This is a genomic window from Oleiphilus sp. HI0066 (assembly GCF_001635725.1).
The window spans coordinates 1-47473 of sequence record NZ_LWFH01001000.1; the positions used below are offsets into that span (position 1 = coordinate 1).

The 47473-nt window shown below is 45.1% G+C and carries 48 protein-coding genes, 1 pseudogene and 1 riboswitch; of the genes and pseudogenes, 20 read left to right on the forward strand and 29 right to left on the reverse strand.

Translation table 11 applies throughout. The annotated features are described in order from the left end of the window. The 8 genes and pseudogenes from A3738_RS11285 to A3738_RS11320 all read right to left on the reverse strand — a co-directional run. Nucleotides 1-499: dihydrofolate reductase family protein (locus A3738_RS11285; RefSeq protein ID WP_068763601.1), on the reverse strand; the 499-nt coding region annotated here is incomplete at its 3' end. Nucleotides 500-562: 63 nt separating this feature from the next. Then, on the reverse strand, nt 563-778 hold the full coding sequence (locus tag A3738_RS11290; RefSeq protein WP_068501804.1) for a TIGR02450 family Trp-rich protein: 216 nt from the start codon (nt 776-778) through the stop codon (nt 563-565). An 88-nt stretch (nt 779-866) separates the two neighbouring features. Continuing rightward, nucleotides 867-1199, reverse strand: coding sequence for a hypothetical protein (locus A3738_RS11295; protein ID WP_068501840.1), 333 nt, complete (start codon nt 1197-1199; stop codon nt 867-869). 212 nt (nt 1200-1411) lie between these two features. Next, nucleotides 1412-2662: pseudogene (locus A3738_RS11300) on the reverse strand (dicarboxylate/amino acid:cation symporter). 465 nt (nt 2663-3127) lie between these two features. Beyond that, the gene (locus A3738_RS11305) at nt 3128-3505 is read right to left on the reverse strand and encodes an EthD domain-containing protein (protein ID WP_068501807.1); all 378 of its coding nucleotides are present in this window, start codon (nt 3503-3505) and stop codon (nt 3128-3130) included. Between the two features lie 29 nt (nt 3506-3534). Beyond that, nucleotides 3535-3966, reverse strand: a complete 432-nt coding sequence (locus tag A3738_RS11310) for an OsmC family protein (RefSeq protein ID WP_068478981.1) — start codon at nt 3964-3966, stop codon at nt 3535-3537. Between the two features lie 51 nt (nt 3967-4017). Beyond that, entirely contained in the window at nt 4018-4659 is a 642-nt protein-coding gene (locus A3738_RS11315; RefSeq protein ID WP_068501809.1) for a thioredoxin domain-containing protein, read from the reverse strand. Between the two features lie 45 nt (nt 4660-4704). After that, entirely contained in the window at nt 4705-5826 is a 1122-nt protein-coding gene (locus A3738_RS11320) for a fatty acid desaturase (protein ID WP_068478987.1), read from the reverse strand. A gap of 144 nt (nt 5827-5970) precedes the next feature. Here A3738_RS11320 and A3738_RS11325 point away from each other — a divergent pair, with 144 nt between their 5' ends. The 7 genes from A3738_RS11325 to A3738_RS11355 all read left to right on the forward strand — a co-directional run bounded on the left by A3738_RS11325 (nt 5971) and on the right by A3738_RS11355 (nt 11093). Then, on the forward strand, nt 5971-6654 hold the full coding sequence (locus tag A3738_RS11325) for a DUF1007 family protein (RefSeq protein ID WP_068501811.1): 684 nt from the start codon (nt 5971-5973) through the stop codon (nt 6652-6654). Then, a complete protein-coding gene (locus tag A3738_RS11330; protein WP_068501814.1) occupies nt 6645-7331 on the forward strand; it encodes a DUF1007 family protein in 687 nt (228 codons plus the stop codon). Before A3738_RS11325 ends, A3738_RS11330 begins: the two co-directional genes overlap by 10 nt. Next, nucleotides 7322-8365, forward strand: coding sequence for a nickel/cobalt transporter (locus A3738_RS11335; RefSeq protein ID WP_068501818.1), 1044 nt, complete (start codon nt 7322-7324; stop codon nt 8363-8365). Before A3738_RS11330 ends, A3738_RS11335 begins: the two co-directional genes overlap by 10 nt. A gap of 112 nt (nt 8366-8477) precedes the next feature. Further along, on the forward strand, nt 8478-8927 hold the full coding sequence (locus tag A3738_RS11340) for an isoprenylcysteine carboxylmethyltransferase family protein (RefSeq protein ID WP_068501820.1): 450 nt from the start codon (nt 8478-8480) through the stop codon (nt 8925-8927). A 35-nt stretch (nt 8928-8962) separates the two neighbouring features. Beyond that, the gene (locus A3738_RS11345; protein WP_068501824.1) at nt 8963-9496 is read left to right on the forward strand and encodes a GNAT family N-acetyltransferase; all 534 of its coding nucleotides are present in this window, start codon (nt 8963-8965) and stop codon (nt 9494-9496) included. Between the two features lie 10 nt (nt 9497-9506). Further along, a complete protein-coding gene (locus A3738_RS11350; RefSeq protein ID WP_068479003.1) occupies nt 9507-9896 on the forward strand; it encodes a hypothetical protein in 390 nt (129 codons plus the stop codon). 63 nt (nt 9897-9959) lie between these two features. Further along, the gene (locus A3738_RS11355; protein WP_068501828.1) at nt 9960-11093 is read left to right on the forward strand and encodes a metal-dependent hydrolase; all 1134 of its coding nucleotides are present in this window, start codon (nt 9960-9962) and stop codon (nt 11091-11093) included. Here A3738_RS11355 and A3738_RS11360 read toward each other — a convergent pair. The 9 genes from A3738_RS11360 to A3738_RS11400 form a co-directional block, all read right to left on the reverse strand. Next, entirely contained in the window at nt 11077-11673 is a 597-nt protein-coding gene (locus A3738_RS11360; protein WP_082878419.1) for a heme-binding protein, read from the reverse strand. The two genes, A3738_RS11355 and A3738_RS11360, sit on opposite strands and share 17 nt — an antisense overlap. Nucleotides 11674-11810: 137 nt before the next feature. Then, the gene (locus A3738_RS11365; protein ID WP_068479009.1) at nt 11811-12443 is read right to left on the reverse strand and encodes an HAD family hydrolase; all 633 of its coding nucleotides are present in this window, start codon (nt 12441-12443) and stop codon (nt 11811-11813) included. 156 nt (nt 12444-12599) lie between these two features. Then, nucleotides 12600-14435: an allophanate hydrolase gene (gene atzF / locus A3738_RS11370; RefSeq protein ID WP_068501832.1), complete on the reverse strand. Its 1836-nt coding sequence runs from the start codon at nt 14433-14435 to the stop codon at nt 12600-12602. Nucleotides 14436-14494: 59 nt separating this feature from the next. Then, a complete protein-coding gene (uca, locus tag A3738_RS11375) occupies nt 14495-18133 on the reverse strand; it encodes an urea carboxylase (RefSeq protein WP_068763602.1) in 3639 nt (1212 codons plus the stop codon). A gap of 67 nt (nt 18134-18200) precedes the next feature. Continuing rightward, nucleotides 18201-18848, reverse strand: coding sequence for an urea amidolyase associated protein UAAP2 (locus A3738_RS11380; protein WP_068499863.1), 648 nt, complete (start codon nt 18846-18848; stop codon nt 18201-18203). Beyond that, nucleotides 18845-19585 (reverse strand): urea amidolyase associated protein UAAP1, encoded by a 741-nt coding sequence (locus A3738_RS11385; RefSeq protein ID WP_068499866.1) that lies wholly within the window; start codon nt 19583-19585, stop codon nt 18845-18847. The genes A3738_RS11380 and A3738_RS11385 overlap by 4 nt, the downstream gene beginning before the upstream one ends. Nucleotides 19586-19674: 89 nt before the next feature. Next, nucleotides 19675-20493 carry an ABC transporter ATP-binding protein gene (locus A3738_RS11390; RefSeq protein ID WP_231876628.1) on the reverse strand — a complete coding sequence of 273 codons (819 nt, stop codon included), beginning with the start codon at nt 20491-20493 and terminating at the stop codon, nt 19675-19677. A gap of 10 nt (nt 20494-20503) precedes the next feature. Continuing rightward, nucleotides 20504-21316 (reverse strand): ABC transporter permease, encoded by an 813-nt coding sequence (locus tag A3738_RS11395; protein WP_068499868.1) that lies wholly within the window; start codon nt 21314-21316, stop codon nt 20504-20506. 39 nt (nt 21317-21355) lie between these two features. Beyond that, nucleotides 21356-22396 (reverse strand): putative urea ABC transporter substrate-binding protein, encoded by a 1041-nt coding sequence (locus A3738_RS11400; RefSeq protein WP_068499870.1) that lies wholly within the window; start codon nt 22394-22396, stop codon nt 21356-21358. A gap of 57 nt (nt 22397-22453) precedes the next feature. Next, nucleotides 22454-22585: riboswitch (guanidine-I (ykkC/yxkD leader) on the reverse strand. A gap of 352 nt (nt 22586-22937) precedes the next feature. Between A3738_RS11400 and A3738_RS11405 the strand changes: the two genes are divergently transcribed. The 3 genes from A3738_RS11405 (at nt 22938) to A3738_RS11415 (ending at nt 25538) form a co-directional block, all read left to right on the forward strand. Next, nucleotides 22938-24146 (forward strand): APC family permease, encoded by a 1209-nt coding sequence (locus tag A3738_RS11405; RefSeq protein WP_068499873.1) that lies wholly within the window; start codon nt 22938-22940, stop codon nt 24144-24146. A gap of 67 nt (nt 24147-24213) precedes the next feature. Continuing rightward, nucleotides 24214-25062, forward strand: coding sequence for an alpha/beta fold hydrolase (locus A3738_RS11410; protein WP_068499876.1), 849 nt, complete (start codon nt 24214-24216; stop codon nt 25060-25062). Nucleotides 25063-25100: 38 nt separating this feature from the next. Next, nucleotides 25101-25538 (forward strand): hotdog fold domain-containing protein, encoded by a 438-nt coding sequence (locus A3738_RS11415; RefSeq protein WP_068499881.1) that lies wholly within the window; start codon nt 25101-25103, stop codon nt 25536-25538. Here A3738_RS11415 and A3738_RS11420 read toward each other — a convergent pair. After that, nucleotides 25535-26608 carry a hypothetical protein gene (locus A3738_RS11420; protein ID WP_068499885.1) on the reverse strand — a complete coding sequence of 358 codons (1074 nt, stop codon included), beginning with the start codon at nt 26606-26608 and terminating at the stop codon, nt 25535-25537. The two genes, A3738_RS11415 and A3738_RS11420, sit on opposite strands and share 4 nt — an antisense overlap. Before the next feature lie 62 nt (nt 26609-26670). Beyond that, nucleotides 26671-29283, reverse strand: a complete 2613-nt coding sequence (locus A3738_RS11425; RefSeq protein ID WP_156502225.1) for a hypothetical protein — start codon at nt 29281-29283, stop codon at nt 26671-26673. Nucleotides 29284-29641: 358 nt separating this feature from the next. On the opposite strand from A3738_RS11425, the gene A3738_RS11430 reads away from it, so the two are divergent. Beyond that, entirely contained in the window at nt 29642-30778 is a 1137-nt protein-coding gene (locus tag A3738_RS11430) for a cell adhesion protein (RefSeq protein ID WP_068501997.1), read from the forward strand. 31 nt (nt 30779-30809) lie between these two features. On the opposite strand, the gene A3738_RS31970 is transcribed toward A3738_RS11430, so the two are convergent. The 4 genes from A3738_RS31970 to A3738_RS11440 are packed head-to-tail and all read right to left on the reverse strand — an operon-like array spanning nt 30810 to nt 32152. Further along, the gene (locus tag A3738_RS31970; protein ID WP_231876629.1) at nt 30810-31295 is read right to left on the reverse strand and encodes a pirin family protein; all 486 of its coding nucleotides are present in this window, start codon (nt 31293-31295) and stop codon (nt 30810-30812) included. 18 nt (nt 31296-31313) lie between these two features. After that, a complete protein-coding gene (locus A3738_RS31975) occupies nt 31314-31502 on the reverse strand; it encodes a pirin family protein (RefSeq protein WP_231876631.1) in 189 nt (62 codons plus the stop codon). Continuing rightward, entirely contained in the window at nt 31493-31669 is a 177-nt protein-coding gene (locus A3738_RS31980) for a hypothetical protein (RefSeq protein ID WP_231876630.1), read from the reverse strand. Before A3738_RS31980 ends, A3738_RS31975 begins: the two co-directional genes overlap by 10 nt. Nucleotides 31670-31696: 27 nt before the next feature. After that, nucleotides 31697-32152 carry a TlpA disulfide reductase family protein gene (locus A3738_RS11440; protein ID WP_197472360.1) on the reverse strand — a complete coding sequence of 152 codons (456 nt, stop codon included), beginning with the start codon at nt 32150-32152 and terminating at the stop codon, nt 31697-31699. A gap of 86 nt (nt 32153-32238) precedes the next feature. Here A3738_RS11440 and arsC point away from each other — a divergent pair, with 86 nt between their 5' ends. From arsC to A3738_RS11475, 7 genes are all read left to right on the forward strand, one after another. Continuing rightward, nucleotides 32239-32589, forward strand: coding sequence for an arsenate reductase (glutaredoxin) (gene arsC / locus A3738_RS11445; protein ID WP_068502001.1), 351 nt, complete (start codon nt 32239-32241; stop codon nt 32587-32589). Next, nucleotides 32589-33185 carry an NAD(P)H:quinone oxidoreductase gene (gene wrbA / locus A3738_RS11450; protein ID WP_068499847.1) on the forward strand — a complete coding sequence of 199 codons (597 nt, stop codon included), beginning with the start codon at nt 32589-32591 and terminating at the stop codon, nt 33183-33185. The genes arsC and wrbA overlap by 1 nt, the downstream gene beginning before the upstream one ends. 18 nt (nt 33186-33203) lie before the next feature. After that, complete coding sequence (locus tag A3738_RS11455; protein WP_068479048.1) at nt 33204-33578, forward strand: DUF2069 domain-containing protein; 375 nt, start codon at nt 33204-33206, stop codon at nt 33576-33578. 26 nt (nt 33579-33604) lie between these two features. Beyond that, the gene (locus tag A3738_RS11460; protein WP_068502004.1) at nt 33605-35383 is read left to right on the forward strand and encodes a GspE/PulE family protein; all 1779 of its coding nucleotides are present in this window, start codon (nt 33605-33607) and stop codon (nt 35381-35383) included. Between the two features lie 101 nt (nt 35384-35484). After that, nucleotides 35485-36273 (forward strand): outer membrane lipoprotein-sorting protein, encoded by a 789-nt coding sequence (locus A3738_RS11465; protein WP_068502007.1) that lies wholly within the window; start codon nt 35485-35487, stop codon nt 36271-36273. A 327-nt stretch (nt 36274-36600) separates the two neighbouring features. Further along, nucleotides 36601-37788 carry an alanine--glyoxylate aminotransferase family protein gene (locus A3738_RS11470; protein WP_068502010.1) on the forward strand — a complete coding sequence of 396 codons (1188 nt, stop codon included), beginning with the start codon at nt 36601-36603 and terminating at the stop codon, nt 37786-37788. Nucleotides 37789-37889: 101 nt separating this feature from the next. Beyond that, complete coding sequence (locus A3738_RS11475) at nt 37890-38225, forward strand: flavodoxin family protein (RefSeq protein ID WP_068476249.1); 336 nt, start codon at nt 37890-37892, stop codon at nt 38223-38225. Nucleotides 38226-38269: 44 nt separating this feature from the next. Here the strand turns inward: A3738_RS11475 and A3738_RS11480 are convergent, their stop codons facing one another. The 6 genes from A3738_RS11480 to A3738_RS11505 form a co-directional block, all read right to left on the reverse strand. Continuing rightward, nucleotides 38270-39163, reverse strand: a complete 894-nt coding sequence (locus A3738_RS11480; RefSeq protein ID WP_068502015.1) for a Brp/Blh family beta-carotene 15,15'-dioxygenase — start codon at nt 39161-39163, stop codon at nt 38270-38272. 14 nt (nt 39164-39177) lie between these two features. Then, entirely contained in the window at nt 39178-40329 is a 1152-nt protein-coding gene (locus tag A3738_RS11485; protein WP_068502020.1) for an FAD-dependent oxidoreductase, read from the reverse strand. Beyond that, a complete protein-coding gene (locus A3738_RS11490) occupies nt 40319-41227 on the reverse strand; it encodes a phytoene/squalene synthase family protein (RefSeq protein ID WP_068476251.1) in 909 nt (302 codons plus the stop codon). Before A3738_RS11490 ends, A3738_RS11485 begins: the two co-directional genes overlap by 11 nt. Further along, a complete protein-coding gene (gene crtI / locus A3738_RS11495) occupies nt 41202-42722 on the reverse strand; it encodes a phytoene desaturase family protein (RefSeq protein WP_068476252.1) in 1521 nt (506 codons plus the stop codon). The genes A3738_RS11490 and crtI overlap by 26 nt, the downstream gene beginning before the upstream one ends. Continuing rightward, complete coding sequence (locus tag A3738_RS11500) at nt 42719-43477, reverse strand: polyprenyl synthetase family protein (protein ID WP_068474486.1); 759 nt, start codon at nt 43475-43477, stop codon at nt 42719-42721. Before A3738_RS11500 ends, crtI begins: the two co-directional genes overlap by 4 nt. Nucleotides 43478-43642: 165 nt before the next feature. Then, a complete protein-coding gene (locus tag A3738_RS11505) occupies nt 43643-44326 on the reverse strand; it encodes a bacteriorhodopsin-like (protein ID WP_068502023.1) in 684 nt (227 codons plus the stop codon). Nucleotides 44327-45416: 1090 nt separating this feature from the next. Here A3738_RS11505 and A3738_RS11510 point away from each other — a divergent pair. Next, nucleotides 45417-45872: a flavodoxin family protein gene (locus A3738_RS11510; RefSeq protein ID WP_068476255.1), complete on the forward strand. Its 456-nt coding sequence runs from the start codon at nt 45417-45419 to the stop codon at nt 45870-45872. 103 nt (nt 45873-45975) lie between these two features. Then, a complete protein-coding gene (locus tag A3738_RS11515; RefSeq protein WP_068763605.1) occupies nt 45976-47265 on the forward strand; it encodes a response regulator in 1290 nt (429 codons plus the stop codon). Nucleotides 47266-47473 lie beyond the last annotated feature (208 nt).

The following is a 47473-nucleotide window of genomic DNA, read 5'->3' on the forward strand; positions in this document are numbered from 1 at the left end:
TCACAAGATACTTTATTTGGGTAAAGCCAAAGTCATAGGCCTTGCTCGAAACATGCTCAAGCTCAATATCTTGCTCTGTATGGCCGAACAAACTAATTCCTTCACCAATTAATACAGGAACGACTGTGATCGTCATATCTGTGATTAATCCTTTAGACAAAAAGCTTTGAATGACCGAAGCACCATCAATATATAAACGCTGATTTCCTTCGGCAGATAAGCGCTGAACCAGATCTTCTGGAGCTTCTTTACTGATAGTAATCTTGTCGGATAACTCATTAGGAACGCTAAGATCTCGTTGGCTTAGAACAATCACTGGGACCTCATAAGGCCAAGTACCAAAAGACAACACTTTCGCATAGGTATTGCTACCCATCACCAAAACATCAACCGTAGAAATAAAATCAACGAAGCCGCAATCTTCGCCCTCGAGGACGATAGCATTGGCCTTGTCTAGCCAATCGAGATTGCCATCTTTTCGTGCGATATAGCCATCCAAACTCGTTGCTATAAAACCGATGAATCCGTGATGTTTTGCTCGCTCATAAAAGGCTCCCTACGATTATTTCCAACCCTGCTTCCAAAGTGTTTTATCTCGAAGCTGCCTCCAATCGATCGCTGCAGTCCGCCTAGAAATGATAGCTTCTAGCAAACAATGGATAACTTCTCCCTCTTCATCAAACTCAACTTCCGCAACCATAAAATGCTTCTCTTTATTTAACGGTCTGACGGCTGTCCACTTACTATTCAAAAGTTTCTTGGGATCGATTTTATTCAAAATAAATAACTCTCTGGATTAAATCAAAAACAAAATACCGAGCTACTTTCAAGGCGAGCAACATCGCTGATAAATGTGATGTTGAGTTCTATACAGATTTCTTCCACAACATATGTACTATCGATAAAATTATTAACGCAACAACTTGAGCTCCTACAAAAATCACTCCGATACCGGCTAATACTGCGTCGCTATTATTCGACTGATCTGCACTAACCATACCCGCGGTGAGCCATAGAGAGGGAGAGAGAAAGATAACGTTCAACAGATTAAGCAAGATAGCGACAATACCGAAAGTTAAACCTGGGCCTGCAGCAAAAGCAGCTAACAATGCGCATACTAACGTTAGGTATGGACCGGCAATTGGAACGAGAATAGCGATTATCGCGAAAATCATCGCCGTTATACCTAGTGCTTTCATCATCTCTTCCTCTGCTATTTTTTATACAAGAGTATAAATTTTATACCAACAGTTCCGTCTAGCTAAAAAATGCGCCAGATTAAAAATCATCATCTAATCAGGTAGATAACACTATCTGAATATTTAATAAGAATAAATGTATCACAGGCAAAAGCGCCCCATACGACAAGACTGTACAGCCATGTTCGCATGAGAGCGCAGAGGAGGTTTTATTACTTAGATGCTTCGACAACTACTGCTGAAGGTTCTACTTCCGCAATCGCATCAATAATCAATGCACATGCCGCATCGCCAGTTATGTTTAAGGCAGTGCGAATCATGTCGAAGATGCGATCAAGTGCGAACAACAAAGGTAGACCTTCGATAGGAATACCCGCCGCTAGCAATACCGCAACCACTAAGAATGAAGGCCCTGGTACACCGGCTTGACCAACAGCACCCTAGGTAGATGTGAGTACGATCGCCACATATGCAGTCAGTGAAAGATCCACATTAAATAACTGCGCAAAGAAGATCGCGACAAGGCCGTAGTAAATAGCATTACCAGACATATTCACGGTTGCGCCCAATGGCAACACAAATGATGCCGTTGAATTTTTCACGCCAAGTTCGTTTTCAACTGTCTCCATTGTGACAGGCAAAGTCGCCATAGAGGATGATGTCGATAGCGCGATCGCTTGGGGCTTTTTCATTGCTACCAAGAATTTTCGAGCAGACGTTTTTGATAATACATGCACCAACAATGGGTAAACAATAAAACCAAAGATAAGAATCGCGGCCACGTAAACAACAAACAGTTTAAACACAACCATCAAAGCACTGAAGCCGAATGTTCCAACCGCTTCGGCCATCAAGCCAAATACACCGAGCGGTGCGATGAGCATGATTTTGTTAATCATCCAGACCAAGCTACCAACAATTGTATTCACACCATTCAATATGGGCTCGCGTCTTTCGGCCTCTTGCTTTGACAAAGCAATGCCGAAGAACAAACAAAACACCAAGATTTGAAGAATATTCGCATCACTCAATGATTGGAAAATATTCGTCGGAATCATTCCAATCACCGTTGCCCAGAACGTTGGCAACTGACCTTGATCGGCATACTCGGAAGAAAGCATTCCTTCTATCGATGAGACATCAATCCCTAAGCCTGGGCCAAATATCGCACCCATGCCTAATGCTAATGTCACAGCTAAGGCTGAAGTCACACCAAAAAATGCAAGCGTACTTAAGCCCACTTTGCCCGCGTTTGCACTTTTACCCAAACCTGCTGCGCCGGCTACCAATGCGACCGCCACTAAAGGAATAACGAGCATTTTGATCAGATTAATAAAAATAGCGCCAAGCGGCGAAAACATGGAGGCATCTGGTCCCATTGCGATACCGACCATCGTGCCGACAAGCATCGCTATGACCACTTGAACACCGATATTCCCAATGAAATATTTGCTTAGTAACACGTCTTTACCTCATGAAATAAGGAATTAGCTCAGAATGACTGGTCATTGCGTGCCAGACAGTTCAGCGCCAATCGAAATTTATGAATACATAAAGCAGTTCGAAAAACTCATCAGAGCCATTACTGAATAATTTCTCGTGTTCCTTTAAAAAGTGCTGATAGCACCTTTTGACGTACGCCCTCGAAGCAAACATCCATTGCGGATGCATAAAGAGCCCTTTGGCGTAGTGGTCTTCCCGAGCTTCAAACTACTTCAAACTCGATAGCAAAATAAGATAAGTGCAGTAAGCAACTGAAGGACTGAGCGTCTCTCCTTGCCTACTCAATGCCACAAATAAATGGAAATGAATCAGTGGCGAATGTAGCGCCTCAGTAGTGGAATCAATAGTAAAACATTGTCGATGACTGTGAATCATCGTGAAAGGCGAGATGGTTTATAAACGCGCCTATATTACCTCTCTGTTGATCAGGGAATGATGGGGTCATGGTGTTCGATGAAACACCGTTGCGAATGATGAAAATCAATGAATGCAGCTTCAATCTTTTCCAACTCGGCAAAGACCTCTTTAAATGCATCAGACTCCATAATCGCATTCAGATCTTTCGAGCTAGGAAGCACGTATTCCATCACCGCATCGAAGGCCGTTTCTTCAACGCCTCTTGCCGCGTTTAATTCTTTATTAAAGTCGACATCCAAAACCAAGCTCATGTGGAAATCACTTGCACCCAACAATTTGCCAACCTCTGTCACTAAGGAGACAAAGTTTGCATCGTGCCAACACTTTCGAAATTCTTGCGAAGATATATCAGGCTTTCTTTTAACGACGAAAATAAACTTAATCACGCGAATCTCCTTTCACTTGAATTAAATACTTATACGTTCACCACAACGTTAAGCACTTTATTAGCAGTTAAAGAGTTACTCACTAAACACCCTTTTTCAGACTTCTCGGCAATACGCTCAACTTTCTCAGAATCAGTACCAGAAGGCACATCGACCGTAACCTTCAAATCAAACTGGGTAAACTGAGTCACGCGATCTACCTGACCTAAGGTACCCACGACCTCGCATGAGATATTAGTCCATTCTAGCTTCGAAGCACGCGCGATTGCTTTGAAGGTCAAGACGAAACAATCCGCCATCGAAGCAACTAGCAAGCTTTCAGGAGACCAATAACCCTCTGGCCCACCAAATTCAGGCGGCGGCATCGATTCGATTGCGCTGAGACCGTCAGCTTCGAGATTTACCGTTGAATCAGACTCTGAATTGGCAGAGACCGTATAGTGATGAGGCATCGTTTGCATCATAAACTCCCAATAAGATTTGTATTGGAAGTTTAGATGAAAACTGGCGTATTACTCAGCGGATTTAAGCTGATCTAATACTAACTGATACAGATGATCTGGACTGTGCTTTTCAAGCGCGAGACCATTTACATAAAAGGTTGGCGTTTTATCTACTTTGAACGCGCGAAGATCTTTACCCTCTTGCACGATCAATGCATTCATTTCCGGCGAATCGATGATCGCTTTTGTTTTCTCGATATTTAGCCCCGCGGCAGCAGCAATTTCCCACGCGCGATCTAGATTAGGTGCATGGTGTGATGCCCATTCTTGTTGTTGTATCAATAGCGCCTCTAGAACTGGAACGTATACATTTTGTTGACTCGCAGCTTCCAGCATTCGTACTACCGTATCCGAACCCTGATGGAACGGTGCATAACGAAGCACTAAACGCACGTCTTGCGGATGGCGCTTCATAATTTCTTTTACATATGGATAGAATGCTCGGCAGGCTTCACACGCGGGATCTAAAAATTCAACGATCGTCACTGGCGCATCAGCAGGCCCCATACTAGGAGAATAATCACGCTCCAACTCTGCACCTTCTGGTAAGGTATTCGCAGAAGTAGATTCATCATTACTGCACGCACTCAATGCAAACAAGGCAACGAAGCATAGGCATAGAGACCGAATGCGTTTACGCAAAATAAGCATGATCAATTTTTCCCTTGTACATCTTTGACTAAAATAACTGAGCGTTTACGCATATTGTGCGAGAAGTAACTTCCACTCATCACGTTGCTGTTGCATCGCGTCTTTAAGTTCTTGATATCGCTTCATCGCTTCAGACTTCTCGTAGGCTTCGCGCACTTCACACTTCTTAGCTTCAAGCCATTCAAGTCGTGCGATTTTGGTTTGATGCATCACTTCAACTAGTTCATCAAACTTTGCTTGCAACTTCGCTTTAATCTCTTCGGCATCGGCATGAAAACGCAGTTTCTCATTAAGATTTTTCATCGCCATTTCTGCTTTTGCTTTGGCGACCTTATGTTCGTCACAGCGTTTTAAGTTGCTCGCTAAACCCAATTTACTCAGGGTAAATATGAACCATTTAGTTGGGTCGTAATGCCACCAGCGGATGCCATTGCGATAATCTGTTTGAAAACAATGATGGTAGTTGTGGTAGCCCTCTCCATAGGTCAAGTAAGCCACAATGCCGTTATCACGTGCGGTATTCTTATCAGTATAAGGTTGGCTACCCCAATAGTGTGCGAGCGAATTAATAAAGAAAGTCACTTGTTGAGAGAGCACAAGACGTAAAAAGCCAACGATCAACATGGTGCCAATAATATCGCCATGCCAAACACCAATTACAAAAGGAATACCGAAGTTTGTCAGCACGACTAACTTCAAATAATTGCGGTGCTGCCACATCACAACAGGGTCGCGCTTTAAATCAGGAACGTTAGAGTAATCGTTATAGGTTTCGCGATTATAATCACGCAACATCCAACCCATGTGCGAGAACCAGAAACCTTTTTTTGCGGAATACGGGTCTTTATCGTTTTGATCGACATAGCGGTGATGAATACGGTGGTCAGATGCCCAGTGCAAAGCGCTATTTTGAATCGAGAAAGCCCCGCCTATGGCATAAACAACACGAATCCAAGGTTTTGTTTTATAGGTAGGATGAGACCACAAACGGTGATAACCCGCAGTAATCGACATTCCACAAAAACCCATACACAAGAGAGCTGCCACGACCTGGAATATATCGTAGCCCTCAACAAAGCCATACCAAGGCACAACAACTGCTGCAAACAGCCCAGTTATAACGAAAAACAGGACATTCACCCAAAGAAGTTTTGGCTTACCGCTCATTCAAATACCGCTTGTTTTATTTATGACGATGCGCATATTAACAGAGCAAGATGACAATAACATTCAGCTTACAAATGTTTAGTGTTTAGAACTGTTAAATATGCACATTGCATGGCCACTTAAGAGATTGCATCCGCCTAGGGCATGAGTAAAGATGTGCCCCTAACGATTATCTTGCTAAGCCGTGACATGTTGAAAGTAGTATTTCGTTTTTTGTTGAGCACTGTAATTTGGGTTTCGGTCGCACATGCACACCCTCACTCTTGGATAGATGTGCAGACAACACTCACGCTTGATGCAGACGGAAATCTCATTGAGATCACGCAACTTTGGGAGTTTGATGAAGTCTATTCACGCATAGCACTAGAAACCGTTACGAAAGAATACGAGAATGAAATGCTCGGACTCGAAATGTTGGCCCAAGATATGGTTACTAATCTTAAGCCATACAAGTATTTTTCGAGTTTACAGCTCGACAAAATCGACATACCGCTGAGCAAGCCAGTTTACGCGAAGTTTGAGCCATATTCAGAGCAAGGAAAACTCAAACTCAAGCAAATCTTTGCGTTTGATACTCCCGTAAAATTAGCAGGAAAAGCAATCACATGGTCGGTATTCGATCCGACGTACTATGTCGCGATGAATCACCATTCAGCCGATGCAGTCAATGTGATTGCGAATGAGAAAACGCGTTGCGCGAAGCAATTTAAACTGCCCTCGCCAACACAAGAAGACATAGACTATGCCGCTAGCCTTGATCAAACGCAGCGAGATAGTGATGGTCTGGGACAACTATTTTCTGAACGAGTCACGATACAATGCAATTAGTCCAAAAATATAATAAGACCCGATTAAAAGCATTCTCGATACGCGCCTTTGTATTTGCCTTACTTAGTTCGCTGAGTAGCACTGTCGCGCTCGCGCACCCGCACAACTGGATCAGTATAAAAACACAATTCTTAGTGGATGCCGACAACCGTTTAATCGAAATTCAACAGTCATGGGAGTTCGATGCCATCTACTCCATGATCACCTCTGCAAGTTTAAAAAACGCTTATGACGACGAGACTGTCGGCCTAAAGCTGATGGCCGAAGACATGCGCAAAAACCTTGCTCGCCACAACTATTTCTCAAACCTAATTGTTGATGGAAACAACATCGATATACCAAGAGCGAATCAAGCGTCGCTGCGTATTGAGCCTCAACCACCGGTAAGTTTTATGACGCTCGACTTTACGATTCGTTTCGAGAATCCCATTAATTTAGATGGTAAAAAAGTCGTCTGGTCTGTGTACGATCCAACCTATTACATTGCGATGAACCACAAATCCGTTGACGATATCTCGATTGTCGGTGGACTGAACTTAGAGTGCGGTAAAGATCTCGTGATTCCAAATCCTACCGAAGAAACCATCGCCTACGCCAATAGCTTGGATCAGTCACGTCGCGACACAGATGGGCTTGGCGATCAATTTGCTGAAAGAGCTGTTATTCAATGCATTTAACTCCCTCAAAGCTTCTAGCTGCAATCTTTCTTTGCCTCATTGCTGGCGGCATTTATTGGGCCACGCTGAATTGGACAGACTGGATGATTTACATCACTAGCCAACAGAAAGAGCTGCACAGTATGTTATCAGAGCATATGTCCAATGTAGCGCAACATCCTGAAACTTACGGCTTAGCCTTAATCAGCCTTAGCTTTGCTTATGGCGTCTTTCACGCCATTGGCCCAGGACATGGCAAAGCTGTGATCATGACTTACGTTGGTACCCAAGGGGCGAGCGTTAAGAAAGGCGCGGCTTTGTCATTTGCCGCAGCACTACTGCAATCAATCGTTGCGATTATTCTTGTCAGTGTAATTGGCCAGATGCTCCAGTTTACCTTTGGTGAAGTGCAAACGATGGGAGAACAACTTACACAAGTAGGCTATGCCTTGGTGATGTCTTTGGGTCTGTATATTTTACTGAAGTCAGGTAATAAATTACGCAAAGTAGTGAGCATCTCAAATTCAAGTGCACACTCGCACCATGAGCATCATGACCATGCCCATCCACATGATCATCACTCCCACGCTCACCAACACGACCATCATGAGCACGAACATCATTCTCACCATGAACATTATGCACATAATGTATGTTGTGGCTGCAACCATGCCATTGAAGTCAAAGACGACAGCACCTGGCTACAGAACCTAACGCTCGTGTTCTCGATGGGGCTCCGTCCTTGCTCTGGCGCACTAATCGTTTTGACCTATGCCTATTTAGTCAATGCCTATGGATTTGGGATCGTCGCCACCTTGGCGATGGGACTAGGCACTGGCATTTCTATCGCGCTCATTGCAGCAGGAACCGTATTCGCGAGAGGGTTCTTTGAACGCCTACTAAACGCTAGCGAATCGAGCTCGACGGCGGTGTTTAGTCATTTTGGCTTATATCTTCAAATAGCTGGCGGGGCACTACTTATTGCATTCGGCTGGGGATTATTATCTGTCACATTGACTCCGGTTGCGGAGCATCCATTACTGCTTGGTCGCTAAAAGACTAAATCAAAAAGTACCCTGACATATAAAAAAATGATCTCATCTAAGTAAATCGCCTATTAAGCTTTAATACGTATTGCTTCTAAGATGATTAAAAGATGAAAGAAACATGTCTTATTGGTGGCTTACAAAGCTTACTTGTTCGATTCTGCTCATAGCGAGCATCATTATAAGTGCGTTCACAAGCTGGCTACCCGATATCAACACAAGCGATTCTCTGGCTGGGCGAATTCTTGTACTCGTTGGCGGTGCTATTTTTTTGAGTCATTACTGGCTCATCAAACGCGATAACAAAAGATTAGAAGAGATGGAATATCTCGTCACTCAAACGGCCTTATTTAAACGTATTCGTCACCCAATGTATTTCGGCGAGATGTTCATGATGTTGGGTTACGTACTGATTGCTGCGCATAGCCTTACCTTACTGATTTTTGTGCTTGGCATTCTCGCACTAGTGATGCAAGCTAAAGTCGAAGACAAACAGGTTGCAGACAAATTTCCTCAGCCTTACGCACAATGGACAAAAACAACAAAACTAATCCTGCCTTATGTTTACTAACTTCATCGGGCGAGCAAGGCTTCTAATAAGGCAGTATGAACATTCGTTTTGATCTTGAATTAATCGGTAAAAAAATCACCTTAAGACCCCTCACCGCCGACGATTTCGAAGCACTCGCTACCAGCGCATCGAATCCAGAAGTTTGGGCTCAACATCCTGATTCAAAACGCTATCAGCGTGAGCGCTTTAAAACGCGTTTTTTCGATGGTGCAGCAGCAAGCGATAGCGCCTATACAATTATCAATACGAGCTCAGGCAATGTCGTTGGTTCAACGCGCTTCTATGATTTCAAACCAGAACATAGAGAGATCGCGATTGGCTACACGTTCCTCGCGTGCGAAGAATGGGGAACAGGCGCCAATACCGAAATGAAGGATCTGATGATCAACTTTATTGCGCCTTACGTAGATAAAATTTGGTTCCATATTGGTAGTGAGAATCATCGTTCACGTAGAGCGGTTGAAAAGCTCGGCGCGACATTCCAATACCAAGAAGATGAAGTGCTCGAAGGCTTAGCCTACACAAAATGTTATTACCTACTCGAATTAGAAAAATACAAACAGGCCTGAGGAGTTTTCCATGAAAAAACCAAGCGGATTTATGATTGAGCTATTTCAACAACCAACTTGGGTCGTTATTTGGGTGAATGCGCTGATGGCGATCAACCTGGGCAGCATTGCATTTTTAGAATATGAACTGGCTCAAGCCATTCTTGGTATTTTTGCGTTCCAAGGCATCGTTATGGTTGGTATGTATTGCTACTTCGGCTATCAGAAAATTTTAGGCTTAGCGCATCTTCTATGGGTTCCTCTTCTCGCTTACATTCTTGTTTATCTTGGCGATTACACAGGTGCGTTTCATAGCTACCTTGTAGGCTTAGCCGGCTTTCTAAGCATCTCATTAGTTTTTGATATCCACGATGTGATTCAGTATTTCAAAAACCATTCTGAACCTTTGCGGAACAATTAAATCTATCTTCGATACCCGCATCAACGCGACTAACGCAACTAACGAGAGCAACGAGAACACTTAATGGATTCACTTAGCCAAGCTGCACTAGGGGCGACCGTTGGTCATGCCATTCTTGGAACGAAAGTTGGGAGCAAGATCGGTCGACTAGCTCCCGTTTGGGGAGCCGCGCTCGGCACCCTACCCGATCTAGATGTACTTATTCCTTATGGCGGAGTCGTCGAGGACTTTACCTACCATAGAGGTTTCAGTCATAGCCTATTTGTCCAAGCGCTCGTAACGCCTTTACTAGTTTGGTTAGCCATTAAAATTCACCCCCAAACCCACGAACATAAACTTCGATGGGGGGCAGCCATTTTGGCTATTTTTTGGACCCACTCACTTTTAGATGCGTTTACCGTTTATGGCACGCAACTGCTTTGGCCTATTACCGAATACCCTTTTGGTATTTCTAGTCTGTTTATTATTGATCTAGCCTACACATTGCCTTTATTGATTGGTTTAGGGATAGCTGCATATGTAGGGTGGAATAGCCGTAAGGCACGCATAGCCAGTGTCTGTGCGCTCGTTATTAGCTCGAGTTATTTAGCTTGGTCGTTAGTCGCAAAATCGACCATGAAAAGTATTTTGCAAGAGACTCTCGTTCAGCAAAACATGAACGTATACGCTGTGCTGACTACGCCAATGCCCTTGAACACCTTGCTGTGGCGCGTAGTGGCGATCAATGACCAAGACTATTATGTCGCACACGTCGCCGTATGGGATTCTCCTGAGTCTGTTGATTTTCGTGCCTACCCAAAAGGTGAAGAACTACTGAGCGACATTGCAGATCAATGGAACGTGCAGCGTCTACAGTGGTTTACCAAAGGCTTTTACCGGGCGGAACTCGTCAATAATGAAGTGGTGATGACTGACCTTCGTATGGGTTTGGAAGATAGTTATGTCTTTAATTTCGCTGTCGGAAAGCAAGTAAAAAGAAGTGCGGATAGCGATTCCACTGATAGAAGTGAGAATAAAGAGAGTAGCGAGAACGGAAACGTGAGCATCGAGCCGATGGTCGCGCGCCGTACTGAAACGCTGCGCGATATGTCTCGTCTACCGCTACTTTGGGATCGCTTCTTTGATAATGAAGTCTCTTTGCACCCAGAACCTATAATAAGCGCAAGATCAGCGCCTGAAGTTAGCGAATCGGAATAAGAACTTCGTTACGCCGAAACCAAGGAATGGAGGTCGGTGGGTCATAGCCAGCAATCAGCACAGGCCCATCCATTTCGTAACCCTGCTCTGTAATCCAATCTTCTAGGATGGTGCGGTTATCTGAAATATTTTCCTCGCTCAAGGTACCACTGAAACGGATAACCGCCATCTTCATGTTACGGAGCTCTTGAACCTCGACCGCAGCATCTCTCGGGCTCGGCGCAGTCGACAGCTCAAAACTTTCGGGCAGCACAAAAGACATTTGTTCTGTCTTTGCCGGATCCATAAACACTGGCGCAGTCATTGAAATTTCTTTCTCTTCGCTATTTTCGCCAGAGATATAAGCAAATAACTTACGAAAGGCCCCATCCTCTCTAGAGCCTGGGTTCATCGGCGCAGTCACTAACAACAGACGTTGATATTCACGTACTTCGATATTTTCAGACTCCGCTTCTTCCGCGTTCTTAGTTTCAATAACTGAATACGGTGCGTGTTCAATCGTATGCCGTACCAAGCTACACCCGCTTGCTAAGAAAAACGTGCTTACTATCAATGCAACAAAAATGTTTTTCCAAACCATTGTTCAATCTATGTCCTCTACCTAAAATATCAAGCTAAGCTCTAAAGCCAGTTTATCGACGTAACGACCGATGCCTAATTGTGTACGGATTGAAAGTTTGAAGTGATCAGTTGCAGATGACTGACTTATTAAATTTGCTACGCGCCCGCAGAAACTTTTCGCCAATACGCGGCTAATGTAGGAATAAAATCGTTATAATGAGAGAAATCAAAGTGCGCGAGATGCGCCCATTCCGGTTGAGAAGAATACCCTGAGGCATACCAAGCGGCATGCATACCTGCATTGTGCGCGGCTTCGAGATCGTAACGAAAATCGCCAACGTAGATACAATGCTTGGGGTCAACTTGCCATTCGTCGGCGAGCATCAATAAAGCGTCAGGTGAAGGCTTAGGAGGGGCGTGCTCACGTGCAAGTACTCTTCCCACTCGCAACTGACTACGATCAAGTTTCAGTTGACTTGCAGGAATCGAATTGCGTGTGACAACGCCTGTTTTGATGGATGAATTACTGAGTTTGAGCAGCGTCTCAGGCACTCCAGCAATTACTTCAGAGCTATGCGCGTCGCGCATCTCATGGTCATGAATCGTTGCCTTGACTGAAGATTGCTCATGCTCGGGCAAGTCTTCGACATATCGCAGAATATCCTGCCCCGGCACACATCCCGTCTCTTTGCATAAGAGAACAAAATCGAGACTAGACGTTACCAAGGTGCCATCTAAATCAAAGATGACTGCCTTAGGTAATTCTTTGACGTTGACACTGTCTGACATAAAACACACTCACACCAAGCATTGAACATTGAACTTTTACTAGTATGAGTGAGCTTACGATGAGATAACAGTTTTGGCCTTGTCGTGAAGCTTGCATAATGGTTGCCTGACATACCAAAACATCCAGAGCCTAATCAAAAAATGATCAGGCTAGGCTTATTTTGTCGCCATGTAAGCACGCCAGCCGCCAAGCTGCGTAATTTCTTCGGCGCCTTCTAAACCGTAAGGTTCGCAAATGAATCCGCTAACAAACGAACCATCTGCCAGTTTGACCTTACCAATGCCTAAGGGCGCAGGTATTCCTGCAACAAAACTCCCAAACTGTTCAGAGGGCACAGTCCAAATCTCGACATCAATGGCAGCCCCTTTTTCTTCATCTAACACTAGGCCAGGTCTAAATGGAGGCCCACCAGCAAGTGCATACATTCGATATCCAGGTGCGGTTTGTGTTTTTAACTTCAGTACTGCCTTGCGCTCCTTCAACTGCCAGTTCAATGGCAAGCCCTCCAAATGCGCACCACATACAAGTACATCTACCGTCTGTGTTGTCGATACCTGTGCGGCTTCTGTGCGCTCGCGAGATAAATCTGAAGCGCCGAGTGGAAGATCAAACAATGTCTCAAAGCGTTTAGCGATGGACAGCAATGCACGATCAGCAAAGGCAGGGCCCACTAAAGTCACGCCAAAAGGTAAACCTTGATCCGTGAAGGCTGTTGGAATGGCTAAGCCACTCATGTCTAGCAAGTTCATATAGTTGGTGTAATGTCCCAACTGACTGTTACGCAAAACAGGCTCTTCAAGTAGCTCATCAACTGTAAAGAAGCGCCCTGCCGTCGGCGTTAGCAAACAATCATATTGTGCAACAATCGCATCGCATTTTGCTTTCAATTCTTGCAAGCGATATTGCGCGGTAAACAAGGCCGCAGCACTTGCATTCTTGCCTGGTTCGATGATCTCTCGCACAACTGGGAACATTGCTTCAGGTTGCTCATCAATTAAAGGTTGTGTTGCCAAGTAACGCTCAGTTACCCAAGGTCCCTCGTATAACAATTTCGCAGCTTCAACAAAGGGCGAGAAGTCGAGCTCTTCAATCTGAGCACCGTCATCTTTAATGCGTTCTACAGTCGCTAAATACGCGTGCTCGTATGCTGCGTCACCGAAGAATTCGAGCTGATCTGATTGGATGACTCCGATTTTCAAATCCCCTGCACGCACACCATATTGCCGTGTTTGATTAGGATAAGGATTGGCACGACTATAGCCGTCATTGTCATCAAGCCCTTCTGCGACCGACAAAACTAAGTTCGATTCATCTGCGTTCAGCGCAAAAATCGTCATGCAATCTAAGCTACGACACGCTGGCAACATGCCGCTGGCAGACAACAACCCTCGTGTTGGTTTAACGCCATATAAGTTATTCAGGCAGGCCGGCACGCGTCCTGAACCGGCGGTGTCAGTGCCTAAACTGAAGCTTGCTAGGCCTAAGGCGACTGACACAGATGAACCCGCGCTTGAGCCACCACTGATGTACTTCGCATCGAAGGCATTACGACATTCACCGTAGGGCGAGCGTGTGCCATTTAGCCCTGTGGCAAATTGATCCAGATTCGTTTTACCAACAGGTATGGCGCCTGCTTTGATAAGTTGATCGACCACAAACGCAGACTCATCGGGTGTGTAGGCGAAGGTTTCACAGGCGGCTGTGGTCGGAATACCTGCCAGATCAATATTGTCTTTGATCGCGAACGGAACGCCCCACAAAGGCAGAGAATTGACGTCACCCGCTTCCAGTTTGCTTAGGTAGCGATCAAGCTCGGCGTCGCTTAATAAGTGAATCCAAATATTCCGATCGCTATAAGCCTCTGTGCGCTCACGAATATCTGCCAATACTTGTCTAGGCGTTGTGGTTCCAGCGGCATAGGCCTGCTTGAGTGTTTCGATGCTTAATGGTGTGATGGTTTGATCCGCAATCGCTAGGTTTAAACTATTCATTACTACTGTTCTCTTTGATTATTCTGTTCACGTTTTTTAGACAGGCACACCTTTGCGCCTTAGTGCTCTTCGATCACTACTAAGGCTTGTCCTGGCGACACGCGCTGACCTTTATCTAGTAGCACTTGTTTGACGACGCCCGAGCTTGTCGCATGAACAGGAATTTCCATTTTCATGGACTCTAAAATCATCAAGACCTGACCTTTAACAACTTCTGAATCCGACGTAATCTCGCTCTGCCAAACACTCCCTGATACAGGGCTGTCTACAACAATCTGCCCTTCCTCCCAGCTCGTTTCACTCAAATCGAGATTATCTTCAGCCACTTCGAAGTTAAACTGTCCTGTACGATGCCACTCTGCCAACTCCGCTTCAAAAGCGGCTTCGCGTTTGCCCTTAAAGGTATCAATGGATTCTTGATTCTCGGATAAAAACGCTTGATATTCAGATAGGCTGAATGAGCCTTCTTCAACTTTGATCGGGTAAGTGCCAACAGGAAATTGCTCACGAATTGTCATCAATTCGTCGTGAGAAACCTCATAGAATCGAATTTGATCAAAGAAGCGCAAAAGCCAAGGTTTCTCGAAAAACTCGGTCTTCCTGTAGCGATTCCACATTTGAAGCGTGCGGCCAACAAACTGATAACCGCCCGGCCCTTCCATGCCATAAACACATAGATATGAGCCACCGATGCCAACAGAGTTTTCGGCTGTCCACGTGCGCGCTGGATTGTACTTTGTGGTCACAAGACGATGACGGGGATCGACAGGCGTGGCAACCGGCGCACCTAAGTACACATCGCCTAAACCCATCACCAAGTAAGAGGCATCGAAGACAATTTTCTTCACATCATCAATGCTTTCTAGCCCATTGATACGGCGAATAAACTCTAAATTACTTGGGCTCCACGGTGCGTTTTCACGAACGGTTTGATCGTACTTTTCAATCGCCAATCGACAAGCTTCGTCATCCCAAGACAGCGGCAAATAAACCGTACGCGATGGTACACGTAAAGACTGAAGTCGTGTTTTCAAGGCATCCTCTGCTGACTGCAAGTGCAGCATCAACACGCCTAAAGACAGGGTCTGACTGTCATAGTGCACTTGAAGAGAACGGATTCCCGGAGTGAGTTCAAGCACACCTTCTATGTCTGCATCTTGCAAGAATTGCATCAAAGCATGCGCTCGAAAACGTAGAGCAATATCTAAGCTCTGCTCACCATATTCGACCAACAAGAACTGATCACCGGCGACACGATATGTCACCGCAACGCCATACTCTTCAGCAGATAAGGTCTTTAAGATCGGTGTAGTTTGTGGCTCGTGCTCGATCACTTCTTTTTCAAAATGCAAAGAACGCAAACAACGCTGCTGACGTGCGTACAACTCGACGGCATCCGTGACAGAAACAGCCTTAAAGCGCACTTTAGCACCCGCTTTGAGCTGGCCTAATTTCCAGAGGTCTGCTTGAATGACCGTCGCAGGACAAACAAATCCACCAAGAGATGGTCCATCTGGACCAAGGATAACAGGCATATCGCCGGTAAAATCTACCGTACCAAAGGCGTAAGCGTTATCGTGAATATTAGAAGGATGTAACCCTGCCTCACCGCCGTTTTCTCGCGCCCAATTGGGCTTTGGTCCAATTAGGCGAACACCCGTGCGGCTTGAGTTGTAATGCACTTCCCAGGTATGTTCAAAAAAGGTATCAATATCTTCCCGTGTGAAAAAGTCAGGCGAACCATGAGGCCCGCAGATAACCCGCAGCTCCCACATGTTTTCAATGCTAGGGAGAAGTTCAATCGGCGCCTGCTCATGGGAGCTACTATCAAGAGAAGTATTGTCATCTGAAGAACTTTCATCCCCAGCGCGATCAATCTGATTTAGATGTAAGACATCACCAATACGCAAAGCACGACCGTTATGTCCGCCAAACTGTCCTAAGGTAAATGTCGAACGAGAGCCCATATATGCTGGGCAATTCAAACCACCTTGAATGCAAAGATAAGCGCGCGTGCCGGCACCAGTAATACGGCCAAGTTTTAGAACTTCTCCCGCGTTAATACTTAATACTTGATTTAGCTCAATGGGCTTATCGTCAAGGGTGGACTCGATCTTGGCACCAGTGATGACCACTTGTGTGCTTGTCTGGAATTGCAGCTCAGGACCTTGAACGGTAATTTCTAGGCCTGCTGCATCATCTGGGTTATCTAATAGGCGATTACCCAACTGGAATGAATAACTATCAAACGGTCCAGATGGCGGAACGCCAACATCCCAATACCCTACTCGGCCTGGCAAATCTTGAATGGTCGTCTGCGTTCCGCCAGTGATCACATCAATGCGTGCAGGTGTGAATGTAAAGTCATTCAAATAACGTGTCGTAACGAGACCACCTTCCAAAACAGGGTCGCGTAACAAACGCTTTAGATACGCAAGATTCGTTTCTGCACCGTACAAGCGAATATCATCGAGCGCATCGCGTAAACAAATCAAAGCATGCTGACGGTCATGCCCCTTAACGATGACTTTCGCCAACATAGGATCAAAATAAGGAGGTACTTCAATGCCCGACTCAATCCAGTGATCAATGCGCACATGTGGGTAGCCTGGAAACGACACCTTGCTGAGCAACCCTGGACAAGGTTGGAAGTCGCGATATGGATCTTCCGCATACAAACGCACTTGAATAGCATGCCCATGCGCCTTCAAATTCTTACGTTTATTGGCAAGATCAATGTCTTCTCCAGATGCGAGTTTTAGCATCCACTCGACGAGGTCGATGTCGAAGACCTCTTCGGTAACACCGTGCTCAACTTGTAAGCGGGTATTCACTTCTAAGAAATAGAATTGGTGCGTATCGGCATCAACAAGAAACTCAACCGTGCCTGCATTGCGATAACTTACCTGAGACAATAAAGCCTCAGCGGTTTGATGCAGCTCTGCTGCAAGCTCTGCGGGTAAATTTGGCGCAGGACATTCTTCCACGACCTTTTGGTTACGACGCTGGCTAGAGCAATCGCGCTCTCCAATGGCTAAGGCATTGCCTTGTCCATCACCAAACACCTGAACCTCAATATGACGCGCGCGTGCAATGAATTTCTCGATGAAAACACCATCATCCGCAAAGTTATTCGCACCAAGTCGTTTTACAGAATCATAAGCTTGCTCGAGTTCTTCAGGACCTAAACACACTTGCATGCCGATGCCACCGCCACCAGCGGTGCTTTTGAGCATGATCGGATAAGCAATGTTTTCAGCAACACGCAGCGCTTCATCCAAGCTTGGTAATAATTCCGACCCCGATAACAAGGGTACGTTTGCTTTTTGGGCTAGCTCACGCGCTTTGTGCTTGAGTCCAAAGACTTGAATCTGTTCTGGCGTCGGCCCGCTAAACGCGATGCCTTCAGATTCGCAACGCTCTACAAATCTCGGGTTTTCGCTAAGAAAACCATATCCGGGGTGGATCGCTTGTGCACCCGACTCTTTGGCAATGGCGATAATTTTATCGATATCAAGATAGGTGTCAGCGGCAGGGCCATCACCTAAGCAGTAAGACTCACTAGCTTGACGAACATGAAGGCTTTGGGCGTCGCTCTGCGCGTAGATCGCAACTGACGCGACATTCAATTCGTTCAGAGTGCGAATGATGCGTGCGGCAATAGCTCCACGATTCGCAATCAATACTTTGTTGAACATAGATCATCGTGTCGGGCCGTCCCGCATGAAAATACAACAGTGGTCGTCCACTGAGGTTGCTGTGCGTTTAGGCCGCGCTCGACCAGACTAAATATTCAATAGGCGTGGGGTTGTAGCCATTGCAAGGGTTGTTAAGTTGCGGACAATTCGAAATAAGCACCACCACGTCCATCTCGGCGCGTAGCTCGACATATTTCCCAGCGCCAGAAATACCATCTTCGAAGGTTAAATCGCCCTCTTCTGTGACAGGGACGTTCATAAAGAAATTGATGTTATGACTGATATCGCGCTTCGTAATTCCGTACTGAGGATTCTCGGCAATCGCCAACATCCAGCTATCACGACAGGCGTGCATGCAACGCTTTTCGAGGTCATAGCGCACAGTATTGCTTTCCGTCGCACAAGCACCACCAAGGGTGTCGTGACGACCGCAAGTGTCAGCAACAATTTCAAGCATCACGTTATTAAAATTTGATCGAAGCTCTGAACCTGCAGTGAGGTAAACAGCACCCTGCTCGCGCACAGTATCCATCGCGCTGTAACGTTCAGTCGGGTTGTGTGCATTAAAAAACAAGGTGTCAGCGGCTTGGTTGCCTTCTAGGTCTAGAATACGGATGATTTCTCCCGCATTGACCACACCAATGTAATAGTCCCCTGCATCAACCACTTGTCGGGTCAGTGCATTTTCAGGAAGTAATGTGCTCTCAATAATCATGGCGTGCCCCCTAAGCCCAACTGATACAAGGCATTGTTTGCAAATCCTCGTCCATTTTCAGGGCGGAAATTCTTACAGTAATCATCTTCGGTGACAGGCAATGCCTCACCCAATTCAATTTTTACGTCCATTGTTGGGTAGCTTGAAGACTGATCTAAAGGATGTGGGCAGGTATGCAGCACAACAATGGAATCTATCTCCATACGCAAAGTCACTGAAGCACCTTGTGTATCTGCCGAGGCATCAAGTGCCATCTGACCTTCAGAATTTACCGAGACCTTACTAAACCAATTAATGTTTGCCGCCAAATCTGCGGGGCCCAAACCATATTTCGCAAGCTCTACTAAGGTCGCGTCGTGCCCATTTTGCAGCCAATCATTTCGATCTGTTTGATAGTCACGCGCACCCCAGCGCGCCTCAATATGAGAGGCATGAGAATTACCACAAACTGATTCGTGCCAGCCGAGAGAATCCTCAACGATCGAAGCGAAAATTCGCCCCATATCTGAATACAAGCAATTGCCTTTTGTGAGTTTAAATGTGTGCTGGCACTTGAGGGTATCAGGCGCGTTGTAGCGCTCTAATAAGTCCTCGGGGTTATAAAACAACATTCCAACGTTGGCGCCGCCAAGTAAGTCTGTTAGTCGTAAAATCGTGCCTTTACGTAAGCGAAAAGACCAATGTGAGCCTTCCGCAATTTGAGTGGTGTAAGAAATAGAACGGATGTACTCGCTCATAACTTGTCCTTACTTTCTTTTTTAATAGATGTAGCCGCGCAAAACACGACTGATTGCTAATGTCTCTTATTACTTCGATCTAAATAGGCTTATGCAACCTGTTGCGGAACAGGCCGAATGTCATCATCGATTTCTCGATATAGGTCATGATCAACCTGTCCTACCGCCAAATCGTAGGTAATGCCCGCGCCAAAGCGCTGAGGCGCTTGCTCGTCATGACGTAACTTATCGAAGACCCACAAACGTGTGCCAAGATAAAAACCTTCTTTCAGGTCATGTGTGACCATGAAGATAGTCAGCTTGTGCTCTTTCCATAGCTTGAGCACCAATGCGTGCATATCTGCACGTATACCCGGATCAAGCGCACCAAAAGGTTCATCCAATAACAGAATTCTCGGTTTACCAAGCAAGGCTTGTGCAATGGCCAAACGCTGCTTCATGCCACCAGATAACTCATGCGGGTATTTGTCGACCGCATAACTCAAGCCAACTTGATCTAGTATTTCTAAGGCTTCTTTTACCGCTTCTCTTCGCGCTTTGCCGAACAGCAAACCCGTAAAACCTTTACGCTGAAAACCTTTGCTTGTCACAACGTTTTCTAAAACCGTCATGTGCGGAAACACCGAATACTGCTGAAACACAATGCCCCGATCAGCTCCGGGTTCATTCGGGATAGGTTTGCCATCGAGCAAGATTTCTCCGCGGCTTGGCTCAACAGTTCCCAGTAACATGTTTAAGAAGGTGCTTTTGCCGCAGCCAGACGTGCCAACTAAGGTGACAAATTCACCCTGCTGTACGGTAACATCGAGCCCTTCAAGAACGACATTGTCGCCATAGGTTTTCCAAACCTTGTTCACCTGAAGCATCGGGGTATCAGACGTTTTTTCTATTGCTGAAGAATCAATCATGCTCATTGTCTTATGCTCTCTCATTCCAAGGGAACAACGTTTTGTTCAAGTGCTTTAAGCCTTGATCGATAAAGAACGCGAGCACAGTAATCCATGCGACATACGGCAAGATCACATCCATCGCCATATAACGTCTTACCAAGAAGATGCGGTAACCAAGCCCATCGGTTGAGGCTACGGCTTCAGCAGCAATCAGAAACAGCCACCCAGCACCTAACGATAAGCGCACTGCATCAATCAGTTTTGGAAGGATTTGTGGCAGTACCACACGCATTAAAATCTGACTCGTATTGGCACCTAAAGTCTGTGCTTTAACGAGTTGCTCGGGCGGAATCTCTTGTGTTCGTCGTTGAATATCACGCGCAATAAACGGCGTAATGCCGATGGCAATCAAGACAACTTTCGAGAGCTCACCTAGACCAAAAACGATGAACAAAATTGGCAGGATGGCTAAAGGAGGAATCAGTGAAACAACCGTCAGTAAAGGAGATACCCAAGCGGTAAACAAAGGCAAAGCGCCCGTTATTACTCCAACAAACAAGCCAATGGCCGCAGCGATTAATACACCTAGGCCAAGACGTGTGAGACTACTCGCTGTGTCCTGCCAAAAAACATAGTCGCCTGTGCGCTTGCTCGGTTCCAAGGCCATTCTTGATAAACCATCTCCAATCTGACTAAAACTCGGGAGGAGCTTGTCATTAGGATTCACTTCTAAACGCGCATCCGAACTCACCATATAAAGCACGATCATTAGCACGAAAGGTAGCAAGCCTAAGAACACTTTGAATGTTCTATCTGGCGTCTGGTTTATCAGTTTCTTCATGGCCTTGGCCTCACATCAATACAGGCATTCGTTTATGCTCTATAGCTTGCCGTCAGCAGCCATCTGCATGTAGCTTGGGTCAAAACGGAACTTCACGTTTGATGCATCACCGAAGGTACCTTTTGGCATTTCAATTCCGATAAATCCTGCATCTGGAGCACCTTCACCTAACAAGCCATGCTTGAAAGAAAACTCCGCAACATTTTCCATGGTGCTCACAAGAGCATCGCTATTTGTTAGTTCAAGAGCTTGCGCTGGCGTGTAGAACATTTCAGTACTTGCTAACTGTGCTTCATAACCAGTCAAGTCAGTACCTGATGCTTCTGCCATGTACGTTTTTGCTGAAGTCGCTGCATCATCAGAGCCACTCATTAAGCCCATGATTTCGTACCATGCACCCACTAAAGCTCTCCCAAGATCAGGGTTCGCAGCCAAGGTCTCTGTATTTATCACAAGCAAATCGATGATTTCACCTGGAATCATTGAAGAGTCGAATACTTTAGTGCTGTTTGGCATCGCTTCGATTTCGCTGAGCAAGGGATTCCATGTTGCAACCGATGTAACGTCATCTGTGCCATAAACAGCAACCATGTCTGCATCAGAGGTATTCACAACAGTGAGATCTTTTTCGGTTAAACCAACCGTTTCAAGACCACGTGCTAGCAAGTAATGCGATACGCTCAACTCAACCAAGTTAACGTTTTGGCCTTTGATGTCAGCTAGGGAATCTTTGCCTTTCAACACGATACCGTCGTTACCATTTGAGAAGTCACCAACTACGAGCGCCGTGCTATCTACACCACCTGCGGCTGGAATCGTAAGGGCATCCATGTTTGTCATCGTACAAGCCGCGAACTCGCCTGCAGAGTATTGGTTGATCGACTCGATGTAGTCATTAATCTGAACGACCTCAATATCGATACCGTATTTGTCGCCCCATTTCTTCACGATGCCTTGCTCGGCGCCATACGCCCAAGGCATCCAGCCGACATAAATCGACCAGCAAATTTTGAAGCTATCAGAAGCTTGTGAGACAGATGAAAGTGAGAACGCAAGAAGAAGTGCTGCGATACGTTTCATGGATTACCTCTCTTTTTGTTTGTATTACACGGAGTACCCTCGGCATACACCAAGCAAGTCTCCCGGGCTTTTATCCCGCCGTGTAACCCATGCTCTTCTCAGAGGAGAGGTCGAATGCTCTCGGACCAGTCGTTAAGCGATTGGCTGTTTGCCTTATTTTGCTTAACCGGAACCCTAGCGTTCTATTTGAAAACCAAATTGTGTTGCCCGGTATGACAAGGGTACGGACAGGTAGTGAGTTGCAAACGCTGCGCCAAGGAGTATTTTTTTATATATTTCATATATTTAAAAAATACTGAGGCCTAATCTAGTTCAGTAAACGATGCGCTCGAGCACCAGAATTATGCGCACCATAACACTGCGCACCAAAATAACTCATCACTCTATTTCGACATGAGCGAACGCGTACCATCCATGACAAGTGAAAAATGAAATTCCAAAACATCGCCTGAGTAATATGAATCGGCTTTGACTTGAGATAGCTCAAGTACCGGATTGCAATGCTTTGAAATACTGTAAAAAATAATCAGTGTTGATCAGCATGAACGAACAACAAACGCTCTCAAGAAAAGCCAATCTTCCTCTACTTCTCTTCCATGGTTTGGGAACCATACTCGGTGCAGGAATTTATGTTCTTGTCGGGAAAATAGCCGCAACGTCAGGAACACTCGCCCCCCTTGCATTCTTGGTCGCAGCTATTGTTGCAGGGATTACGGCACTCAGTTACTGCCAGCTGGTTGTCATGTTTCCCAAACGCTCGGGTGAAACGCATTATGTTGATGCGGCATTTCAACAACCCTTTCTAACGCGTGTCATTGGCTTACTCGTGGTCTTTACGGGCATTGTGTCTTGCGCAACGCTCGCCAATGGCTTCGTTGGCTATTTGCAGTCTTTTTATCCAATCGAAAGTTGGATTGCGATTTGTATCGTGGTGATAGAAATGAGTGCGATCGCTTTTTATGGCATTGCTGAATCACTATGGGCCGCAACAATCGTCACCCTTATTGAGATATCAGGTCTGGCTTTAGTCGTTTTTTATGGCGGCAGTCAGGTCGAACTCACAACCACCTCACTCAACGAACTATTTGTTCCGACTTCGACAAATGATTTCGGTTTAATTTTAGCCGGTGCTTTTCTAACCTTTTATGCATTCATTGGATTTGAAGACATGGTCAATATTGTTGAAGAGGTCAAAGAACCTGAACGCACGATGCCGCGTGCGATTATTCTCGCTTTGTTAATATCTTCGGTGATCTACATTGCTGTCGCGGTTGTGGCCATACTAGCCATGCCAATGGCAGAATTAGCCAATTCAGAGGCCCCTTTAAGAGCACTGTTAGAACGTTATGACACTAATCTAGGAAAATGGATTTCAGTGATCAGTTTATTTGCCATTATCAACGGGGTTCTCACCCAAATTATTATGGCATCGCGCGTACTTTACGGCATGGCGAATCAACAACGTGTACCACAAGTATTTGGCCTCATTTCTGAGAAAACCAAAACACCTTGGTTCGCGACATTCGCCGTAACTGGGGTAGTTTTAATGTTTGCCCTCGCGCTACCGCTCGTCACACTTGCTTCTTACAGAAGCTTTATTGTGCTGTGTGTTTTTACTCTCGTGAACGCATCTTTGGTTGTACTCAGACGAAACAAAATGACGAAAGACTTCACGTTAAAAACACCCGCTTACCCTTTGTTAGGAACCATTATCTGCATCGCCTTGCTCATCTTTAAAATCGCATATTAACGCTAGTTTGACGCACGATACTTAGGTAAGCTGACGCAAAACAAATTCCTTAGCTGTCAGCCCTCCTATGAAATTAACCACTACCCTCACGTGCCGAGATCATACATCGTTATTGATCAGTGAATTTAGCCCTGAAAATCCCCCACTCGGCACCATCGTTATTGCAAGTGCCTTCGGTGTAAACCAAAGTTTTTATTGGCCAATGGCCGAGTTCTTTGTCAAACAAGGCTATAAAGTGCTTTGCTTTGATTATCGAGGAACGGGCGATAACGAATCGCTAACGCGAGAAGACTTTGAGCTGAGTGAGTGGGGAACACAAGACATAGAAGGCGTGCTGCGTTATGCCATATCAAAGACCGATCAGGTGTATTTCATTGGCCATAGTATTGGCGGACAACTACTCGCCTTAGCCCCTTCGAGCGAGCAGCTTAAAAGTGCAGTATTTGTTGCCGCGAGCGCGCCCTACTGGAAGCGATGGCCACGCCTTGCGGATGGACTAAAAATTCGCGTCAATATTGGTTTTATCCTACCCATCGTAAGCAGAATTTATTCGCCATTCCCTGCTGACAAATTCGGGCTAGGCAATCAAAACCTGCCTTCAAAAGCCGTACAACAGTGGGCTAAATGGATGAGTAAACCAAACTATTTGCTGGATCCGAGTTTCGGGCTTGATTGCTCTCGTTTTTATTCAATGCAAATACCTATTTTGTCTTACGCATTCTCTGACGATGCGCTCGCGCCGAAAGAAAACATTAACCATCTTTTGCGTCAGTTCCACGAAGCTGATTGCGAACTAAAACTAGTTAAACCCAAAGATGTGGACGCGAAACACATCGGCCATACTGGAATGTTTAAAGCTAAATTTGAAAGCACCTTATGGAAAGAAACATTCGAGTTTCTGACAGCACACAACTAATACCCACTTCATTAAAAAATAAGAATAAGGCAACGATCATGAATCAGTATTTAAAGATGTTTGAACAAATGGGCGGAGAAGGCTTTTCAAAGGGCATTGCAACGGTTGCACCCTACTTCGAAAGCATCGACCCTTTGGTGACCGTATTACGCCCTGGCTATTGCGAAATGATTCTGAAGAACCAGAAGAAAGTGCAGAATCATCTTGGTTGTATACATGCCATCGCTATGTGCAATGCTGCAGAACTCGTTGGCGGAGTTACAACCGAAGTCTCAACACCAGAAGGTACACGCTGGATACCAGAAGGCATGAGCGTGAAATACCTCGTGAAGGCCAAAACCGACTTGATCGTAAAGTGTGAAGCTGACGATATTGATTTCACACAAGACGGAAAAATAGATGTGCCCGTCGCCGCCTATAACGACGAGGGCGTGAAGTGCTTTACAGCACTAATCACGATGAATGTGAAGCGTTAGTAGCGCAAAGACCACGACAAACCAAAGGTCCGCGCATCATTCAAGTTGAAATCATCACTGATTAAACCAACGTTCCACGCCTGCGACTGTAAATTGAGTTCTAGTGCCTGCGTTTTTAGATCAATGACAGTTTTAACACCGAGACTTTCAGTAACTTTATAGCCGAAACCCAAGGACGGGTAGGTATAATCATCATAGTGAAAAACACCTGCATAAACGTCCCAGAGTTCATCAAAACCGTATAAAAACTCTGCATCGTATCGAGGTTCGAGTTTTAAACGGTGATCACGATAGTCTTCAACGCCAGTCAAAATGGGTTTTACGTCAATCAACCCCTCAGGCGATATACTTAAACGGTTAGATGTCGCATTGGCGGCAGTATAGGGTGCCTCTTTTATAGTGATTTCATTGACCACATCTAGAAAAGATATTGATAGCGCGAGACTATCAGTTAGTTTTGATTGCACATGAAAATCAAGGGTGTAACCGTAGCCTTTAGGTCTACGAGCAATTCGATCAAGAAGCTTATCTTTGCTGTATACGTAGTCTAGAGCTATGTCGCCCACGTAATCATCATCAGTAACTTCAACACGGCCATCGATAAAGCCCTGCATATAGCTTGTGACTTGTAACCAGCTTGCGTCAGCACTGATCTTAATGTCGTTATTTACTTTATATTGATACCCTAACTTCAAGCCGGTGGAACGCATGTGTAAAACATCAAGATACAAGTCATAAGTCCGGTTCGTCTCGATAGGTTTGTCATTCTTTTCCCGAAAAACGAGCTCTGCAACGTCCTCAGTATAATTTAGCGTGTAGTCGTACCGAGCGACAGCCGCTAGTTTAAGCCCCTTATATACTCCACCGATTTCCCAAATATTGTGAGTAAAAGAATGCTCACCTCCATCGAAGTCCTCACCCTCAAACTCATCTAAAACAATCTGGGTAATCGATGACGTCTGACTGTGCCCGTAGAGATTTGCGTCAAAATAAAACTCAGTTTCGTTCGCTTGGAGTACGGAGCTAAACGAAATAATAAAAAAAGAAAAAGATATTAAATATCGAAACATCACTACAACTTAAAAAGAGGCCGAAGCCTCTTTAAAAAATGAATTAAAAGGATAATTAAGCGCTAGAACAGGGATTCGAGTTCTAACTTATCGGGATTACTCTCGTCTGCATAGATCAGCAAATCAACACCGTTGCGCTGTTCATACCAACCGTACAAGAAGTCACGTTCATCGGTAACTCCATCGCGATTTGAGTCCAAGCGCATTTCTACGGAAATTTCTTCTTCACCAGGATCAACATAAGTATCAATTCCTAGCTTTATTTGAATACCCTCCGCTGGTTTCTCTAGATATAGATCACCTACGTAATATGTATCTTCATATCGAGAAGAAAATAATAAAAAATCATAATCAATACTGCCGTGAAGTTTGATCCAATGGCCAGGATAAGAGAGATTAAGTGCTATATCAGCGAAAAACTGCGAAGTCGTATCGAAAGAAAAGTCCACAACAACCACATCAGAAACACCGGATAAACTGGCACTAAAACGCAAGTCAGCACTAATTCCTAGAAATTCATTATTGTTATCATCACCATCAAAATAGACCTCATTTGACTCGTAGTAACAAGAATAGGACTTATGACACTTATCCAATAAAATGGCCCAATCACTTAAATTAGAATCATCGAGAGAGATATCCAGCCCAAGTAAAAAGTTTTCGCCTGACTGGTTTCCAGCACTCCCCATCAAAGATAAAGTCGCTTCGCTGAATTCTTCTACATAAATATGGTTGAAGTACATATCATATAAGTACTCTTGGCCCTCATACTCGACTACCTCTTTGTAAAAGCCATTTGACTTCTCTTTAGAGATCACAAAGTCTCTGAGCGAAAGATCGATCTGCCCTACAAATGTTAAAGGGTCTGGAATATCTTCTGTTTCTATTTGAGAAACGCTTGCATTTAATTGAGCATCAAGTTCTGAAATTGTCCAATCTGACTGGTGCAACAATATGCGTTCAAACGAATATTCGTCACTATACGTCTGAACAGCTATCTCTTCTCTGACACTCCCCCAATAAAAAGCACGAACAAAACTTTCACTAAGGGTCAGTTCAACTGTATTTGAAACAATAGATCCTTGCAGCGCCATATCAATAACACCGTGATGCGTTTCATTATTCACTTTATCCGCTTGATCTTTTGGATCGTCAAAAATAGTCATGTCACCATTCTCAAAAGACTGCTCAACAAGAGCCAACGCATTTAATTGGACCGACACATCAACCGGCAAAGTGCGTGGAATATCTTTACGACGCACCATAACATCATCGTTCACAGAAAAAGTGCGGGCGCCTTCCTCGTCTACAGTTACGTTAACTATAATAATGCTTTGATCTCGCTCATCTACAATTTCAGTACTCCCTGCAGGGATAGTAAGCTCTGCTAAATCGGGATTCCCCATTTCATATGTTTTAAGAATTGCTTCCAGCGATTTCATAATAGCTTTATAAGCATACTCAGCATCTTCCGAGCTCATCATTGATGCAGCATCAAGCTGAAACTCAAAGCCATCCAACACATAGCCTACAGATTGCAACTGAGTGCCTTCAGGGTCTTCAATAATTGAAGAATCAATGGCTACTCCTAGCTCACGAACCTCTTCGACAAAACCTTTAATTTTCTCGACTCCCTCGATGAGATTTGAGTCACTCGGGACTCCTATCGAACCAAAATCAGCGGGTTCTTGGCTATCAGCTAGCGCTGCAGCAAAATTGAAATCTCCGAAAGCATCAGCAATCGCAACAATAAGGTTTGGCGACAAATCATCAGATAATTGGACATGGATACTCACCCTTCTCACTAGTTCAGCTGCTCGAGTATAAATTTCATTCATACCGGTAACATGATCAGACTCCGCATTGTCTGGAACACCATAAAGCTGAAAAAAATCAGCAAACTTATCCAGTGATGCAAATAGATTAGCGCTTGAACCAGATGCATGACTATCATCCTGCACGGCAGAAATCAGGGCAGAGTTTATTGCGGCAAATTTAAGAGCTATGTCTTCACGCACACTAACGCGAGCGACAGAGTCGGTGTCAGTAATATCGTGCGCAACGATCTGGGTAATATCTCTCGCTAAACCAAAACGGTCAGCGATCCTGCTATTCGCTTCTCTGATCTTATTTTCTAGTTCGAATTGATTAGCATATGAGTCATTAAGAAATAAGTTCGCGGCAATATGCGATAGTGGAGAAATAGTCCCCTTAAGCGTCCCATCTGAGCTGATCAGTACAGCCGTCATATGAAAATTTTCTGGAACAGGAACCCAAGAGCCAAAAGAATAACGATCATCATCTGAATCTGGTGAGCCATCGACATCACAGTGTGGGTAAATATCACACCGCATCTCTGAATCACTCATCGAACTCATTTTGAGATATAAAGGAGCAGAAGCAAATTCATTTGGTAGCTCAAAGAAGAAAGAGCCAGATTCGTCTGTAATGGCCTCTGCAATTGGAGTGTTAGAAACTCCTTCGATAGGGTCTATTACGTATGCTTCTACAAGCGCATTATGAATGATCCCTTTCATTACCTGACCATCGATCGCGGGCCCCGAAGACTCTACAACTGGTGCGGAAGATGATGCGCTCTCACCTGAACCGCCTCCACCACAGGCGGTTAATATAGCCATTGCGGCCAACACTACTATTCGGCTAAGTCCCTTCATATACAACTCCATTATGAGGCGCCCTCAAGATACCTTGGGGCATTATTTATTTTTGTTAGTTACATAAAGTTACATATTACAGGAGATAAATATAAATTTCAGGAATAAACTGATCAAAGTTAAGTGACAGGCGCATCAAAAACACAAAGTCCGACGGTGCTAAAGTTCTGAGTGCGGAGTTCTCATCGTCATCAAAGGATGCAATTTTTTTAGCCGGCCATAAATTAAATCAAATAGGACAAACTCATTAATTCAGATAATGACGACTTGCTCGTTACTTAGTTTGCCGTTAACGTCCATGGCGCACATCGTTTTGCTGTCGTGTGCGGATTATAAAAATAAATACAAGGTAAACAGCATGACAAAAACCATTCAAAAATTTCTTAGTTTTTCAGTCCTAATTTTCTCAAGCAGTTTCGCTGCCGCAGCGCAAGATACGCTCGACTATGGCTTGTACTGGTTTGATGAAAACAACACTTCCGTCAAGGCAATTGAACAAGACGGTACAGTGAACAATGTCTCCTTAAACTACTTTGATCCAACCAAATCAACCATTATTCACTTCCATGGATGGCAAAATGGTTCATCGCAAAACAACTATTCACGTGAAGATTTTTTATTCGATTACAACGGCGAGAACGTGATTACATCGGCAAGTTGGAAAGCGCGTGATTGGAACATTGCGTACTTTTACTGGAACCAGTTAGCTGACGAGGCAGAAGTAAAAGATGCTGAAGCGAAAATCTGGACGCCCAATGGACCGCGCGGCATGCGTTATCGTTTAAACGATGGTTCGTATAGTACAGCGCTGTCACCAAACAAATCTGTTTCTGACATTGCGTTTGAACAAATCACATCAGTGCTTTCGGGCAGCACCTCATACTATGTTCGATTATCAGGTCATTCTCTTGGTAGCCAGTTAGCGACTAACGTCACAAAGAAAATCAGTGACGCGGTCTATAACGGTACTGTCGGCAATAACCTGACTGTCGACCGCTTAGAATTGCTTGATCCTTTCTGGTCAGCAGATCCAAAATCATACCTTGGTGATGCGAATGGCGACGGTAATACTGATTGGGTCGGCGAACATGCGCGCTGGGATATTCAAACCTTAATCGATCGACACAACTTGCCAGTAACTTGGTACAAATCGAGTGGTATTTTGGATATTTGGATCGGAGATCGAAATACGATCCTAGAGGGTATGGTTACGTTTATTCATAATCGATTCTGGTATTTGTCAGGCCCTGATTTCGTTAACAAACATAACCACGTGGTTCCTTGGTACTTCCGTTCAATGGCTTCAAATGCGCCTGAAGAAGTAACCATTACATGGTGGGGGGCACGCCGCACAACTGGCAAGCTAGCAGCAAGTGCTCGCACATCAGATTCACGTATTCAAGAGATGATGGGTGATCGATATCACTGGGATCAGGTAGAAGGTCGTTACACGACTGACCCTTCGGATGACCAATTCGAACGAAAGAACTACTAGAGCACAGTATGAGCCCCTCATAGGGGCTCAATCACTTCTCTGGAACAGGCGTATATTCGCAACTATCTCCAGGGATTTTTGGAAACTTCCCTTCTTTCCAATCACGGCTCGCTTGATCAATTTGTTCACGACTAAACGACACAAAGTTCCAAAACATATGTGGCGCAGTTGGAAAAGCTTCGCCACCGAGCATAAGCACGCGAGAATAACTCAAGCACTCCAAACATAAGTCATGCTCTTCAAGCACGACTGATTCATTGGCGCAAAACGTTTCACCACCAATTCGCACTTCGCCATCGAGCACATATATAAGGCAATCTTGTTCTGGGTTTGGGCGATCAAGCATTGATCCTGCTTTCGCAATCACGTCGAGATAAAACATGGGCGAATAGGTTTTAAGTGGTGAGGTCATGCCAAAGGCTTCGCCTGCTATCAAACGTTTGATCACACCATCGTGCATGAAATGCGGCAACTGTACTTTTTTGATGTGCGTGAAGCTTGGCTCGATTTCCGCCATGTCCTCAGGTAGCGCAACTCAAGCTTGAATGCCGTGTAGGCGATGTTGAGACGCCTTCACTTCAATCGTTTCGCGCTCCGAATGAACAATACCTCTACCCGCGGTCATCCAGTTCACATCACCGGGCAATACCTCAAGATTGTTACCCAAGCTATCTCTGTGCAACATGGCACCCTCAAGCATATAGGTACTTGTGCTCAAGCCAATGTGGGAATGAGGACGAACATCAACGCCCTCGCCCGGCGCGAAATCAGCAGGCCCATATGATCAAGAAAAGTAAATGGACCAACCATTCTCTGCTCTTTATGAGGGAGAATTCTGGTGACACTAAACCCATCTAAATCTTTTACCTGCCCTTCAATTTTACGCGCCATAAACGTCTCCAAAGGTATTTAAGTGAATTACTCCACGCCAATCGCTCTCAACACACTTTGTTGTGTTTGAGCACCCATTAGCCATTGTTTGGTACCTGCTTTTGGATTAAGCACCAAGGTGGCTGGCAATGCGCCAGGCGTTTCTTCTCCGAACATAGATGCGGGATCATTGAGCAGCATAGGAAGTTGCAGATTAAATTTATCCGCTTCACTTTGTAGTTTGTCGCCACTGAGGCGATCAAAATTGTATGCAAATACAGATAATTGGGGATGATTATCCAGCTCGTTGAGTTCAGGAATTTCTTTCACGCAGGGTTTGCACCAACTTGCCCAGTAATTAATTAGAACAAAATCAGTACCAATGTCTGAATAAGCGAGATCGTTTTGCGCGTGAAGCTGAAACACTTTGTCGACTGAAGAGCTTGCTTGGGAGCAAGCTTGCAGTGCCATTAACGTCATCAATATACCAAGAATTCTTCGCACAATTCGTTCCTTAACCATTCAACTTATTGTTATCATGCACGCCATCAAAATTAGGCATAATTACTCTATTTAATGGCAGTTTAAACATGACAGACATTACGATTTACCACAACCCACGTTGTTCAAAGTCACGCCAAACTCTCGCTCTTATCGAAGAAAAAAGCATTACCCCAACCATTAAGCTTTATCTCGAAGATGTACCCTCTGCAGAGGAAATTAGTTCACTTCTTTCGAAGCTTGGTATTTCTGCTCGCGAACTACTTCGAAAAGGCGAAGATGCATACAAAGAACGAGGATTAAAAGATACCTCAATCGCTGATGATGATTTGATCAAAGCGATGACCGAAGCGCCAAAACTTATTGAGCGTCCGATTGTCGTGAAAGGTGACAAAGCCGTTCTTGGTCGTCCACCAGAAAACGTATTGGAATTGATTTAATGTCGAACCCTTACGTCCTCGTTCTGTATTACTCGCGTAATGGCGCAACAGAAAAAATGGCAATGCAAATAGCTCGCGGAATCGAATCCGTTTCATGTATCGAAGCACGAGTACGGACTGTTCCTCCAGTGTCTGCAAACAATGAGCAAAGCATTGCAGCGGTTCCGAATGAAGGTGCCATGTATTGCAGCGATGAAGACCTCAAAGACTGTGCGGGTCTCGCATTAGGTAGCCCAACTCGTTTTGGAAATATGGCGGCCCCTTTAAAATACTTTTTAGATGGCACTAGCAGCCTATGGATGAGCGGTGCGCTATCTGGAAAACCGGCAAGTGTATTTACCTCAACAGGTTCAATGCATGGAGGGCAAGAGACGACGCTGCTTTCAATGATGATCCCTCTGATGCATCAGGGCATGGTTATTTCAGGCCTTCCCTACACTGAAAAAGCCTTGCATGACACAACAACAGGCGGCACCCCATACGGCGCAAGTCATACAGAAATGGGAACAAACGGTGCTTTGAGCGAACATGAAACCGCGCTATGCCAAGCCCTCGGTAAACGATTAGCCACGCTCGCTCGTAAACTTAATTCTTAATCAGATTCAGAAAACGTTATGACAAATTCTCTCGAACTCAAAAGCAAACGTGCAGCACTTGTTACTAAGATCAGCTATGTCGCTCTGCTAGTCATCTTGGCCTACACCACCTTTGTACCCGGACTACCAGAAGGTGTATCAGTTGCTTTAGTACTTGCTGTGAAATATATCCCCTTGCTGATTGTGCTTCCTGGCCTACTCTTAAATAAACTGCGTTCATATGTATGGCTGTGCTTTATTGTGCTGTTTTACTTCACGCGCGCGTTTGTTGATGCCTATATGCAAGAGTCTTGGCTATCAGCAGACACTTTCATCACAGTGATCACCATGGTTTTATTCCTTGCCGCAATGTATTTTGTGAAATGGGAAAAACTTCAAGGTAAATCGCTATAAGGCAGACATAACAATAGGATTTTCACGTGCAACAGACCACGGCTTCGCTGACGCTTGATTTTAGTCGAACCGTCAATCAATTGGTGAGTGACGGCATTCTTGCGCAAGACGATGCGGATAAACTCCTCAGTTCACCCCGTGGTCAAAAACACGTACAACTCCACCCACTCGAAATCATTGCCGGCGCAGGTTTAAAAGCGCTCAATGGCGATGTGAATGTTGATATGAATTACTTGCTCGACTGGCTCAGTGACTGGTCAGAGCAAGAGATCTTCAATATTGATCCTCTAAAAGTTGATTCACTCAAAACCTCACAAGTAATGTCATTTGCTTTTGCGCAACGACATCAAATTCTTGCCGTTGAAGTGAATAGTGAAGAAGTCGTGATCGCCAGTGCTCAGCCTTTTGCGCATGACTGGGAAAACGATCTACAACATGTTCTGAAAAAGGACATCAAGCGTGTCATTGCCAATCCCGCAGATTTAAGACGATTTACCATTGAGTTCTATGAACTAGCTAAGTCTGTCAACAAAGCCGGTGTCGATGCAGATCAAAGCGCCTACACACAAAACTTCGAGCAAATGCTCGAACTTGGCGGTAGCTCTGGCAAATCGAATCACGACGCTAACGACCAACATATCGTCAACATTGTTGATTGGCTGCTTCAATATGCCTTCGATCAGCGCGCGAGTGATATCCATTTAGAGCCACGTCGCGACATCGTCAACATGCGATTCAGAATAGATGGCGTTCTTCATCCCGTATACGAATTTCCCGCTAAGGTCGGGATTGCCGTTACCAGTCGCCTTAAGATATTAGGCCGATTAAACGTTGCCGAGAAACGTAAACCACAAGATGGCCGAATAAAAACAAAGAACGATAAAGATAAAGAAATCGAGCTACGTTTATCGACCCTGCCAACCGCATTCGGCGAAAAGCTTGTGATGCGTATCTTTGACCCTGATGTGCTGCAATGCAGTTTTGCAGATCTCGGGTTTGCAAATGAAGATCTAAAACGCTGGCAGAACATGATTCGCCAACCACACGGAATTATCCTTGTCACAGGCCCAACTGGTTCCGGTAAAACCACAACGCTTTATTCAACGCTTCGTGAACTGGCAACACAAGAAGTGAACGTGAGTACCGTCGAAGACCCAATCGAAATGATTGAGCCCGCATTTAATCAAATGCAAGTGCAGCACAATATCGATCTGGGGTTTGCAGATGGTTTGAAAGCATTGATGAGACAAGACCCAGACATCATCATGGTTGGTGAAATTCGCGATTTAGAAACCGCTGAAATGGCGATTCAAGCCGCATTAACTGGCCACTTGGTTTTATCCACCTTGCATACCAATGATGCTCCAAGCTCTATCAGCCGTCTTTTGGAACTAGGTGTCGCGCCCTATTTGATTCGCGCAACCTTGCTTGGTGTCATGGCACAGCGTTTGGTACGTACACTGTGCACAAGCTGTAAGACAGAAACCGTAATTGATGCCAATGACTGGGCAGAACTAACCAGCCCATGGAAAACCAAACAACCTGAGAAAGCCTGTAAACCGGTCGGGTGTTTGGAGTGTAGAAACACCGGTTATCGTGGTCGTGCAGGTGTATACGAAGTGATGCCGCTTAGCGAACAAATGAAAGCCAATATTCATGACCAAACCAATATCATGGATTTGCGCAAAATTGCGATAAAAGAAGGTATGCAGTCTTTACGTTTGAGTGGCGCCCACAAAGTTGCCTCGGGCCAAACGACCATCGACGAAGTGTTGCGCGTAACCCCCGCAAGTCTCAGTCGCTGAACAGACTATTCCAGCGCCATTCAGCAGTATCTCCTTGAAGCCTCTCTGGCACAGCGCGTAAGCTATGCGCCACGCTGGACAGGATTTTTAAGGAGACCTTTATGCGTCCAATTATAAAAACAAGTTTGCTTGCTTTATCCGTCGTTTTCGCGAGCAACCTATTCGCACAAACAGCTCAAGAAAAAGGCTTAGAAATCGCTATTGAAAGCGACAAGCGTAATCAGGGCTGGCAAGACTCCACCGCTGATATGACAATGACTCTGCGCAATAAACAAGGTGAAGAAAGTATTCGCTCTTTGCGAGTTAAAAGCCTTGAAGTTGAAGATGATGGCGATAAGAGCATGACCATCTTTGATGAACCCAAAGATGTACGCGGCACCGCCCTACTCACCTTCTCTCATAAAACTGAAGCTGATGATCAATGGCTGTTTCTCCCCGCATTGAAACGTGTAAAACGCATTGCATCACGAAATAAATCAGGCCCGTTCATGGGCAGTGAATTCGCGTTTGAAGATTTGAGTTCACAAGAAGTCGAAAAGTATACCTATAACTACCTTAATGATGAGGCCTGCGGTGATCTGGAGTGCTTCGTAGTGGAACGTACTCCTACTGACAAATATTCTGGCTACACCAAGCAAATCGCTTGGATTGACCAAACAGAATATCGCGTTATCAAAATCGAATTCTATGATCGCAAAAAGTCCTTACTCAAAACACTCGATTTTAAAGGCTATCAGCAATATTTGGGTCAATACTGGCGTCCAGAAATGATGCTCATGCAAAACCATCAAACTGGAAAATCAACCGACCTTACGTGGTCAAACTATGCCTTCCAAACTGGGCTAGCGGATGGTGATTTCACCAAAAACAATTTGAAGCGCGCCAAATAGCCGCTCGATCGATTCGAATGCATTGAGAGCTACCTTAAACCGCTGAGTTTCATAAAAGGAACTGAGAACATTAGGTAGCTTTCAACTCTCTGAACTTCCTCTCAACACGCTGATTTAAGTCAACACAGAACTTCTCTTCGCAGCATTCATCTTGAAATATCATCTCTTTCGCTTAAAACTGCGTCAAAATCCAAACCATTTGGTCAGCAATCCTAAAAAAATCGTGATAAACTCGCCCGCCTTGTTCGCAATGTGACACATCCGCATACACAGCGAGAAATAGTGTCTATTCTTATGTGAGAACGAAAACAATTAGGTACGACCCAAGTGACAGCACAAACTTTTCAAGCTCCCCATCGAGTACTTATGGGCCCAGGCCCGTCAGACGTTTCACCACGTGTTCTTAAAGCACTTGGTCAACCAACTATCGGACATTTAGACCCAGCATTCGTTGGCTTAATGGATGAGATCAAAGATCTACTTCAATACGTTTTCATGACTGAAAACCGTTTGACGATTCCAGTTTCTGCTCCAGGTTCTGCAGGCATGGAAACATGCTTTATGAACATGGTAGACCCTAATGATCACGTATTAGTGTGCATCAATGGTGTCTTCGGTGGTCGTATGACTGAGGTTGCTAAACGTGCCGGCGCTAAAGTGACCACGCTCGAGTTCGATTGGGGCACAGAAGTTGATCCAGCCAAAGTAGAAGAAGCACTTGCCGCAGATGATAGTATTTCGATGCTTGCGTTTGTTCATGCTGAAACATCAACAGGCGTTCGCTCAGACGCTAAAACCTTATGCGAAATCGCACGTAAGCATGACTGCTTAACGATTGTTGATGCCGTGACCTCATTGGCAGGTATTGAATTACGTGTAGATGATTGGGGTATTGATGCGATCTACTCAGGCACACAAAAATGTCTGTCCTGTGTACCTGGTATTTCACCCGTTAGCTTTAGCGAAAAAGCCGTCGCAAAAATCCAGAGCCGTGAACACACCAATGATTCTTGGTTCTTAGATCTGAAACTAGTCATGGCTTATTGGGAACAAAGTGAAGCGCAACCTAAGCGTGCGTATCACCACACCGCACCAGTAAATAGCTTGTATGCATTGCATGAGTCGCTACTTATGGTGAAAGAGGAAGGCCTCGAAAATGCTTGGGCTCGCCACGCGAAACATCATAATGCGCTTGTTGCAGGTTTGAGTGTACTGGGTATTGAACTCATTGTTGCGGAAGAGTATCGCTTACCTGAATTGAATACCCTGAAGATTCCAGAAGGTGTGGATGACGCGGCTGTTCGTACTGCATTGCTTAGCCAATTCGATCTTGAGATCGGCGCGGGCCTTGGCAAGTTTGCAGACAACGCTTGGCGTATAGGTTTGATGGGCAGCGCATGTAAACGTGAAAACGTTGAGCTATGCATCTCAGCCCTAGCGAGCGTTCTTAACGAACAAGGATATGACTGTGACGGCGATGCAGCAATGGCTGCCGTTGCTAATAGCTACGCCTAATATATTTCTCGTTCTAGGGCTCATTGCCAAAGGGTCAGTGTAGCAATACTCTGACCCTTTATTATTTAATCACCCTACATAGTTAAGGCATGAGTTTCGGCATGGACAAACATCTTCTTATCATTGGCCACGCTCCCTCTCCAAATACTCAAACACTCCTAAAAACAATCAACGATGCGAGTAACAAAAGCCAGTGCACTGTAACTAGCTTATCTGCATTTGATACCACTCCAGAGCACATCATTCAGGCAGACGCTGTCATTCTTTTCACACCAGAAAACCTCAGCTACATGTCTGGAGCGATGAAAGATATGTTTGATCGTTGCTATTACCCCGTACTTGAGAAAAAACAAGGTTTACCAGTCGCAGCGATTGTTCGCGCTGGGCACGATGGCACTGGCACGGTGCACGCCTTACCAACGATACAATTACCTTAAAACGCACCTAATTTAGCCGCTCTCGGTAATCATTGAACGACTTTTCATTCTAGAGCCGGTTTGTCATCGCCGTAGAGATACATGATCAGCATATGGGGCAAGGTTAAGGCCGCCAGTAGGTAAAAAAGACTCGCCGTCAATTGTGAGGATACGGTGAGCGCTTGCTCATAGGTAATAAATAAGATGGCGCATAGTAAGAGTAATGTCAGCACGAACAAGCGCCCCAAGGGTGCTTTTAAGTCGCTTCGAGCGGCGGCAAGGTATTTTGCATAATGGCGTATGTGACGGTGACTATGTAAACAGCAGAAATACAGCGCAAAATATGCAAACGGATGACAGGCATACGAGAGTGTGAGCAAAAACAGCCATTCGAGACGAAATGGTCGGGTAAATACGGTAAACAGGTTGATGAATGCCGCCAAGCTCACCAAACCTGTGGCAATGATAAACGCACTCGTTTCTGAGGCTGAAACCCCCAATTGCGCTAAAATCGCCACACTTTCTTGCGTGTGCCAAACAAAAGGAAAGGCAATGATGCTGGCACCATAGAGCGCACGTAAGTAGTGAGCGTATGGCTCCTTATTGGTTTCCACATCTTCGCCAAAATGCCAAGAGGAAAGCGCTAAAAATAGGCATAACGATAAAGTGGGCAGCGCGAGCCAAAGCCCAAACGCCAGCATGCAAAGCAAAAGATAGAGGCTGCTAAATCTTATGAAACGTGTTTTACGCTGATGAATGTTTTGATCGAAGATCCATGGATCAAGTAAGCCATGGGGCAGCCCATAAACAATGACGAGGCCCACTAAAATATATAACGATAGATCGCTCGGAAGGAGTTGTAGTGCGATTGCCAGAGAGCTAATCAGTAGGTAGGGACCGCAGGTATTGATTGCATTGCCTTGGGCATTTGTTTGTACTTTTTTATTGGCGATTAGCATTTTTTTGCTCCGCCTCAATTGATGAATCCGCGCGGCTGACAGAGCGCCTGAATAAAGGGGATTTTGGGCATTGCCATGATGACATTTAGCCAATCTTTAACGCTCGCCTCGCCAGCCATAAAGCGGGCAAAGCCGTCATCAGGCAGCGCCCGAGCCACTTGACTTAATATATCACCCCCTAATCTTGGTTGATTAATCAGCACCTTGATAAACAAAGCGTCGAGGAATCGAACGCTTGGATGATAAGTATCAACGGTTTCAAGACGGCCCGTACGAATCCATTGTTCGGCCGTCGCTGCCGCCCAGTGCTGCATCGCTAAAAAGCCATAACCGGAAGAGGCGCGCAATGCGCCAGCAGCGAGGCCGGCGCGTGGCCAGGATGTATGACCAGAATTGACGCGTCCCATCGGTAAAACGCCCGCTTCATGACGAATGCATTGAGCTGGCGCTAAGCCATATTGCGTCATCCATATCTCTATTTTGGTCTGAAGTATCTCCGGGTCAACTATATGCTGTGTAAAGCGGGTCGGCTCAACGAGCACTCTATCTGGGGCCAGCGCGAGCCAATAAATAAATTCGGTACCGCCCTCATCGCTAACTAGCTCTGTCATTAACCCAGCCCGACGCCAGTCAGGTAAGGGTTCGTGAAGTAGCCACTCTTCGCCGTAAAATACTTGATAGTAATCCGCCGACTGGTAGCGTGCATTGCACTCAATTAACTGCTTAGCAAAAAATATCTTGCCACCAGTCGTGGTTACTTTGAATTTGGCAGGAGGGTCATCAATGGCTTCAATTGTTTGCACAGTCTGCCCAAGCTCGACGGTATAGCCGCCAAGATCAATCAGCGAGCAGGCATCTTGATAAAAAGTGTCTGCAGGCAATGAACAGTAATCATACGCGTGGAAGTCGCACTGTTGCCTATGGCCGCCTCTCAGCGATATTTCACAACTATCCCAATAATGTTCGGCTAATTGGTGCCAGCGACTCTCTTTTTTTGCCCAATAAGACCAGGTCTTATCGTTGCTGAAGGCGGTTCGTTGATCCAGTAACACCACCTTGCCCCGATAGCCGCGTAATGCCAACTCCCTTGCTAGCGATAAACCACTGCACCCTGCCCCAACAATCAGTAGGTCTTGCGTTTCTTGGAGCAGCGTTTTAGTAGGCATAACTGTTTAGCTGGAATAAGGGATAGTTGGGTTTGGTCGGCTCTGGTATATTTTGCAGTAATCGCTCTTCGCGGCCGCTCAACATGACCAATGTGAGCCACAGTTTTCTCGTGAGCGAACTGTGCGCACGGTAGCTGAGATTGTTATAGCGATGACGTTGCAGATCGCGACCAATATCTCGGTATACATGTGCAGCTAGCTGAATGGCGAAACCGGCGCGTGGAGGTAAATATGCTATGCCGAACAGACCGCTTTTATAGTAGTGATCGGCCAGTGTTAAGAGTCGTTTGCTGGCAGTGGCGAGTTCGCTCGTCGGTGTTTTGCGTTGTACAAGCTCGCAAGCGCTTAATTGGTCTGTCCAATCCTTTGGTATGTAGCATCGGCCTATGCTTGCGTCTTCGCCGACATCCCGCGCGATATTGGTGAGCTGTAAGGCAATGCCGAGGTGAACCGCATGATGCAAGGCTTGTTCATTGTTAATTCGCATGACGTCGCACATCAAAATACCAACGGTGCCCGCGACTTGGTAGCAGTATTGTATTAAGTCTTTTTCGTGTTCGATGGCGACATGGCCTTGGTCGAATAGAAAACCTTCCAGCATGTCCTGCAGTGCGCGCTTGGACAAAACTAAATCTGGATCAAAGGTGATTTTCGTCTCTTGATGTTGATCAAAAAGAGATTTAATCGTACGTAATTTTTGCGTACGACTTGGGTCATCTCCATCTGCCAAGTCATCTAGATAACGACACAGAGCATAAAGTTTAGAGACTGATTGGGACAATTCAGCGGAGAAAAATCGTGCCGCCCAGTTAAAGCTTTTACTGTGCTTGGCAATAGAATGCTTTGCATCGATCGCTTCGCCACGCAGTTGCTTAAGACTGAGCTGTAAAGTGTCCATTTACACGCACCGAGCTATGTTTGGCTAAGCTAGTTTTGAGTAATGACTCGGCCACTTTTGCAGAACTGATGACTCCTGGTAGTCCCGCACCAGGATGAGTGCCCGCACCGGTTAGGAACAAGTTATCCAGCGATTCGCCCCGATTATGGAAGCGAAACCAGGCTGATTGATAAAACAGGGGGGCAATTGAGAAGCCGGCGCCAAACTCACTGTTGTAGTTTTGCTTGAAATCGAGCGGAGTCATCGCAAAAACTGATTCTGCGTTTTCTTTAATGCCTGGCAATATGGTCTCATCTAAGCGTTGCAGTACGCGCGCTTGGAACATTTCACGCACTTCATGCCAATTTATCTCCGATTTTAGGTTAGGAACCGGCACGAGGGCATAAAAACTGTCACAGCCCTTTTTGGCAAAACTCGGATCCGTCGCGGTGGGGCGATGCAAATAGATAGAGATATCTTCAGATAAGTTACCATGATGAAAAATGTCATCAAGAAGAGGTTTGTAGGCCTTCCCTAATATAATCGTATGATGTTGTACCGAGGGGTATAGCTTTGGGCTTCCGAAAAATAAAACAAATAAGCCCATCGAGGGCTTAGCAACTTTTCGACGTATTTTGGCGATCCGAGAAGCATGGTCGGGTAACAGTTTGCGATACAAATAAAGTGGGTCCATATTAGAGATACAATAATCGCAGGCTAGCGTATGGCCGTTGTCGAGTTGCACTGCGGTGATACGCTTTTGTTGCGTTTCAAACTTAACCACCTCATGGTTGAGTACTACCTCGATTCCCTCTTCCTGCATTAATTTGGTTAAGGCATCGACTAAGGCTTGTGTGCCACCCATGGCAAAGTGCACGCCATGAGCGCGTTCTAAGTAATGAATTAGGCTATAGATACTGGTAGTATCGAATGGGTTACCGCCCACTAAAAGTGGTTGAATTGAAAATGCTTGGCGAAGTTTATCGTGTTTTAGATGCCGGCAAACTAGCTGCCAAACGCTACGATAACTACCGAGTCGAAGCATTTGTGGAATTACTTTTATCATGTCTATTATTTGATGGAACGGCCGATGCGCTAGTTGCTCGAAGCCAAGTTGATAAATCTCTTTCGAGGCAGCAAGGAGCTTTCGGTAGCCTTTTACATCATCTGGGCTGATCATAGCTATCGACCTTTCGATACGCTCGTTATCACCTCCATAATCAAAATGCGTCCCGTCGTCGTAAACAAACCGATACCAAGTATTTAGGGCCTTAAATTCCACATAGTCAGCGCGCTCTTTCCCGAATAATGCAAACAACTCGTCAAAAAGAAAGGGCGCAGTAATAACCGTTGGACCAGCATCATGCTTGTATCCATCTACTTGAAATCGCTGTGCGCGCCCGCCTGGGTGGGATGTTTTGTCGACAATAGTAACGTCGCAGCCCAATGCTTTTGCTCGCAAGGCAGCGGCAATACCGCCAAAACCGGCCCCTACCACGACAACGTGTGGATTCATAGCAAATCTACCTTGTTGCGGAGCGCATTAATGAAATGCTGTAACGGCAATGCGCAATCTGACTGCGGTATGGAGCATTTCTGGTCGGCGCTGTCTAGCAAGTTTTGCATTTCATCGAGCACAGCCCTTCGAGCAGAAGCCAAAGAGGAGGGGGTAGCGTGATATTTTATGTTTACAGCATTGAGCTGATCCGTTTGACAATCTTGCTCAAAATCTACTACATCGTCATACAATTGATAAGCTAGCGCAAATTGTCCAGCCGCCGTCACTAGCGGCTGGAGCGCAGGCAATCGATTGACGTGCAGGCTGGGTAAGTAAACCGACAGTTGAATGAGTGGTGCCGCCTTATCAAACGCGATAACTCGATAATCGTCTGGGCGTACTTTACCTGCTCTACTTAAGTCAGCCGTTTGGCCTCGAATGGTTTGCTGAACCGCTTGAAAAGCTCGCGTTTGAAGCTGCAGCGAAAACGTTGAGCGAATCTCTGCTAGTAACAGGCTGGCACCCACGATCATACTATCACCGGCGCAAAGGGCTAAAGCTTTACCATACTTAACCCAAAGTGATGGCGTGTTCCGCCGAACTTTGTCTTGATCTTGAATATCATCATGAATCAGCGAGGCGTTATGTAATAGTTCGACAACCGCTGCGAATCGCATTGCGGTCTGCGAATCTATGTTGAGGGCAACCCCAGTTTGATAGCAAAGTGTTGCACGTTTGAGGCTGCCACTGCTCGCAAGATGATATTGCAACATGGCCCCGACCTGTTGACCACTGCTCGCGCAGGAATCGAGCATGATCCGCTTCAACGCTGGTTCAAGGGCAGAGCTTCGCAACGACGCTCTGTTCGGGACCTCAAAATTCACTGGCTGCATCGTATAAGCGGCGTGCTTTTTTTAGAATGCACACCCTATAAACATTTAAGCTTCAGATGTTTGCGTCGCAGCTGCCCAGATTACTACACCAAACGCAATTTTATTTACAAAATCGGCTAAGTTGTAAATTAAGTTCAGTGCTCCAGAGTCGACGCCTCCTGCCATGTAGCCTAAGACGTACCCGATCGGGTAAATAGACCACCCCACCGTGACAATCAATCTGAGTGCTGAGAATGCCTTCTGACTTGCCGCATTACCGCTACTGCTGTTTATCTTGCTCGCTTGTCCAAAGAAAATTTCATAGACAATATATAACCACCCGATCATACCCACAACAAAGCCAGCGGTTATACCCATCGCGCCAACCTCACCTAGGTAGCCGCCCACTAGCATGACCACACTGGCTATCAGAAGTTTCCAAAATAGCACTGCTGGAACTACTGCGATTGCAGCTAAGATTAAATAGAATTCGATAATTTGTAGAGGTACTGTTAATAACCAATCTACGTAACGAAATACTGTTGGGCTCTGTCCTGTTTCAACCCAAACACCGCGCATGTAAAAATAGTGTAAACAAGCAATGCCCGTAACCATGGCTGCGACGGTGAGAGATGTTTTCCATTTACCCTCGGCACGATCGCGTTCAACATAGAAGAAAAATGTCGCAGCAAGCATAGCGGCAGACATCAACCAGAACGAAACACCCACGAAATCTTTAGGATCTAACATAATTATCTCCGATTTTTATGGCAGTGATTGTGCAATCTGGGAATGCTTTAGCGAATCAAATCGACACCAGTTTGCATCACTCCTAAGTTTTCGTTGTGACCTGCTGTACCTCAAATGAGCCACAACCACCTGAACGACCGGTTCCGTACTCTGCATATCACACAGACTTCAACTCCGGTACGATTTCCCAATTAAGCTAGACCATTTTTTACTGGATTCCAGAAAAATTAGCATGTATTTCGAAATTTTTATGAATTTTACACCTTCGTTCTTGGGCGAGGCTGCAGGTAAAAGTCTTGTGTGCAAGATTGAGAGATAGCTTTTGACAAGGTAATCATCCAATCAGGCGTGGGCAACCATAAGCTATAAAAGGACATAAAAGGACAGCAGCGCTGCGCATGGCCATTGCTGACTGGTCAATTAAAACGAACTAGACTATGTCAATAAAAAACATATTGTTACGAGGCTTTGTAACGCTCAAGCTGCTCAAACGCACTGCTATTGTCTTTCTCCAATTGAGAACATTTGTATGAGACATCCGCATCGGACTGTTCCAGTAAGTTATTTTGCCAATAGCACGATCTACTCTCGTCCCGCAGACCTACTAATGCGCTATCGAGCTATTTAGCAAATTTCTGTCGCGAGATGAAAACGGCGCTTACATATCCTAGTGAAAAGGGGAGTAATGCGGTAATTGGTAACCAAACTGCCATAAACGTTGTTCCGAGTTAGCAATAGACTAATTCAACGCGATATTATAGCCCTACACTTGGCTCCACATCTGAATCTACCCTCGGAACCTTGACATGTCACTTAACTCCCAATGTCGCCGAGAACAGCTGTTTAACAACCCCGCCGTCGTCCTTTTCGACCATCTCGCGCGTTTAGTTTATCGAATGTGTAGAGCTGTATATCTAAGCCCTAGCGAGCGTTCTTAACGGGCAAGGACATGACTGTGACGGCGACGCGGCAATGGCCGCCGTTGCAAATAGCCACGCCTAATATATTTCTCGTTCTATGCTTATTGCCAAAGGGTCAGTGTATCGATACTCTGAGCCTTTAATATCTAATGTCGCTAAAGAGTTATGGTATGGACAAACATCTTCTTATCATTGCCCACGCCCCTTCACCAAATACTCAAACACTTCTTAAAACAATCAACGATGCAAGTAACAAAAGCCAGTGCATTGTAACTAGCTTATCTGCATTCGAGACCACTCCAGAGCACATCATTCAAGCAGACGCTGTCATTCTTTTCACACCAGAAAATCTCAGCTACATGTCTGGAGCGATGAAAGACATGTTCGATCGTTGCTACTACCCCGTACTTGAGAAAAAACAAGGTTTGCCGGTCGCGGCGATTGTTCGCGCAGGACACGATGGCACTGGCACGGTCAAGGCCTTACAAACAATTATCACAGGGCTTAGATGGCGTTGGGTACAAGAACCTTTGGTTCTGAGGGGTGACTACCAAGACGCATTTAACGAGCAGGTATCAGAACTTGCTGAGGGAATGTCGATCGCGTTAGCAGAAGGCATAATTTAATTCCTGATACTGTTCTAATTAGTAGTAAACACTTGATTATGTACTAGCCTTACGACGAACGGTTTAAAATTTGACGGTTATATCGAACTTCTTATAGGTAATTATGAGTAAAAAAGGCCTTTTTAAGATTCTTGTAGTTGATGATGAGGAGCAGATCCTAGATTCTTTGAGGCGTCTTTTTCGTTCGAACGACTTCGAAATCATTTGCGAAACGAACCCCATTGAAGCTATCGAAATCCTGAGCATAACACGCTTCGATGTCATCATTTGCGACATGCGCATGCCACAAATGAGTGGTGCTGATTTTTTAGTTCGAGCCAAAAAAATACGTCCAGCAGCCGAACGTATTCTGCTGACAGGTTATGCAGACCTAGACTCTACGATAAAATCAATCAATGATGCCCAAATTTATGCCTTCGTTACTAAACCTTGGGATCCGAATCAGCTAGTTCAATTAGTAGCTAGTGCTATTGAAAAGCAACATAAAGAAAAAGTTAAAATTCGTATCCTTCGTACTTTAAAAGAAACTAATGAGGAGATAGCACAAGCTAATGAGCGTCAAGAGACCGAAATATATGAAAACAAGCAAGACATTCAGCGCCAGCGACAAACCATTCAAGATATGCATACTCTGGCAGCCGAAAGCTGGCTAAACTTATTAGATCTCAGATTCCCTGGCTATCGTGTTCTTGTCAACCATTTCAAAATCATTTTAGACAGATTGATTGATGCATTTGCAATTAACTCAGCAGATGCTGAGACGATGATTGAGTCTGCGAGGCTACACGCGATCGGAAAATTAAGTTTGTCAGACGAAATATTGCAGTTAAATTATCGAGATATGAATACCCAACAAAAAAAAGAATATGAACAATATCCCCATATTGGCGCTTGTGCGTTGATGCCTTTCATACAATTTCTGGGCTGTGCAGATTTAATATTCAAACAAAAAGAGCGTATCGACGGTAAAGGTTTTCCTCAGGGCTTGGATAAACAAAAATTGGACAAGAGCAACATAATTTTCAATACAGTTCTTGAGTATACAGAACTACGTTATAGTCCCTACAGTAAACAACAAAGCCACCATGACACGATGAGCATCCTAAGATCAGCTCCTCTAGCTTATGACCCTGAAGTACTGGAATATCTTGAAACGTTAGATTGGAAAAAAAAGGAGGACAACTCATGCCTCGAAGAGATTCATCTTCCTGTAAACTCCTTAAACGAAGGGATGATTGCCAATAAAGATGTATACAGTAAAGGTTTACTTATTATTCAATCTGGCACCCCGTTCGATAACAATTTAATCTCAAAATTAAAATTACTTGAACATTACAGCAGTACAAAAATTTTAGTAAACGTATTGATCCCAAGTGATCACAAGTCTATCTGATTTTATTCTTATAATGATGATATTCGGGGCAATAATCATAGCTTTGTGGAGCTTTATAAACGGCGATAACAACATTCCTATCGGGCTGAGGTTTGGTTTTCGGTATGGCCATTTTTTATTGGCGTGTCACTCATTGAATTAGATAAAAATAAAACGAACGCGCTATAACTATGAGCAAGCTCATTTAACCAATGGTAAGCGCATGCAC

Excerpts from the sequence above, each read along its gene's own strand:
- A3738_RS11480 (WP_068502015.1), bottom strand. The coding sequence starts at position 39,163 with ATGCTAATCGCCAATAAAAAAGTACAAACAAATGCCCAAGGCAATGCA.
- A3738_RS11410 (WP_068499876.1), top strand. The coding sequence starts at position 24,214 with ATGAAATTAACCACTACCCTCACGTGCCGAGATCATACATCGTTATTG.
- A3738_RS11325 (WP_068501811.1), top strand. The coding sequence starts at position 5,971 with ATGAGTAAAGATGTGCCCCTAACGATTATCTTGCTAAGCCGTGACATG.
- A3738_RS11415 (WP_068499881.1), top strand. The coding sequence starts at position 25,101 with ATGAATCAGTATTTAAAGATGTTTGAACAAATGGGCGGAGAAGGCTTT.
- A3738_RS11465 (WP_068502007.1), top strand. The coding sequence starts at position 35,485 with ATGCGTCCAATTATAAAAACAAGTTTGCTTGCTTTATCCGTCGTTTTC.
- A3738_RS11330 (WP_068501814.1), top strand. The coding sequence starts at position 6,645 with ATGCAATTAGTCCAAAAATATAATAAGACCCGATTAAAAGCATTCTCG.
- A3738_RS11355 (WP_068501828.1), top strand. The coding sequence starts at position 9,960 with ATGGATTCACTTAGCCAAGCTGCACTAGGGGCGACCGTTGGTCATGCC.
- A3738_RS11340 (WP_068501820.1), top strand. The coding sequence starts at position 8,478 with ATGTCTTATTGGTGGCTTACAAAGCTTACTTGTTCGATTCTGCTCATA.
- A3738_RS11395 (WP_068499868.1), bottom strand. The coding sequence starts at position 21,316 with ATGAAGAAACTGATAAACCAGACGCCAGATAGAACATTCAAAGTGTTC.
- A3738_RS11420 (WP_068499885.1), bottom strand. The coding sequence starts at position 26,608 with ATGTTTCGATATTTAATATCTTTTTCTTTTTTTATTATTTCGTTTAGC.
- arsC (WP_068502001.1), top strand. The coding sequence starts at position 32,239 with ATGACAGACATTACGATTTACCACAACCCACGTTGTTCAAAGTCACGC.
- crtI (WP_068476252.1), bottom strand. The coding sequence starts at position 42,722 with ATGAATCCACACGTTGTCGTGGTAGGGGCCGGTTTTGGCGGTATTGCC.
- uca (WP_068763602.1), bottom strand. The coding sequence starts at position 18,133 with ATGTTCAACAAAGTATTGATTGCGAATCGTGGAGCTATTGCCGCACGC.
- A3738_RS11295 (WP_068501840.1), bottom strand. The coding sequence starts at position 1,199 with ATGAAAGCACTAGGTATAACGGCGATGATTTTCGCGATAATCGCTATT.
- A3738_RS11505 (WP_068502023.1), bottom strand. The coding sequence starts at position 44,326 with ATGTTAGATCCTAAAGATTTCGTGGGTGTTTCGTTCTGGTTGATGTCT.
- A3738_RS11335 (WP_068501818.1), top strand. The coding sequence starts at position 7,322 with ATGCATTTAACTCCCTCAAAGCTTCTAGCTGCAATCTTTCTTTGCCTC.
- A3738_RS11475 (WP_068476249.1), top strand. The coding sequence starts at position 37,890 with ATGGACAAACATCTTCTTATCATTGGCCACGCTCCCTCTCCAAATACT.
- A3738_RS11315 (WP_068501809.1), bottom strand. The coding sequence starts at position 4,659 with ATGCTTATTTTGCGTAAACGCATTCGGTCTCTATGCCTATGCTTCGTT.
- A3738_RS11380 (WP_068499863.1), bottom strand. The coding sequence starts at position 18,848 with ATGATTATTGAGAGCACATTACTTCCTGAAAATGCACTGACCCGACAA.
- wrbA (WP_068499847.1), top strand. The coding sequence starts at position 32,589 with ATGTCGAACCCTTACGTCCTCGTTCTGTATTACTCGCGTAATGGCGCA.
- A3738_RS11510 (WP_068476255.1), top strand. The coding sequence starts at position 45,417 with ATGGACAAACATCTTCTTATCATTGCCCACGCCCCTTCACCAAATACT.
- A3738_RS31970 (WP_231876629.1), bottom strand. The coding sequence starts at position 31,295 with ATGGCGGAAATCGAGCCAAGCTTCACGCACATCAAAAAAGTACAGTTG.
- A3738_RS11490 (WP_068476251.1), bottom strand. The coding sequence starts at position 41,227 with ATGGACACTTTACAGCTCAGTCTTAAGCAACTGCGTGGCGAAGCGATC.
- A3738_RS11320 (WP_068478987.1), bottom strand. The coding sequence starts at position 5,826 with ATGAGCGGTAAGCCAAAACTTCTTTGGGTGAATGTCCTGTTTTTCGTT.
- A3738_RS11425 (WP_156502225.1), bottom strand. The coding sequence starts at position 29,283 with ATGAAGGGACTTAGCCGAATAGTAGTGTTGGCCGCAATGGCTATATTA.
- atzF (WP_068501832.1), bottom strand. The coding sequence starts at position 14,435 with ATGAATAGTTTAAACCTAGCGATTGCGGATCAAACCATCACACCATTA.
- A3738_RS11430 (WP_068501997.1), top strand. The coding sequence starts at position 29,642 with ATGACAAAAACCATTCAAAAATTTCTTAGTTTTTCAGTCCTAATTTTC.
- A3738_RS11345 (WP_068501824.1), top strand. The coding sequence starts at position 8,963 with ATGAACATTCGTTTTGATCTTGAATTAATCGGTAAAAAAATCACCTTA.
- A3738_RS11515 (WP_068763605.1), top strand. The coding sequence starts at position 45,976 with ATGAGTAAAAAAGGCCTTTTTAAGATTCTTGTAGTTGATGATGAGGAG.
- A3738_RS11385 (WP_068499866.1), bottom strand. The coding sequence starts at position 19,585 with ATGAGCGAGTACATCCGTTCTATTTCTTACACCACTCAAATTGCGGAA.
- A3738_RS11310 (WP_068478981.1), bottom strand. The coding sequence starts at position 3,966 with ATGCAAACGATGCCTCATCACTATACGGTCTCTGCCAATTCAGAGTCT.
- A3738_RS31980 (WP_231876630.1), bottom strand. The coding sequence starts at position 31,669 with ATGGCGCGTAAAATTGAAGGGCAGGTAAAAGATTTAGATGGGTTTAGT.
- A3738_RS11360 (WP_082878419.1), bottom strand. The coding sequence starts at position 11,673 with ATGGTTTGGAAAAACATTTTTGTTGCATTGATAGTAAGCACGTTTTTC.
- A3738_RS11500 (WP_068474486.1), bottom strand. The coding sequence starts at position 43,477 with ATGTTGCAATATCATCTTGCGAGCAGTGGCAGCCTCAAACGTGCAACA.
- A3738_RS11485 (WP_068502020.1), bottom strand. The coding sequence starts at position 40,329 with ATGCCTACTAAAACGCTGCTCCAAGAAACGCAAGACCTACTGATTGTT.
- A3738_RS11390 (WP_231876628.1), bottom strand. The coding sequence starts at position 20,493 with ATGATTGATTCTTCAGCAATAGAAAAAACGTCTGATACCCCGATGCTT.
- A3738_RS11400 (WP_068499870.1), bottom strand. The coding sequence starts at position 22,396 with ATGAAACGTATCGCAGCACTTCTTCTTGCGTTCTCACTTTCATCTGTC.
- A3738_RS11350 (WP_068479003.1), top strand. The coding sequence starts at position 9,507 with ATGAAAAAACCAAGCGGATTTATGATTGAGCTATTTCAACAACCAACT.
- A3738_RS11405 (WP_068499873.1), top strand. The coding sequence starts at position 22,938 with ATGAACGAACAACAAACGCTCTCAAGAAAAGCCAATCTTCCTCTACTT.
- A3738_RS11455 (WP_068479048.1), top strand. The coding sequence starts at position 33,204 with ATGACAAATTCTCTCGAACTCAAAAGCAAACGTGCAGCACTTGTTACT.
- A3738_RS11365 (WP_068479009.1), bottom strand. The coding sequence starts at position 12,443 with ATGTCAGACAGTGTCAACGTCAAAGAATTACCTAAGGCAGTCATCTTT.